At 68.6% G+C, this 47,742-nt stretch carries 47 protein-coding genes; 15 read left to right on the top strand and 32 right to left on the bottom strand.

Features of this window, described 5'->3' with window-relative positions; all coding sequences use genetic code 11:
- Positions 1 to 114: 114 nt before the first annotated feature.
- From selD to ACWJI7_RS13030, 12 genes are all read right to left on the bottom strand, one after another.
- On the bottom strand, positions 115 to 2,298 hold the full coding sequence (selD, locus tag ACWJI7_RS13085; RefSeq protein WP_479938513.1) for a selenide, water dikinase SelD: 2,184 nt from the start codon (positions 2,296 to 2,298) through the stop codon (positions 115 to 117).
- Entirely contained in the window at positions 2,279 to 3,319 is a 1,041-nt protein-coding gene (galE, locus tag ACWJI7_RS13080) for a UDP-glucose 4-epimerase GalE (protein WP_479938511.1), read from the bottom strand. Before galE ends, selD begins: the two co-directional genes overlap by 20 nt.
- A gap of 49 nt (positions 3,320 to 3,368) precedes the next feature.
- Positions 3,369 to 5,462 carry a transglutaminase family protein gene (locus ACWJI7_RS13075; RefSeq protein WP_479938509.1) on the bottom strand — a complete coding sequence of 698 codons (2,094 nt, stop codon included), beginning with the start codon at positions 5,460 to 5,462 and terminating at the stop codon, positions 3,369 to 3,371.
- Positions 5,463 to 5,466: 4 nt separating this feature from the next.
- A complete protein-coding gene (locus ACWJI7_RS13070; protein ID WP_479938507.1) occupies positions 5,467 to 7,920 on the bottom strand; it encodes a glycogen/starch/alpha-glucan phosphorylase in 2,454 nt (817 codons plus the stop codon).
- Between the two features lie 79 nt (positions 7,921 to 7,999).
- Positions 8,000 to 8,917: a transglutaminase family protein gene (locus tag ACWJI7_RS13065; RefSeq protein WP_479938505.1), complete on the bottom strand. Its 918-nt coding sequence runs from the start codon at positions 8,915 to 8,917 to the stop codon at positions 8,000 to 8,002.
- Entirely contained in the window at positions 8,902 to 9,969 is a 1,068-nt protein-coding gene (locus ACWJI7_RS13060; protein WP_479938503.1) for an alpha-E domain-containing protein, read from the bottom strand. The genes ACWJI7_RS13065 and ACWJI7_RS13060 overlap by 16 nt, the downstream gene beginning before the upstream one ends.
- The gene (locus tag ACWJI7_RS13055) at positions 9,963 to 11,402 is read right to left on the bottom strand and encodes a circularly permuted type 2 ATP-grasp protein (protein WP_479938502.1); all 1,440 of its coding nucleotides are present in this window, start codon (positions 11,400 to 11,402) and stop codon (positions 9,963 to 9,965) included. The genes ACWJI7_RS13060 and ACWJI7_RS13055 overlap by 7 nt, the downstream gene beginning before the upstream one ends.
- 150 nt (positions 11,403 to 11,552) lie before the next feature.
- Positions 11,553 to 13,277: an urease subunit alpha gene (ureC, locus tag ACWJI7_RS13050; RefSeq protein WP_479938500.1), complete on the bottom strand. Its 1,725-nt coding sequence runs from the start codon at positions 13,275 to 13,277 to the stop codon at positions 11,553 to 11,555.
- A 49-nt stretch (positions 13,278 to 13,326) separates the two neighbouring features.
- The gene (locus ACWJI7_RS13045) at positions 13,327 to 13,644 is read right to left on the bottom strand and encodes an urease subunit beta (RefSeq protein WP_479938498.1); all 318 of its coding nucleotides are present in this window, start codon (positions 13,642 to 13,644) and stop codon (positions 13,327 to 13,329) included.
- Entirely contained in the window at positions 13,641 to 13,943 is a 303-nt protein-coding gene (locus ACWJI7_RS13040) for an urease subunit gamma (RefSeq protein ID WP_479938497.1), read from the bottom strand. Before ACWJI7_RS13040 ends, ACWJI7_RS13045 begins: the two co-directional genes overlap by 4 nt.
- Before the next feature lie 210 nt (positions 13,944 to 14,153).
- The gene (locus ACWJI7_RS13035) at positions 14,154 to 14,333 is read right to left on the bottom strand and encodes a hypothetical protein (RefSeq protein WP_479938495.1); all 180 of its coding nucleotides are present in this window, start codon (positions 14,331 to 14,333) and stop codon (positions 14,154 to 14,156) included.
- Complete coding sequence (locus ACWJI7_RS13030) at positions 14,333 to 15,271, bottom strand: urease accessory protein UreD (protein ID WP_479938493.1); 939 nt, start codon at positions 15,269 to 15,271, stop codon at positions 14,333 to 14,335. The genes ACWJI7_RS13035 and ACWJI7_RS13030 overlap by 1 nt, the downstream gene beginning before the upstream one ends.
- 82 nt (positions 15,272 to 15,353) lie before the next feature.
- Between ACWJI7_RS13030 and ureE the strand changes: the two genes are divergently transcribed.
- The 8 genes from ureE (at position 15,354) to urtE (ending at position 22,836) form a co-directional block, all read left to right on the top strand.
- Positions 15,354 to 15,797, top strand: a complete 444-nt coding sequence (ureE, locus tag ACWJI7_RS13025) for an urease accessory protein UreE (RefSeq protein ID WP_479938491.1) — start codon at positions 15,354 to 15,356, stop codon at positions 15,795 to 15,797.
- 17 nt (positions 15,798 to 15,814) lie between these two features.
- On the top strand, positions 15,815 to 16,507 hold the full coding sequence (locus tag ACWJI7_RS13020; protein WP_479938489.1) for an urease accessory protein UreF: 693 nt from the start codon (positions 15,815 to 15,817) through the stop codon (positions 16,505 to 16,507).
- Positions 16,508 to 16,598: 91 nt separating this feature from the next.
- The gene (ureG, locus tag ACWJI7_RS13015) at positions 16,599 to 17,255 is read left to right on the top strand and encodes an urease accessory protein UreG (RefSeq protein ID WP_479938487.1); all 657 of its coding nucleotides are present in this window, start codon (positions 16,599 to 16,601) and stop codon (positions 17,253 to 17,255) included.
- A gap of 244 nt (positions 17,256 to 17,499) precedes the next feature.
- Positions 17,500 to 18,798, top strand: a complete 1,299-nt coding sequence (gene urtA, locus ACWJI7_RS13010) for an urea ABC transporter substrate-binding protein (protein ID WP_479938485.1) — start codon at positions 17,500 to 17,502, stop codon at positions 18,796 to 18,798.
- 110 nt (positions 18,799 to 18,908) lie between these two features.
- Positions 18,909 to 20,066, top strand: a complete 1,158-nt coding sequence (locus ACWJI7_RS13005; RefSeq protein ID WP_479938483.1) for an ABC transporter permease subunit — start codon at positions 18,909 to 18,911, stop codon at positions 20,064 to 20,066.
- 60 nt (positions 20,067 to 20,126) lie between these two features.
- Entirely contained in the window at positions 20,127 to 21,242 is a 1,116-nt protein-coding gene (gene urtC, locus ACWJI7_RS13000; protein WP_479938481.1) for an urea ABC transporter permease subunit UrtC, read from the top strand.
- Positions 21,243 to 21,305: 63 nt separating this feature from the next.
- Complete coding sequence (urtD, locus tag ACWJI7_RS12995) at positions 21,306 to 22,052, top strand: urea ABC transporter ATP-binding protein UrtD (protein WP_479938480.1); 747 nt, start codon at positions 21,306 to 21,308, stop codon at positions 22,050 to 22,052.
- Positions 22,053 to 22,119: 67 nt separating this feature from the next.
- Positions 22,120 to 22,836 (top strand): urea ABC transporter ATP-binding subunit UrtE, encoded by a 717-nt coding sequence (urtE, locus tag ACWJI7_RS12990; protein ID WP_479938478.1) that lies wholly within the window; start codon positions 22,120 to 22,122, stop codon positions 22,834 to 22,836.
- A 26-nt stretch (positions 22,837 to 22,862) separates the two neighbouring features.
- Here urtE and ACWJI7_RS12985 read toward each other — a convergent pair whose 3' ends face one another.
- The 8 genes from ACWJI7_RS12985 to ACWJI7_RS12950 all read right to left on the bottom strand — a co-directional run bounded on the left by ACWJI7_RS12985 (position 22,863) and on the right by ACWJI7_RS12950 (position 31,269).
- Entirely contained in the window at positions 22,863 to 23,141 is a 279-nt protein-coding gene (locus tag ACWJI7_RS12985) for an FmdB family zinc ribbon protein (RefSeq protein ID WP_479938476.1), read from the bottom strand.
- Positions 23,142 to 23,219: 78 nt separating this feature from the next.
- Positions 23,220 to 24,425, bottom strand: coding sequence for a formamidase (gene fmdA / locus ACWJI7_RS12980; protein ID WP_479938474.1), 1,206 nt, complete (start codon positions 24,423 to 24,425; stop codon positions 23,220 to 23,222).
- A gap of 124 nt (positions 24,426 to 24,549) precedes the next feature.
- Complete coding sequence (locus tag ACWJI7_RS12975) at positions 24,550 to 25,077, bottom strand: hypothetical protein (RefSeq protein WP_479938473.1); 528 nt, start codon at positions 25,075 to 25,077, stop codon at positions 24,550 to 24,552.
- Between the two features lie 59 nt (positions 25,078 to 25,136).
- Positions 25,137 to 26,027, bottom strand: a complete 891-nt coding sequence (locus ACWJI7_RS12970; RefSeq protein WP_479938471.1) for an aminotransferase class IV — start codon at positions 26,025 to 26,027, stop codon at positions 25,137 to 25,139.
- Positions 26,028 to 27,383, bottom strand: coding sequence for an anthranilate synthase component I family protein (locus tag ACWJI7_RS12965; protein ID WP_479938469.1), 1,356 nt, complete (start codon positions 27,381 to 27,383; stop codon positions 26,028 to 26,030).
- Positions 27,380 to 28,090 carry a 7-cyano-7-deazaguanine synthase QueC gene (gene queC, locus ACWJI7_RS12960; protein WP_479938467.1) on the bottom strand — a complete coding sequence of 237 codons (711 nt, stop codon included), beginning with the start codon at positions 28,088 to 28,090 and terminating at the stop codon, positions 27,380 to 27,382. Before queC ends, ACWJI7_RS12965 begins: the two co-directional genes overlap by 4 nt.
- 42 nt (positions 28,091 to 28,132) lie before the next feature.
- Entirely contained in the window at positions 28,133 to 30,223 is a 2,091-nt protein-coding gene (locus tag ACWJI7_RS12955) for a serine/threonine protein kinase (protein ID WP_479938465.1), read from the bottom strand.
- Complete coding sequence (locus ACWJI7_RS12950; RefSeq protein WP_479938463.1) at positions 30,223 to 31,269, bottom strand: cysteine synthase A; 1,047 nt, start codon at positions 31,267 to 31,269, stop codon at positions 30,223 to 30,225. Before ACWJI7_RS12950 ends, ACWJI7_RS12955 begins: the two co-directional genes overlap by 1 nt.
- A gap of 101 nt (positions 31,270 to 31,370) precedes the next feature.
- Here ACWJI7_RS12950 and egtB point away from each other — a divergent pair, with 101 nt between their 5' ends.
- The 5 genes from egtB to ACWJI7_RS12925 are packed head-to-tail and all read left to right on the top strand — an operon-like array spanning position 31,371 to position 35,275.
- Positions 31,371 to 32,645, top strand: coding sequence for an ergothioneine biosynthesis protein EgtB (gene egtB / locus ACWJI7_RS12945; RefSeq protein ID WP_479938461.1), 1,275 nt, complete (start codon positions 31,371 to 31,373; stop codon positions 32,643 to 32,645).
- A complete protein-coding gene (gene egtD / locus ACWJI7_RS12940) occupies positions 32,642 to 33,688 on the top strand; it encodes an L-histidine N(alpha)-methyltransferase (RefSeq protein ID WP_479938459.1) in 1,047 nt (348 codons plus the stop codon). Before egtB ends, egtD begins: the two co-directional genes overlap by 4 nt.
- Positions 33,685 to 33,909 carry a hercynine metabolism small protein gene (locus ACWJI7_RS12935; protein WP_479938457.1) on the top strand — a complete coding sequence of 75 codons (225 nt, stop codon included), beginning with the start codon at positions 33,685 to 33,687 and terminating at the stop codon, positions 33,907 to 33,909. Before egtD ends, ACWJI7_RS12935 begins: the two co-directional genes overlap by 4 nt.
- A gap of 19 nt (positions 33,910 to 33,928) precedes the next feature.
- On the top strand, positions 33,929 to 34,462 hold the full coding sequence (locus tag ACWJI7_RS12930; protein ID WP_479938455.1) for a hercynine metabolism protein: 534 nt from the start codon (positions 33,929 to 33,931) through the stop codon (positions 34,460 to 34,462).
- A gap of 15 nt (positions 34,463 to 34,477) precedes the next feature.
- Positions 34,478 to 35,275 carry a YdcF family protein gene (locus ACWJI7_RS12925; protein WP_479938453.1) on the top strand — a complete coding sequence of 266 codons (798 nt, stop codon included), beginning with the start codon at positions 34,478 to 34,480 and terminating at the stop codon, positions 35,273 to 35,275.
- 23 nt (positions 35,276 to 35,298) lie between these two features.
- On the opposite strand, the gene ACWJI7_RS12920 is transcribed toward ACWJI7_RS12925, so the two are convergent.
- From ACWJI7_RS12920 to ACWJI7_RS12890, 7 genes are all read right to left on the bottom strand, one after another.
- Entirely contained in the window at positions 35,299 to 35,562 is a 264-nt protein-coding gene (locus tag ACWJI7_RS12920; protein ID WP_254939156.1) for a hypothetical protein, read from the bottom strand.
- Between the two features lie 30 nt (positions 35,563 to 35,592).
- The gene (lysS, locus tag ACWJI7_RS12915; RefSeq protein ID WP_479938451.1) at positions 35,593 to 37,158 is read right to left on the bottom strand and encodes a lysine--tRNA ligase; all 1,566 of its coding nucleotides are present in this window, start codon (positions 37,156 to 37,158) and stop codon (positions 35,593 to 35,595) included.
- 44 nt (positions 37,159 to 37,202) lie between these two features.
- Entirely contained in the window at positions 37,203 to 38,009 is an 807-nt protein-coding gene (gene rpaB / locus ACWJI7_RS12910) for a response regulator transcription factor RpaB (protein ID WP_479938449.1), read from the bottom strand.
- Positions 38,010 to 38,150: 141 nt separating this feature from the next.
- Entirely contained in the window at positions 38,151 to 39,503 is a 1,353-nt protein-coding gene (locus tag ACWJI7_RS12905; protein WP_479938447.1) for an extracellular solute-binding protein, read from the bottom strand.
- Positions 39,504 to 39,507: 4 nt separating this feature from the next.
- Positions 39,508 to 40,020 carry a rod shape-determining protein MreD gene (locus ACWJI7_RS12900; protein ID WP_479938445.1) on the bottom strand — a complete coding sequence of 171 codons (513 nt, stop codon included), beginning with the start codon at positions 40,018 to 40,020 and terminating at the stop codon, positions 39,508 to 39,510.
- A 3-nt stretch (positions 40,021 to 40,023) separates the two neighbouring features.
- Complete coding sequence (gene mreC, locus ACWJI7_RS12895) at positions 40,024 to 40,779, bottom strand: rod shape-determining protein MreC (RefSeq protein ID WP_479938444.1); 756 nt, start codon at positions 40,777 to 40,779, stop codon at positions 40,024 to 40,026.
- 4 nt (positions 40,780 to 40,783) lie between these two features.
- Complete coding sequence (locus ACWJI7_RS12890) at positions 40,784 to 41,830, bottom strand: rod shape-determining protein (RefSeq protein ID WP_479938442.1); 1,047 nt, start codon at positions 41,828 to 41,830, stop codon at positions 40,784 to 40,786.
- Positions 41,831 to 42,008: 178 nt separating this feature from the next.
- Between ACWJI7_RS12890 and ACWJI7_RS12885 the strand changes: the two genes are divergently transcribed.
- Positions 42,009 to 42,425 carry a single-stranded DNA-binding protein gene (locus tag ACWJI7_RS12885; RefSeq protein WP_479938440.1) on the top strand — a complete coding sequence of 139 codons (417 nt, stop codon included), beginning with the start codon at positions 42,009 to 42,011 and terminating at the stop codon, positions 42,423 to 42,425.
- A gap of 65 nt (positions 42,426 to 42,490) precedes the next feature.
- On the opposite strand, the gene ACWJI7_RS12880 is transcribed toward ACWJI7_RS12885, so the two are convergent.
- The gene (locus ACWJI7_RS12880) at positions 42,491 to 43,147 is read right to left on the bottom strand and encodes a DedA family protein (RefSeq protein WP_479938438.1); all 657 of its coding nucleotides are present in this window, start codon (positions 43,145 to 43,147) and stop codon (positions 42,491 to 42,493) included.
- Between the two features lie 129 nt (positions 43,148 to 43,276).
- Complete coding sequence (gene ahcY / locus ACWJI7_RS12875) at positions 43,277 to 44,725, bottom strand: adenosylhomocysteinase (RefSeq protein WP_479938437.1); 1,449 nt, start codon at positions 44,723 to 44,725, stop codon at positions 43,277 to 43,279.
- Between the two features lie 107 nt (positions 44,726 to 44,832).
- Between ahcY and tsaE the strand changes: the two genes are divergently transcribed.
- Positions 44,833 to 45,312 (top strand): tRNA (adenosine(37)-N6)-threonylcarbamoyltransferase complex ATPase subunit type 1 TsaE, encoded by a 480-nt coding sequence (gene tsaE / locus ACWJI7_RS12870; RefSeq protein ID WP_479938436.1) that lies wholly within the window; start codon positions 44,833 to 44,835, stop codon positions 45,310 to 45,312.
- On the opposite strand, the gene ACWJI7_RS12865 is transcribed toward tsaE, so the two are convergent.
- From ACWJI7_RS12865 to ACWJI7_RS12855, 3 genes are all read right to left on the bottom strand, one after another.
- Positions 45,294 to 46,310, bottom strand: coding sequence for a carbohydrate kinase family protein (locus ACWJI7_RS12865; protein WP_479938435.1), 1,017 nt, complete (start codon positions 46,308 to 46,310; stop codon positions 45,294 to 45,296). The genes tsaE and ACWJI7_RS12865 overlap by 19 nt on opposite strands.
- On the bottom strand, positions 46,311 to 47,477 hold the full coding sequence (mutT, locus tag ACWJI7_RS12860; RefSeq protein ID WP_479938434.1) for an 8-oxo-dGTP diphosphatase MutT: 1,167 nt from the start codon (positions 47,475 to 47,477) through the stop codon (positions 46,311 to 46,313). It abuts the gene before it with no gap.
- A 73-nt stretch (positions 47,478 to 47,550) separates the two neighbouring features.
- Positions 47,551 to 47,742, bottom strand: a 192-nt coding sequence (locus ACWJI7_RS12855) for a sigma factor-like helix-turn-helix DNA-binding protein (protein WP_479938433.1), incomplete at its 5' end; no start/stop codon positions are given.

The following is a 47,742-nucleotide window of genomic DNA, read 5'->3' as shown; positions in this document are numbered from 1 at the left end:
AGAGCGGCCCCTATCTGGGCGAGGACGACATCGTCCGCTTTGAGGATCGGTATGGCCGCAGCGACGCACCGGGGAATGAGCCGGCCCGCATGGCCCCGGCGGGACGGGGCACGGTCAGCCGCCCGGCGCACTGAGCGCGGCATCCGCCGGCAGCACCCGGCCGATCAGGGCGGCCTCCGGGAAACCCGCCCGTCGCACCGCCTCAAGGGACGCCGCGGCCTGGGCGGGCGGCACGGCCGCCAGCAGCGGCCCGCAGGTCTGGGGATCCACCAGCAACTCCCGCCAGCCCCCCAGGCCCGCAGCCCCGGGGTCACCGGCCAGCGTCATCCGGCCCGAGTCCAGCTCCCGCCAGGCCCCACGGTTGGCCGGCGCCAGGCTGCTGGCGAAGCCGCGCTCCAGCAGGGACCAGCTCCCCGGCAGGGTCGGGATGGCTCCGAGGTCGAGCTCCAGCCGCAACGGCAGGGGGGCGGCCCGCAGCATCTCCCCGAGGTGGCCCAGCAGGCCGAAGCCGGTCACGTCGGTGCAGGCCCGGCAGCCCTGGGCGGCCAGCACCTCCACCAGGGGCGCCTGACTCTGCTGCAGCACCGCCAGGGCGCCATCGATCCACTCCGGCCTGGCCGCTCCGGCCATGGCGGCGGCGAAGAGCACTCCACTGCCCAGTGGCCGGCTCAGCAGCAGGGCCTGGCCGGGCCGCAGGCCGCCCTTCGGCCAGAACCGCTCCGGAGGGCAGCAGCCGTTGACGGTCAGGGCCAGGATCAGCCCCTCCCCGGCGCTGCGCTGCTGGAGCGTGTGCCCCCCCACCAGCGGGGCGCCGAGCGGATCCAGCACCGAGCGCACCCCCGCCAGGGTCTGCAGCAGGCCGTCCTGCTGCAGGGTCGGGGCGGCCCGCGGCAGGGTCACCAGGGCCTGGGCACTGACCACCCGGGCGCCGGAGGCCCAGAGGTCGGAGCAGGCGTGCAGGGCGGTCAGCCGGCCGTTCAGCCAGTCATCGCTCACCAGGGCCGGAAACCCGTCGATGCTCTGGAGCAGCAGTTCACCCGCGGCGGTTTCGGCCACGACCGCGGCGTCATCACGCCGGGGGGGGCCACCATGGCCGTCAGCCGCGTCCTCATCCGCGCCAGGCTCCAGCCGCTCAAGGGCCGCCGTCAGCGCATCGGCTCCCAGCTTGGCGGCGCAGCCGCGGCAGGGCATCGCCGCCCCGCCGGCCCCCATCGGCTCCAGGGCCGTGAAACGGGCGAGGAAGCGCCGGTCGATGCGCTCCTTCCACCGCCAGATCCAGCGGGAGGGCCCCAGGGCCAGCGGTCCCCAGAGGGCCAGGGCCCGGGGGACGCCATCCACGGCGCCACCGTCCCCCAGCAACTGAAGGGCCCGGGCCTGGGGGCGCCAGCGACGCAGGGGCCGCGCCGTTCTCCCGGTGGAGGCGGCCAGGGAGCGGCGTAGGTTGCTCTCCAGGGTCGGGGCGGCCCGCACCGCCCAGACGCCGCTGGGCGGCCGCCGCTGCGATCGCAGCACTCCGCAGTCGCCGCTGGCGAACAGACCCGTGTGGCCCTCCACCTCCAGGCTGGCGGCGGTGAACACCCGCCCGCTGCGCGGATCGCAGGGAAGCCCGCTCGCCGCCAGCCAGGCCGGCGCACGGCTGCCGGTGCAGCGCACCAGGGCGCCGGCCGCCGGCCCGGCCCGGCGCACGGGGATGCCCGCCGCCGCCAGCAACCTTGCCCCGGCCCGATCGGCGGCGGCGGAGCCGAGCCGCAGTCCCTCATGGCGCACCCGCAGCTCCACCGCCGCACCATGGCGGGCCCGCAGGGCCAGGGCCACCTCCACTCCGGCCGCCCCGCTCCCCACCACGCTCACCCGCTTGCGGCCGGTTCGGCACCAGACCAGAAAGGGCTCCAGCGGCTTCACCGCCATCCCGCCGTCGGAGGGGTCGTCCGCCTCCGGCGTGACGGCCCCCACGTCCAGGCTGATCCGGTCCCAGCGCAGGGGGGGCCGGCCGGCCAGCCGCAGCTCCCTGAGGGCCGGATCGAGGCCGGTGATCTCAGCGCGGATGAATCCGACACCGGAGAGCTCACAGAGCCGGCGCAGATCGATGGCGCATTCCTCCTCCCCATACAACCCCGCCACCAGCCCCGGCACCATGCCGCTGTAGAGCGCCGTGCTGCAGCGGTTGACCAGGAGGATCCTGGCGCCGGGGGGGGGACCCCGCATCGCCCAGACCCGCAGCATGAGCACATGGGTGTGGCCGCCGCCGGCCAGCACGAGCTGCAGGCCCGGTTCCGGTTCAGTCCGCACGCGGCCCATAGCCGTGGGGATTGGCGCTCTGCCAGGCCCAGCCATCGCGGCAGATCTCCTCCAACCCGCGGCGGGTGCGCCAGCCCAGCTTCTCCGCGGCCAGGGAGGCATCGGCCACCGTGACCGCCACATCGCCCGGGCGCCGCGGCACCAGCACATGGGGGACCGGGCGGCCATGGGCCTGCTCGAAGGCGGCCAGCACCTCCAGCACCGAGGAGCCCCGGCCACTGCCCAGGTTCACGGTGAGCAGCTGCGGCGGCTCGGCCAGCAGCACCTCCAGGGCGGCGCGGTGTCCTTCGGCCAGATCCATCACGTGGATGTAGTCCCGCACGCCAGTGCCGTCGGGGGTGGGCCAGTCGGAGCCGAACACCTCCAGCCGGGAGCGGCGTCCCACCGCCACCTGAGTGAGGAAGGGGAAGAGGTTGTTGGGAATGCCGCCGGGATCCTCGCCGATGCGGCCGCTGGGATGGGCCCCGACCGGGTTGAAATAGCGCAGCCGCCCGATCCGCCAGAGCGGCTCGGAGGCGGCCAGATCGGCCAGCAACTGCTCCACCGCCGCCTTGCTGTGGCCGTAGGGGTTCACAGGGGCCACAGGGGCCCCCTCCGGGATCGGCACGCTCTCCGGCAGGCCGTAGACCGTGGCGCTGCTGCTGAACACGATCGTGCGGCAGCCGGCACGGCCCATGGCCTGAAGCAGCCGCAGGCTGCCGCTCAGATTCACCTCCCAGTAGCGCAGTGGATCCGCCACCGATTCGCCCACCGCCTTGAGCCCGGCGAAGTGGATCACCGCCTCGATCGGCGCGCCGGCGAAGGCCCGCTCCAGTTCCTCGCTCCGCCGGATGTCACCCTCGACCAGCTCGAGCCGGCCGGCCGCCTGGGGGCCCGCCAGCTCCTGCACCCGCCGCAGGGCCTCGGGGGAACTGTTGGAGAAGTCGTCGAGCACGACGAGCCGGTGGCCCGCTTCGAGCAGCACCAGACAGGTGTGGCTGCCGATGAAGCCGGCGCCACCGGTGACCAGCAGTCGGCTCATCCCGTCACACCCGGACACTCGACCGACCCTACCGAGGTGACCTGACCCTTCAAGGGAGCCGCAGGTCCAGGGTGCGGCGGCCCGGTGGCGGGGCCGGCCAGGGTGCACCGTCGCCGCACCAGAGCGTCAGGGGCTCCGCTTCACCAGCCTCGACGGCGCTGGGGGCGACGGCCTCGAAGCGGCCCCTCTCTGCCCCGAGGCAGAAGCGGGCCAGCGGTGCTCCAGGGGCCTCGATCGCCAGCCGCAGCGGCAGATGGGGATCGAGGCAGGGATGGAGGGAGGGATAGAGCCGGCTGTGGCGGTAGCGCAGGCCCAGCCAGCCATCACCGAGGGGCAGGGGACGGCCGTTGAGCCAGAGCCGGCACGTCTGCAGCAAGCGGGTGTTGGCCTTCAACTCCAGGCGTTGCAGTGAGCTGTCGACAAAACGGCTGGTGTTGCCGCCTTCCACCGGCACATCGCAGAGCAGGGGCCAGGGCTCGAGCGCCCGCCGGATCTCCAGTTGCGCCCCCTCGTGCTCCCAGCGCAGCAGCAGGGGAAATCGCCAGTCCCAGATCGCCCGGAAGCATTCGGGCTGCAGAGCCAGGCCATCGCTGGCGAGCAGATCCAGCACCTCGCAGAGGTCGTCCCAGAGGAAGGCCGGAAGCTGGCAGGTGTCATGGAGCCGTTCTCCGAACACCTCGAGCCGGGCCGGGCGATGGGCGGGATTGAGCAGATGGGCCGCCAGGGCGCTCCAGAGCAGGGCGATGGCGGCGGTCCAGCCCGGATCCGGCAGGCTCTCGATGGCCCGGAACTCGATGAGCCCCTGGCAGCCGCTCGACCAGGCGGGATTCCAGAACTTGTCGAAGCTGATCTCACTGCGATGGGTGTTGCCGCTGCGATCGGCGTGCAGATGGCGCAGGGTTTCGCTGATCAGCTGCCGCTGGTCCCCCTCCGGCAACTGCTCGATGGCGCGATGGGCGAGCTGCAGATCGAGCGCCGAGGCACTGCCCTCATCCAGGCGGGGAGCCTGGGAGGCCGAACCGACCGAGCGGTTGGAGAACAGATAGGAGAGGCTGGGGTGACGCTGCCAGAACCGCAGGATCCCCACCAGCCAGGCGGGCCTGGAGAAAAAGGGGTTCTGCTCCAGGCTGGGGCCGCCCCAGAGCAGGTGGTTGCCGCCGCCGGTGGGCTCCTGCTGATCTCCCTGTTGCTTCCAGGAGCGCAGCCCCACCGCGTCGGAAGCCTCGGCCAGCAGGTGGATCCAGCCGGCGTAGTCGGCCCAGCCGTGGCAGACGGGGAGATTGATCTCCAGCACGCCGGGATCGGCGGTGAGACCCAGCACCTGCCAGCGGCCCTCAAGGTCGACCGGCAGAACCCCGCTGAGATCGGGGCGGCTCCAGCCGGCGCTGGCGGCGGCGATCAGCGTCAGCAGCTCCTCCAGGGGTTCACGGGCCAGGGGCGGCAGGAACAGATTCCAGCCGGTGCTGGAGATCTCCAGGGTCAGCACCTGGCGCAGAACCCCCTCGGGGAAGTGCTGCAGAGGAAGCCGCAGGCCGGCGGGACCGAGGGCGGGCAGCAGCTCGCGCAGGCTCTTGGCCAGGGGCCAGGAGGCCGCCTGCCAGCCCACCGGGGCCTCGGGCTCGTCCTCGGACGGGGCCCGATGGCAGAGGGGCACCGCCCAGACCCGGTTGCCCGGATCACGGGGATCTCGCAACCGCAGGGGCCTGAACCGGCAGCCGAGGGCGGCGCCGATCCGCTTGAGGAATGCCTTGGCCTGCTTCGCCGGAAGGGCCTCGGCCGCTCCGGAGACCCGGTCCTGGGGCCAGCCCACCAGGGGCCGCCCGCCGGGCCCGGTCAGCAGGCGGAGGGCCCAGCGGGGGTTCACTTCGCCGTCGTAGCGCTTGCCGGGGCAGAACAGCAAGGTGCTGCCGGGCCAGGCCCGCCGCTGCAGTTCCTCGGCCAGCCGGCGGGCGTAGGCGAGCTTGGTGGGGCCATCAGCCGCCACCGACCATTCGGCCCCGTCGGGCTCCAGCGGCACCACCGTGGGCTCGCCCCCCAGGGTCAGCCGGATCCCCTCGCCGCTGAGCCGGCGCTCCGCCTCCACCGCTACGGCCCCCATCCAGTCGCGGGCGACGGGGCGAACAGACAACGACGACACCACCATGGATTCAGCGGGTGCCCGGCTGGGCGGAGGGAAGCACGGTACAGGCATTGATCGGCACGGGCTCCACGTTCCAGATCCGCTCGGCGTACTCACGAATCGAGCGGTCGGAGGAGAAGAAACCGCAGCGGGCCGTGTTGAGCAGGGACATGCGGCTCCAGGCGGCCGGTTGCCGCCAGGCCTCGTCAACAGCGTTCTGGGCACGGCGATAGTCGGCCAGATCGGCCATCACCCGGAACGGATCGCTGCTGCAGAGGTTGGCCAGCAGCGGATGGAACAGGTCGCGGTCGCCCTCGCTGAAATGGCCCGAACCGATCAGATCGATCGCCTCCCGGGCGATCGGGTCATTCTCCAGCCAGGGCATCGGGTGGTACCCAGCGCGATTGATGGCATCGAGCTGCTCGGCGGTGTGGCCGAACAGGAAGAAGTTCTCGTGTCCGACCAGGTCGCGGATCTCGATGTTGGCCCCGTCCAGCGTGCCGATCGTGACGGCACCATTGAGGGCCATCTTCATGTTGCCCGTGCCGGAGGCCTCCTTGCCGGCCGTGGAGATCTGCTCGGAGAGATCCACGGCCGGATAGACCTTCTGGCCGAGGCTGACGCTGAAATTGGGCAGGAACACCACCCGCATGCGCCCGTCCATGGATGGATCCATGTTGACGATCTCGGCGATGCCGCCGATCAGGCGGATGATCAGCTTGGCCATGGCATAACCCGGAGCCGCCTTGCCACCGAAGATGAAGGTGCGGGGTGGCAGGTCCTCCCCATTGCGGATGCGCAGGTAGCGCTCCACGATCTGCAGCGCCGCCAGGTGCTGGCGCTTGTACTCGTGGATCCGTTTCACCTGCACATCGAAGAGGGAGACGGGATCCACCAGCACCCCCAGCTCGCGGTGAATCGTGCCCGCCAGCCGCTGCTTGCTCTGGTCGCGCACCAAGCGCCAGCGCTCCAGGAAGGCGCTGTCATCCTGGAAGGCCTCCAGCCGCTGCAGCTCAGCCAGATCCCGGCGCCAGGTGGAGCCGATCGCCTCATCGAGCAGGCCGGAGAGGGGGGGATTGGCGACTGCGATCCAACGCCGCGGTGTCACCCCGTTGGTGACATTGGTGAAGCGATCGGGCCAGAGATCGGCGAACTGGTGGAACAGGTCCTTGCGCACCAGGGCGCTGTGCAGTTCCGCCACTCCGTTGACCCGGTGGCTCCCCACCACCGCCAGGTTGGCCATGCGCACCTTGCGGCTGGAGCCCTCCTGGATCAACGAGAGGGACTCGAGCAGGGCCGGCTGACCGGGATAGCGGATTCGCACCATCCGCAGGAAGCGGGCGTTGATCTCGAAGATGATCTCCAACTGGCGGGGCAGCAGCTGGGCGAACAGATCCACCCCCCAGGTCTCGAGGGCCTCGGGCAGAAGGGTGTGGTTGGTGTAGCTGATGCTGGCGGTGGTGATCGACCAGGCGGTGTCCCAGTCGACGTCATGGTCGTCGATCAGGATCCGCATCAGCTCGGCCACCGCGATCGCCGGATGGGTGTCGTTGAGCTGGACGGCGAACTTGTGATGGAACTCGGTGACGGCCAGCCCCTGGCCCTGGAGAATGCGGAACATGTCCTGCAGGGAGCAGCTCACGAAGAAGATCTGCTGGCTCAGGCGCAGCTGCTTGCCCTGATTGGTCTCGTCGTTGGGATAGAGAACCTTGGAGAGGGTTTCGGAGTTGATCTTCTGCAGCACGGCCTGGGTGTAGGCACCGGCGTTGAAGGAGGCGAAATCGAAGGATTCCGGCGCCTGGGCCGACCAGAGGCGCAGGGTATTGGCCGTGTGGACGCCGTAGCCCAGGATCGGCGTGTCGTAGGCCACCCCCATCACGGTGTGGTCCCCGATCCGCACCGCGTAGGTCCACTCCGGACGGATCACCTCCCAGGGGTTGCCCTGGGCCAGCCAGGGATCGGTGCTCTCCACCTGGGCACCCCGCTCGATCTGCTGGCGGAAGATGCCGAACTCATAGCGGATGCCGTAGCCGATCGCCGGCAACTCCAGGCTGGCCATCGACTCCTGGAAGCAGGCTGCCAGCCGCCCCAGTCCCCCGTTGCCGAGACCGGGTTCCGGCTCCTCGCCGATCAGCTCCTGCAGATCGAGATCAAGCTCGGCGCAGGCGGCCTCGGCCGCCTCCCGCAGGCCCAGATTCACCAGGTTGTTCTCCAGGTGGGGACCGAGCAGGTATTCGGCCGAGAGATAGGTGACGGTGCGCACCCCCTCACGGGTGTAGGTCTCGGCGGTGTCCACCCAGTTCTGCAGCAGCTGATCACGGACCGCCATCGCCAGACAGCGGTAGTAGTCGTGCCGCGTGGCCAGCGAGGGTGACTTGGCCTGGGTGAAAAACAGATGGCGCCGGATTGACTCAGCCAGGGCGCGTCCATCGGCCGGGGTGGTCGCGCCGCTGGTGACGGGGGGAACGGTGCTGGCGGACATGAACGGTGGCGACGCGGATTGGGACCTTCATGGTGCGGGAGAGACCCCGGCCGCTGATCGAATGGTTACCGATTCAAGGTCATGCTCGGCCTCCGGACAGCGACGGTCCGAAATGGAGCAGGTCCGGCACGGCATGGGCGGCATCCAGCAGATCCGCGCCGATCGACCAGCTGAAGTCACTGATCACCCCCGGCGGACCGCTGAAGCTGCCGCTAACCGCGGCAGTGAGTGTTGCTTTCGAGGAGGTGGCCAGGGGGATGTAGCGATCGTCGATCGCCCCCATGCCGCTGGGGTCGAAGCCCCGCCAGCCGGCCCCGGGGAGGTAGACCTCCGCCCAGGCGTGCAGGTCGTAGCGCTCGGGTCTGGGCTCCACCAGGTGATACCCGCTCACGAACCGGGCCGGCAGGCCGACGCAGCGGCAGGCCTCGATCATCAGCACCGCCAGATCCCGGCAGGACCCCACCCGCTCCTTGAGGGTGCGACCGGCCGGCCAGGCCGGTCCCACGTGCCGCTGGGTGTACTTGACCCGGTCCTGGATCATCTCCACCAGCTGCTGCAGGAACATCAGGGCCCGCTGATCGCTGCCCATCAGGGCTTCCTGGGCCAGTTCCACGGCGGCCGGCTCGTGCTGTCCGTTCGGCAGCCAGCCCTCCAGGCTGCCCATCAGGTCCCCGTTGAGGTGACCCACCGGATAGGGCAGCGCCGGCTCGTTCTCCTCCAGACAGACCTGGAGCAAGGGCGGCAGCTGGGTCTCGACCTCGCTCACCGCCCGGATGTCGAAGCTCTCGGTGCTGCCGTCGAAGCGGGCCCGCAGGATGTCATCGCCGCTGGCGGCCACCAGGGGGTGCAGACGGTGGGGATCGGGCGTGATCGAGAGATCGAAGCTCAGCAACCGCTGGAATCCCTGGGCCCTGGGCTTGAGGCAGAGGCGGTGGGGCCCGAGCAGAACCGGAGCGCTGTAGCGGTAGGAAAGGGTATGGGTTATGCGGGCGCGCATGCCGGTGGGGAGGGAAGGGTGCCCGCGGGCAGCACGGTGGTGGCCGAGGCCCCCGCAGCGTCCGGTGAGGCGGGTGGGGTGGAAGCGGAGGTCGACGTGATGGACGGGGGTGCGGCCACGACGAAGTAGTGGGTGTCGATCAGTTCGTGCAGCTGGTTCAGATCACTCTGGAACCGATCGATCGCCTCATGGAGCCCCTGGGCGATCAATTCATCGATCCGCACGTAGCTCCAGGTGGCGAGCATCCGGCCGCAGAGGCATTCGAGGTCGTCCGGGGGGCCGGGCACCGGATTGGCCCGGATGATCCGCAGGGCCTTGCTGAGACCCTCCAGGCAATAGCGCACGGAGCGGGGAAAGATCGGATCGAGCAGCAGGAAGGAAGCGACCGCCTTCGGCGCGATCGCCTGCTGCTGGGACTGACGGAACATCTGGTAGGCCCCAGCCGAGCGCAGCAGGGAAATCCACTGCAGCTCGTCGAGCACGCCGCCCACTTCCTCGGGGCTCGGCAGCAGCAGGTAGTACTTGACGTCGAGGATGCGGCTGGTCTTGTCGGCCCGCTCCACCAGGCGGCCCAGCTTGCTGAACTGCCAGGACAGGTCGCGGCTCAAGGTGGCGTCGGTGATGCCGTAGAAGAGCTGGCAGGCCTTGCGGACCTCGTGGAGCTGTTCCTGGCCGGGTTGCTGCCAGAACTGGTCGCTCTCGAGCAGGGTGAGGTGGAGGTCGTTGATCTGCTCCCACATCTCGGTGGTGATCACCTCGCGGATCTGGCGCGCGTTCTCCCGGGCCGTGGCGATGCAATTGACGATGCTGCTGGGGTTGTCCGGCTCCTTGACCAGGAAGCGCACCACCTCGGCGGGGCCGCCTCCGGGATAGAGCTTGTCGAAGAGTTCCCGATCTCCGCTGGCGTCGATCAACGGCAGCCAGGGCTCGGCGCTGCCGGGCGGACAGTCGAGCGCCATCGCCTCGCTGACCTCCAGAAATCGGGAGATGTTCTCGGCCCGCTCCACATAGCGGTTGATCCAGTAGAGCGAATCGGCGACGCGGCTCAGCATGTGGTCTCGTCCACGATCCAGGTGTCCTTGCAGCCTCCCCCCTGGGAGGAGTTCACCACCAGCGAACCGCGCCGGAGCGCCACACGGGTGAGACCCCCGGGGCTGACCCAGGCCTGGCGCCCCCGCAGCACGTAGGGACGGAGGTCCACATGGCACGGATACAGCTCACCCTCGCTGAGGGAGGGCACGGTGGAGAGTTCCAGGGTGGGCTGGGCGATGAAGTTGCGCGGATCGGCCTGGATCTTGCCGGCGAAGGAGAGGATCTCCTCCTGGCTGGCGTGGGGGCCGATCAGCATGCCGTACCCACCCGCCTCGGCCACCGACTTGACCACCAGATCCTTGAGATGGGCCAGCACATAGGCCTGATCCTCCGGCCTGGAGCAGATGTAGGTGGGCACGTTCTCGATGATCGGCTCCTCGCCCAGGTAGTACCGGATCATGTCCGGCACGTAGGCGTAGATCAGTTTGTCGTCGGCAACCCCGGTGCCGGGGGCGTTGGCGATCGCCACCCTCCCGGCCCGGTAGGCCTCCATCAGCCCATGGACCCCGAGCATCGAATCGGGGCGGAAGACGGCGGGATCCAGGAAATCGTCGTCGATGCGGCGATAGATCACATCGACGGACTCCAGGCCACCGGTGCTGCGCATCCACACCCGGTTGCCCTCACAGACCAGGTCGCGGCCCTCCACCAGCTGAATGCCCATCTGCTGGGCCAGGTAGCTGTGCTCGAAGTAGGCGCTGTTGAACACCCCGGGGCTGAGCAACACCACGGTGGGGGTGTCGGTCCAGGGGGCCAGCTCCATCAGGGTCTGGAGCAGGTGGGAGGGGTAGTCGTCGATCGGCTGCACCGTGCGGCCGGCGAACAGGGTGGGGAACATCCGCTTCATGACGCGGCGGTTCTCCAGGAAGTAGGCCACCCCCGAGGGGCAGCGCAGGTTGTCCTCCAGCACACGCCAGGTGCCCTGGCCATCGCGAACCAGATCGAGGCCGGAGATATGGCACCAACGACCCAGGGGGGGCTGGAACCCCTGCATCTGGGGGCGCCAACCCTGGGAGCTCTCCACATCGGCCCGCGGCACCACCCCGTCGGCGAGGATCTTCTGATCGCCGTAGACGTCGCCCAGGAAGCTGTCGATCGCCTCGAGACGCTGGATGAGGCCCAGCTGGAGCCGTTGCCACTCCCCGGAGCGGATCAGCCTGGGCAGGGGATCAAAGGGAAGGATGCGCTCCACCCCCTCCTCACCGGATCCATTGAGCCGGAAGGTGGCGCCGAGCCGCTTGAGCAGCATGCCGGCCGCGGCATGGTTGCGGTTGATCTCCTCAATGCCGAGCTGGCCCAGGGAGGACAGCAGGGGGCTCAGGGCCGAACGGGGTTCGGAAGCGGCCGTGAAGTACTCGTCGTAGGCCTTGCTGGGTCTGTAATCGGTGAACATCGACACACGATCGGCCTGCTTTGATCATGCTGATCGAGGTTGACAACTTTGGTGGTCGTCGCTACCAAAGTCTTCCCAAGCGCCCCGTTCTCTGGCCAGTGTGCACCGGAGCGGGTACACCCCAGCCGCTCCCCTGAGGCGCCCGCGGCGTCAGAGCAGGAAGTAGCGCTGGGCCATCGGCAGCACCTCGGCGGGCTCGCAGGTGAGCAGCTCACCATCGGCGAACACCTCATAGGTCTGGGGATCCACCTCCACCGCCGGCAGAGCGCTGTTGTTGCGCATCTCGGCCTTGCCGATGCCCCGGGTGGCAACCACCGGCACGCAGGGCCGCTTCAGCCCCAGCTGGCGGGGCAGGTCGGCATCGAGGGCGGCCTGGGACACGAAGGTGAGGCAGGACGGGGCCAGGGCCGCCCCGTAGGCGGCGAACATCGGCCGGCCGTGCACGGGCCCGGGGGTGGGGATCGAGGCGTTGGCATCGCCCATCTGGGCCCACACGATCGAGCCCCCCTTGATCACCAGCTCCGGTTTGACGCCGAAGAAGCCCGGTTTCCACAGCACCAGATCCGCCAGCTTGCCCACCTCCACCGAGCCGATCTGGGAATCGAGGCCATGGGCGATGGCCGGGTTGATCGTCACCTTGGCGATGTAGCGCTTGAGGCGGGCGTTGTCGTGGCGGCCTCCCCCGGCCCCGGCCGCGTCCTCCGGCAGGGCGCCGCGCTGCACCTTCATCTTGTGGGCGGTCTGGAAGGTGCGGGTGATCACCTCCCCCACCCGGCCCATGGCCTGGGAATCGCTGGCGATGATCGAGAAGGCGCCCAGGTCGTGCAGGATGTCCTCGGCGGCGATCGTCTCGCGGCGGATGCGCGATTCGGCGAAGGCCACATCTTCGGGGATGGCCGGATCGAGGTGGTGGCACACCATCAGCATGTCGAGGTGCTCCTCGAGCGTGTTGCGGGTGTAGGGGCGGGTGGGGTTGGTGCTGCTGGGCAGCACGTTGGCTTCACCGCAGATCTTGATGATGTCGGGGGCGTGACCGCCGCCGGCCCCCTCGGTGTGGAAGGTGTGGATGGTGCGGCCGCCGATGGCGCGGATCGTGTCCTCCACGAAACCCGCCTCGTTGAGGGTGTCGGAGTGGATGCAGACCTGCACGTCGTACTTGTCGGCCACGGTGAGGCAGCAGTCGATCGCCGCCGGGGTGGTGCCCCAGTCTTCGTGGAGCTTGAGGCCGCAGGCGCCGGCGCGGATCTGCTCCTCGAGCGCCTCGGGGGTGCTGGCGTTGCCCTTGCCGTAGAAGCCCAGGTTCACCGGCAGGCCCTCGGCGGCCTGGAGCATGCGGGCCAGGTGGAAGGCGCCGGGGGTGCAGGTGGTGGCGTTGGTGCCGGTGGCCGGGCCGGTGCCGCCGCCCAGCAGGGTGGTGACGCCGCTGGCGATGGCGGTCTCGATCTGCTGGGGGCAGATGAAGTGGATGTGGGTGTCGATGGCGCCGGCGGTGAGGATGTGGCCCTCGCCGGCGATCGCCTCGGTGCCGGGGCCCACCACGATCGTCACCCCATCGGTGATGTCGGGGTTACCGGCCTTGCCGATGGCGCAGATGCGGCCGTCCCGCAGCCCCACGTCGGCCTTGACGATCCCCCACCAGTCGAGGATCAGGGCGTTGGTGATCACCGTATCCACCGCCCCCTCCCCCCGGGGCGCCTGGGCCTGGCCCATGCCGTCGCGGATCACCTTGCCGCCGCCGAACTTCACCTCCTCGCCGTAGCTGGTGAAGTCCTTCTCCACCTCCAGGATCAGCTCGGTGTCGGCCAGCCGCAGCCGGTCACCGGTGGTGGGGCCATAGGTTTCGGCGTAGGCCCGCCGATCCATCCGATAGGGCATGGGAGTGGAGTTGAGGAGAGGACGGAGCGGGAGAGTGGGCTGGGACCCCTCAGTCGAGAGGGCCGTTCACCAGGCCGTTGAACCCGAAGATCCGGCGGGCGCCAGCCACCGGCACCAGGTGGACCTCCCGGGCATCACCAGGCTCGAAACGGATGGCGGTGCCGGAGGGAATGTCGAGGCGCTGGCCCCGGGCCGCCTCCCGGTCGAACTCCAGGGCGCTGTTGGCCTCATGGAAATGGAAGTGGGATCCCACCTGCACCGGCCGGTCACCGCGGTTGGCCACGTTGATGCGGGTGACGGGGCGACCAGCGTTGAGCGTGTGACTGCCGGGCTCGACGATCAGTTCGCCGGGGATCAGGGGGGTCATCGGATCGGATCGTGGAGGGTGACGAGCTTGGTGCCATCGGGGAAGGTGGCTTCCATCTGCACCTCGGGGATGAGCTCGGGCACCCCTTCCATCACCTGGTCGCGGCGCAGCCAGGTGGTGCCCTCGCCCATCAGCTCAGCCACGGATTTCCCGTCACGCGCTCCCTCCAGCACCTGAAAACTGAGCCAGGCGACCGCTTCGGGATGGTTGAGCCGCAGGCCCCGGTTGAGGCGCCGCTCCGCCAGCAGGGCGGCGGTGACGATCAGGAGCTTGTCCTTCTCCTGGGGCGTGAGATGCATGGGAAGGGGCAGGCCGCTGCCACTGTGGCAGTGGCCTGGCGTGGCCCCAGGTTCAGGAGGAACTTTCGGCTCCGGTTCGGCCGGCTGCCCCAGGACCGGCAGGCCCGGAGTTCCCACGGCGGCGACGGCGCCGATGGGTCCGTGGGTTGATGCGCTGGCAGGAGCCCGGGATCTGGCCCCACCAGCGGCCGGGATGTGGGCAGGCCGGCCTCAAATCCCCATCCGGCCGATCTGCCGACCCTGGCGGATCGGCGGAAGGCCGGCAGGAGTGCGCCGATCGTCGACCGCCGTCCGGGGCTCAGCGAGGTTGGCGAGGCGATCACGGCGCTCCAGCAGCGCCAGGTCCAGGGGAAGGGACCCACCCCAGGGCGGACGGCCTCGGCACGCCATCAGGCGGGTCCGGCGGTCCCGTCCGAGCTGTCGGAGATGCCGAGCCAGGGATCTTCCTGGAACGGCCACAGCCGGGGCAGAACAGGACTCGCCAGGCCCCGCTCGGCCCGGATCCGGGCCCAGATCCGGGTGAACCAGAAGCGGGCTGCCTGGCTGGAAGGGCCCCGGTAGCGGGCCACCAGGCCCTGCTCGAGGCGGCCGCAGGCCATCTCGCCCACCAGATCGGTCCGGGCGGCGCGGCAGTCATCCAGCAACGGCCCGCTCACCGGCTCCGGGGAGGCCCAGACCAGGCTGCCGAACACCGGGTGCCCGGCGAGTCCATGGCTGCTCTCCAGGCTGTCCCCACCGAGTTCAAGCCGGTCCGCCAGGATCCAGCGCCCCTCGCGGCGAATCTCCAGGCGCGAGCGCCAGCGACCGGCCCCCAGCGTTTCCCCGGCGGCGCTCCGGCCCAGCCGCACCACATCGGCCCCCAGCCAGCTGGCCCCCCGGGCCAGCTCCACCCGGCAGGACTGCTCGAGCAGCCCCCCGGCGAACACCACCACCTCCTGGGGAAGCCATTCCAGATCGGCCCCCTCCTGCAGGGAGGCCTGCAGGTCCTGGCGGACCCAGCGGCCCTCGGGGGTCAGGCGGGAGCGGCCGATCGTGCCGTAGACCTTCTGGGCCGCCACGCTGGTCACCAGCCCGCTGCTGCCGGCGGCGAGGCTGAGCCGCACCTGCAGTTCGTCGCCCCCGACCAGGCCCCCGGCGGTATGGAGCAGCGGCAGGGCACAGCGGCCATCCCCCTGGGCGAAGGTGCGCTGCAGCTTCAGGGGTGCGGTGCAGGCACCCTGATGGATCGTGGTCCCCCCCGGGCCATCGGGGCAGAGGAACGCAATCCGGGCATGACCCCGCCAGGGCGGCAGGGCGTGGGGTGTGGCGGGGGCAACCAGACTGGTCATCGTGGGATGCTCGGCCTGGCCCGCCTCCGATCCGGTAACGACGGCGACATGTGCCTGGACCAGGGGTCTGGAGGCTGGCGCCATGATCGTGCTCGTCCGTCGACTGGGACAATGCGCCAGCGCCGGCGGGGCACTGGCGCTGGCGCTGAGCGCTGACGAGCGCACCGGTCTGCGGGGCCATCGCCGGACAGCCCAGGGACTGGACCTGCTGCTTCAGCTCCCCCGCGGAGCCGCCCTGGAGCCGGGGGAGCTGCTGGCCAGCACCGACGGCTCCACCCTCGTGGTGGTCGAGGCGGCCGAGGAGGCCCTGCTGGTGGTGCGTGGGGGCGATCCCCGCTCCTTGCTCCAGGCGGCTTATCACCTCGGCAATCGCCATGTGGCGATGGAACTGCGGGCCGAGGAACTGCGGCTGCTGCAGGATCCGGTGCTGGAGGATCTGCTGCGTCAGCGCGGCCTGGCCGTGGAGAGGGTCCGGGCACCCTTTCGGCCGGAGCCCGGCGCCTACAGCGCTGGCCATGGGCACTGAGCATGGTTCCTGAGTCGGTGGCCCGCCTGCATCTGCTCCAGCTGGTGAGTCCGGCCCTGCCGGTGGGAGCCTTCAGCTACTCGGAGGGGCTCGAGGTGCTGGTGCAGCAGGGCAGGATCCCCTCTCCGGAAGCGCTGGGACACTGGCTCGACGCCGAACTGAACCGGGGAGCCATCCGCCTCGAGGCCGCCGCCCTCGCCCCCCTGGGCGGCGCCCTGGGCCAGTGGGATGCCGGCGAGGGGACCGAGGCCGGGGCCAGGGCCGAGGCTGAGGTGCGCGAACTGAACGGCTGGCTGCTGGCTCTGCGGGAAGCGCCGGAGCTGCGCGCCCAGCAGCGACAGATGGGGCGATCCCTGCTGCAGGTGCTGGCGGACCTGGGCTGGCCCCTGCCGGGAGGCGCCGGAACCGCCGACCTGGCCTGGCCGGCGGCCTGGGCCTGGGCGGGGCAGTGCCTGGGGCTGCCACTGACGGAGCTCCTGGAGGCCTACCTCTACGCCTGGGTGGCCGGACAGATCAGCGCCGCGGTGCGACTGATGCCACTGGGGCCCACCCAGGGCCAGCGCCTCCAGCTCGCCCTGGCGCCGTTGCTGGCCGAACGGGCCGCCCACCTGTCGACCAGCGATCCCCGCAGGCTCTGGAGCGGAGGCGTCGGGGCCGGCCTGGCCCAGCTGGAGCACGTCGCCCTCTACTCGCGCCTGTTCCGGAGTTGACGACCGGGTCAACAGGCCCCCCAACCGGGGGGATTCGTCGTCCGCAGGGGAGACAAAGCCGACAGAGTGGGGCCTTGCCGCCGCTGGGTTCGTGAGCAGACTGCGTGTGGGTGTGGCCGGACCCGTCGGATCCGGCAAGACAGCCCTGGTGGAAGCCCTCTGCCGGACACTGCGGGACCGCCTGCAGCTGGCCGTGGTTACCAATGACATCTACACCCAGGAAGATGCCCAGTTCCTGACCCGAGCCGGGGCCCTGGAGCCGGAGCGCATCCGCGGCGTCGAGACCGGAGGCTGCCCCCACACCGCCATCCGCGAAGACTGCTCGATCAACCGGGCGGCGGTGGAGGAATTGGAAGAGCAGTTCCCCGCCCTGGATCTGGTGCTGGTGGAGAGCGGAGGCGACAACCTGGCCGCCAGCTTCAGCCCGGAGCTGGTGGATCTCTGCATCTATGTGATCGATGTGGCCGCCGGCGACAAGATTCCTCGCAAGGGGGGGCCTGGCATCACCCGCTCGGATCTGCTGGTGATCAACAAAATCGACCTGGCCCCGATGGTGGGTGCCGACCTGGGCGTGATGGAACGCGACACGCTGCGGATGCGGGCCGGCCGGCCCTGGTGCTTCACCAACCTCCGCGATGGTCAGGGACTGGACGCCGTCCTGGCCTTCCTGTTCGCACAGCTTCCGCAGGCTGAAGGGGCCAGCACAGCGGCCACCGATGCCGGGGCGACGTGCGAAACGATGTCCTGAGTCCATTGCCGGCGACGGCACTCGTGGGTAGATCTACTCAGTGGTGGGCACGGGACCGGCGAAGTCGACCGATGGCTCGGTGGCGAAAAAGACAGAAGAAATCTTGCACACGACAGCGAATCAACACCGGTCAGCAACCTCATCAGGTTCGGTGCGATCCGATACACAGTGAAGATGTGACAGTCCGTAAGTTCAGCGGTGCCGTGAGCATTGCGGCAACATCACTTACCTTGAAAAAGGCCCAATGGTTCTGCAACTCTCGAAACGGCTGCTCGCCGGTTTTGCCGTTACTGCTGTCAGCCTCACCGTGGCGTCCTGCGGAGGCGGAGGGGGGGACGCCGCGGGCGACTTTGACGGTGAAGTCAAAGTTGGCATTCTTCACTCCCTGAGTGGAACTATGGCCATTTCCGAAACGACCTTAAAGGAAGTCGAGGAGATGGCGATCAAGGAGATCAACGAAGCAGGTGGCATTGAGGTGGATGGAAAGTCATATAAAATCGTGGCGATCACGGAAGATGGCGCTTCGGACTGGCCCACATTCGCCGAAAAGTCCCAAAAGCTGATTGATTCTGACAATGTTGCCGTCGTGTTCGGCGGCTGGACGTCAGCCAGCCGCAAAGCCATGCTGCCGGTGTATGAAGCAAAGAACCACATGCTCTTCTACCCGATTCAGTACGAAGGGCAGGAGTGCTCCCGCAATATCTTCTACACCGGAGCGGTTCCCAACCAGCAGGCCGAGCCGGCTGTCGACTGGCTGATGAAGACCTACGGAGACAAGTTCGGCAAGAAAGTCTATCTCGTTGGCTCTGATTACGTCTACCCACGTACTGCCAACACCATCATCAAGGAGCAGATGAAGGCCCTAGGCGGTGAAACCGTCGGCGAGGACTATATCCCCCTTGGTAACACGGAAGTCGCTCCGATCATTGCCAAAATCAAGGAGGTGTATCCCGAAGGCGGCATCATCATCAACACCTTGAATGGCGATTCCAACGTTGCCCTGTTCAAACAGTTCAAGGCCGCTGGCATTGATCCGGAGAAGTATCCGATCATGTCCTTCTCGATCGCCGAAGAGGAAATTCGCCAGATCGGCCCTGAGTACACAACCGGCACCTATGCCACTTGGAACTTCTTCATGAGCCTGGACACCCCAGCCTCGAAGAAGTTCACCAAGGACTTCCAGGACATGTACGGAGCTGATCGGGTCACCGGTGACCCGGCCGAATCCGCCTACAACATGGTTTACCTCTGGAAGAACGCGGTCGAGAAGGCTGGCACCTTCGAGGATCTCGATGCCGTTCGTAAGGCCATGATCGGGATCACCTTCGCCGCGCCCCAGGGCGAAATCCAGATGTACCCGAACCATCACACCTCCGAGCGGGTGCTGATCGGTGAGGCCGAACCGACCGGGCAATTCAAGATCCTCGAAGATAGTGGTAAGGCCATTCCGCCCCTTCCCTGGAACCAGTTCGTGCCCGAAACCAAGGGTTACACCTGTGATTGGACCCAGGATCGCCCGGACGCCGGCAAGTTCAGGATGTGATGCCGGTGGGATGGCTCCCCCCAGAGCCATCCTTCCCATCTCTGGCCAGTCTCCACCCACTCAGGCCCGGACACTCTCGGGCCTGAGTTTCTCGTTCAGTCACTCTTCCGTTGGAACTCTTTTTTTCTCAGATCCTTGACGGTCTCAGCATCGGCTCGGTGCTGTTGCTGGCTGCAACCGGTCTGGCCATCGTCTTCGGCTTAATGGGTGTCATCAATCTCGCCCATGGCGAATTGATGATGCTCGGGGCCTATGTCACCTTCGTCGTCCAGGGATTATTTCGTCCCCTGGGCGGTGTTCTCTTTGAGTTGTATTATCCAGTCGCCCTGGTTTTCGCCTTCATCGTGACCGCCCTGGTCGGGGTGTTGCTGGAAAGAACCCTGATCCGACAACTATACGGCCGCCCCCTGGAAACGTTGCTGGCCACATGGGGGGTCAGCCTGATTCTCATCCAGTTGATCAGAAGTATCTCCACGGCGATGTTGTTGGGCATTCTGCTCACCGTTGCCCTGGGTATCTTCGGCAATCGGCTGTTGGTTGCCAAGCTGAGTGGCAAGCCTTTTCTCCCCTATATCTGTGGACTGCTCTGGTCTGTGGCCGGTGTGATCGGCCTGGTGAGCGTGAATGCCTTATCCGCGATCCGCCCGCTGGCCAGTGCCTGGTTCGGACCACGCAACATTGACGTGACCGCACCAAAATGGTTGCAGGGGAGCTGGGGGAGCATCGCAGGGATAGGGTTACCCGGCATTCGCATCTTCATTATCCTGTTATCCGCCGTCTTGCTGATGGCGGTGGTGTGGTTCTTAACCAAAAGTTCCTGGGGTCTGCGCATCCGTGCGGTCACCCAGAACCGCCAGATGAGCAATTGCCTCGGGATCCCCACCGACACCGTCGACAGCATCACCTTCGGCCTTGGTTCCGGCCTGGCCGGGGTTGCCGGCTGCGCGATCACCCTATTGGGTTCGGTAGGTCCGAACCTTGGCGCCGCCTACATCGTCTCCTGCTTCATGGTCATCGTGCTGGGTGGCGTCGGCAACCTGCTCGGCACCGTGCTGGCCTCCTTGATTCTCGGCATCATCCAGTCGGTGGTGGGTTCCGGGTCCTTGCTGATCGTGTTCCCCAACCTGCCTCCCGTGGCGAAAGGAGCGGTGGAATTTTTCGCCACAACAAGCATGTCCCTCGTGCTGGTCTTCATCTTCATCATCGTCTTCCTGCAATTCCGACCCAATGGGATGTTCCCCCAGAAAGGCAGGTCCGTCGATGCCTGATCAGCCCGCCCAGCCTCGCTCCAACCCGCCATCCCCCTTCAAGATCGAGACCCCTCAGCCGTGAAACTCTTTCAGCGACTTGTTCCCTGGATCATGTTGGCCATCGCCCTGTTCATTCTGCCGGCGGTGCTCAGCGACTTCCGACTGAACCTGTTCGGCCGCTACTTTTCCCTGGCCATCACGGCGCTCGCGATTGACCTGATCTGGGGGTACACCGGCTTGCTCAGCCTGGGCCAAGGGATCTTCTTCGCGTTGGGTGGCTATGCCGTAGCCATGTACCTGATGCTAAACACGGAAAGTGAAGCCAGCAGCAACGGGATTCCGAAGTTCTTCGAAAATTATGGGGTGGATCAACTCCCATTTTTCTGGCAGCCCTTCTGGTCTCCGGCCTTCACCCTGATCGCCCTTTGGTTGATTCCGGCGATTGTGGCCGGCCTGGTGGGTTATCTCATCTTCAGGAATCGCATCAAGGGAGTGTATTTCTCCATCATCACCCAAGCGGCCCTGATGGTGTTTTTTCACTTTTTCAATGGCCAGCAGAAGCTGATCAACGGCACGAACGGTCTGAAAACCAGCACGACCGAACTGCTGGGCATGCTGGTTGGTTCCAGTGAATCACAACTCTGGCTCTACCGGCTCACCGTCATCCTGCTTCCCGTTACCTTTCTGATCTGTCGCTATTTCACCTCTGGTCGATTCGGTGATGCCTTGATCGCCATTCGGGACGACGAACAGCGGCTCCGTTTCACGGGTTTCAACCCCGTTCCTTTCAAGACCATCGTCTTTCTGGTGGCGGGAGCTCTCTGTGGAGTATCCGGGGCCCTCTATACGGTGCAGACAGGCATCGTCTCTCCCCAGTTCATGACCATTTCCTTCTCGATCGAGATGGTGATCTGGGTGGCCGTTGGAGGACGGGGCACCTTGGTGGGTCCGATTATCGGTGCGATTCTGGTGAACTACCTGAGGAGCCTTGTGAGCGAAGCACTCCCTGAACTTTGGCTGTTTGTTCAGGGAGCCCTGTTCATCTTCGTGGTGGTGCTGATGCCCGATGGCATCTATGGCTGGTTCACAGGGGGTGGGCTTCGCACCATGCTTGCCGCCTTTGGCCTGGCACCCAAATCGCGAACCTACCCTCAACTGGATGAGGAGGTGGCCGCCCTTGAAGAAGTGTCCTGATCTCGCCCCCATCCATCATCCACCATTCCTTCCGCAACCGACTTCATCAGAAGCCCAGAGCCGATGACCGCACCACTGCTTGAACTCAAGGATGTCAGCGTGAGCTTTGATGGCTTCTACGCCCTGACCGATCTGACCTTGACCCTGAAAAAAGGTGAATTGAAATCGATCATTGGGCCCAATGGAGCCGGTAAGACAACTTTCCTGGATGTCATCACCGGCAAGGTCAAGCCCACCAAGGGAACCGTGACGTTCAAAGGACGCTCCCTGGTGGGACTGTCCGAGCAGCGGATCTCCAGAGATGGAATCGGCCGAAAATTTCAGACGCCTCGCGTCTTTGACAACCTCAGCGTCATGCGCAATCTCGAGCTGGCTGTCTCGCCCCAGAAGAATGCCTTCAACCTGATGCTGGAGAAGCTTCCCGCCTCCTCCAAGGATGAAGTCCAACGGCTGATGGATTATGTGGGACTCTCCCCTTTTGCCAAGACCTCGGCGGGCTCCCTCTCCCACGGCCAGAAACAGTGGCTTGCCATTGCCATGGTGGTGGCCCAGGCCCCGGAAGTGCTGCTGCTGGATGAGCCCGTGGCCGGCCTCACGGACGAGGAAACGGTTCGGACAGCCGAATTAATTAAATCGTTGGCAGGAGATCACACCGTCGTAGTGATCGAGCATGATATGGAATTCATCCGCGATTTGAATGCACCGGTCACGGTGCTTCATCAAGGTCAACTGCTGACCGAAGGAAGTCTTGAGACCGTGAAGAAAGATCCACGCGTTATTGAAGTCTACCTCGGCCAATCAGAAGATTAAGCTCAATTTTTCCACAGCCCAGGCCACAGCCCAGGCTATTCAGCTCGAACGATCCTCCAACCTGACCATGAGCGCTCAACCGATTCTTCATGTTTCCGACCTTAATGTTTATTACGGCGAAAGCCATATCCTTCGAGACGTTGATCTCTCCGTACCCGAAGGGGAGATGGTCTGCCTGATCGGTCGGAATGGAGTTGGTAAGACGACCTTTCTCAAAACCATCATTGGCCTGCTTCAACAGCGGTCAGGGTCAGTGCAGTACGGCGACAAACAACTCACCGTCGAGCCGCCCTACCGCCGTGCTCGGAGCGGAATCGGCTATGTCTCCCAAGGTCGAGACATCATTCCGCAGGTCACCGTGCGGGAAAACCTGATGCTCGGCATGGAAGCCCTGCCAGGAGGAATCGGCAAGAATCGCCACATCGACCCGCTCGTCTTTGATTTGTTTCCGATTCTTGAGCAGTTTCTCAATCGCAAAGGCGGAGATCTCAGTGGTGGCCAGCAGCAACAGTTGGCTATTGCGCGTGCCCTGTTGGGGAAACCAAAGTTATTGCTGCTTGATGAACCAACAGAGGGGATCCAACCGTCCATCATTCTGGACATTGAACATGCCGTCCAACGAATTATGAAAGAGACGGGTATTAGTGTGCTCCTGGTGGAGCAGCATCTTCACTTCGTACGCCAGTCCAATTACTACTACGCAATGCAGCGGGGCGGTATCGTCTCCAGCGGACCTACCGAGAACCTCTCGGATGCGATCGTTGAGGAATTTCTCACTGTCTGACCCTCCGCAACCAGCGGGTACGGCAATCAACAGCCCCTGTTCAACATCCAGGGGCGGCTGCTGCCGCCATCACGCAAGCGCGGACCGGTGGACGGTGAACCTGGCTGCTCCTTCCGGATCAGGCGAGGCTCCGAGACCTCCCGCTTCAGCCGCAACGGTCCGGTGACCGTCATAGGTGGGTTGAAGACCCGAGAGCCGTGGCCACCGCAAAGTGGACAATCCGTTTCGCTCTGACGCTGATCCATGGGGCGCCAGATATCGTAATTCTCACAGCCATTCGTGCAGCTGTACTCGTAAACGGGCATGGGACTGGTTCAACAATGAAAATGGGACTGAGTGTTCAGCCCCAACAACTGGCGATGCCAGTGTGACGGGGGCCAGCTTCAACAAGGAAGGATGTCCTGGTCAAAGATCGCAGTGGGAATGGCCAGGGTGCAGCAGGCATTCGGGATATCCACAATCCCACTGATCCTCCCTTCCACAGGCGCACAGCTGAGCAGGAGGTAGGCCTGCTCACCACTGTAACCGAACTTCTTGAGGTACTCAATCGCGTTGAGGCAGGCCCTGCGGTAGGCAATATGCACATCCATGTAGTACTGTTTTCCTTCAAACTCGTCGACGGAGATGCCTTCAAAGACGAGATAATCGGTGAAATGAGGCTCAACCGGACTTGTTTTGAACATGGGATTGACCATCCCATATTTCTCCACACCTCCCTTGATGATCTCAACATGTAGATCGAGATAGCCGGACATTTCGATCGCCCCGCAGAAGGAGATCTCACCATCACCCTGTGAAAAGTGAATGTCCCCCATGGACAACTTGGCACCTTCCACGTATACGGGGAAATAGATCTTGGTGCCCTTGGTGAGATTCTTGATGTCGCAGTTGCCGCCATGCTCCCGGGGGGGGACGGTGCGGGCCGCTTCATTGGCGATGCGCTCGAAATCAGCTGCCCCCACGGTGCCGAGGATGGCGCTGTTCGGATTCGGCAGGGCGGCCAGCACCGGTTCGCTGCCGGAGAGTCCGGCCCCGTAGGTGCGCCGATCCGGAGCCGTGTTCACGAGTTCGGTTTCGCGCCGATTCCATTCCCGCAGCAATTCGTGGGAGGGGGCACAACCAATCAGCCCTGGATGGGTGATGCCAGCGAAACGGACACCGGGGATGTGGCGGGAACTGGTGTAGATGCCCTCAAGGTCCCAGATGGCCTTGGCGGCCTTGGGGAAATGATCGGTGAGAAACCCACCGCCGTTCTCTTTGGCAAAGATTCCAGTGAAGCCCCACTCATCACCCTGGAGCGCTCCCACGTCCAGAATATCGACCACGAGGATGTCACCAGGCTGGGCTCCGTTCACCCAGATGGGACCACTCAGGACATGGACCACCTCAAGATTGACGTCAGCGATGTCCTGCGGGTCATCGTTATCCTTGATCTGGCCGTCCGTCCAGTCTTTGCATTCGATCCGGAACACCTCCCCAGGGTTGACCGAGACGACGGCGGGAATATCAGGATGCCAGCGGTTGTGGCCGGGCATGTCCTGTTGATCCATCGACTTGGTGAGATCAACCTTGAAGAGAGTTTTGGGCATGGACGCAAGACCCGTGAGCGGATTTCATGGTCATCCAAGGCGAGAGACCCCAGCCTGTAAGTCTCATCGGATACCGGATTCGTCGAGTCCCCGCTGGGGGGAGTTCCGCCAGCGGCCGGCCTGATCAGACCCTCGGGGCGGGGCGGGCGGTGCTGTCGTTGAAGTCGCCCCGGCGGCAGAGATTGTCTTTGAGACGGGCCATCCAGGGCTGGGGCTTCAGCTCACCTTTGGACTCGATCCGGCCATCAAAATGATAAAGAATCTGCCATCGTTGCTGGGCTGACAACGGCTCCGCCTCCGAGACGGCAGCGATCGGATAGCCAAACAGATTGTCGTAGGGGGGCCAGCCAGGGCTGTCCTCCAGGCTGCAGACGGCATTGAGGGCATAGAGGGTTCCCTCGCCCATCTGCCCCCGACCGCTGACCCGGACGGCACCCTTGTAGAGCCCATTGGAGACGCCGGGCTGGAAAGTCTTGGCCAGCGCCACCCTCACCCCGTCCACCTCCACCAGGGGGTCCCCCAGGGCGGCGTCCTGAACCGCCACTTCGCGGCGGCCCCCGCAGGCCGACAGGGCCAGGAGGGAACCCAGCAGCACACCCGACAGCCGCCACCAGCCCCAGCGCCGTTCCGGCCCATCCCACCTGCCGTCCACGTGTCCACCTCCTCCCATGTGGAGTGACGTTATGCCAGGCATCGCCCAGGCGAGATCGATCAGGCGGGGTCCTGGAACAGTCCCCGCCAGAATCGCTCCGGATCCGGCCAGAGCGGCAGGGGGCGCCCCGCCAGGCTGCGGATCGGGCGGCAACCCAGGCTGTTCAACAGCAGGCCTTCCCCTTGCAGCGACTCCACCTCCAGCGGCCAGGGTGCCTCCAGCGCCACACCCAGGTCCAGGGCCCGCCCGCGCATCACCCCCGGCAGACAGCCGCTGGTCAGGGGCGGCGTCCACCAGTGGCCGTCGCGGCGCACCAGCAGGTTGGCCGTGGTGGCACAGCTGAGCCCCCCCGCCGTGCTGGGGAGCAGGGCGTCGTCGGAGGAGGCGGCGGCGGCCTGGCGGCGGGCCTGCACCGCCGATCCATAGGCGAAGGTCTTGCAGCGGCTGAGCAGGCTGGCGGCATCGCGCCGTTCGGTGGGACTGACGATCAGCCGAACGGGATCGAACTGGGGCCGGCAGGGGCTGTACTGCAGCCAGAGGCGAGCGCCCCCGGCCGGATCGGCTTTGCCCTCGCCCGGGGGGGGCGGATCGAGACCTCGGCCCCCTCCCCCCCGACTCCAGTTCAGCCGCAGGGCGCCGCCATCAAGACCACTGCGGGCGACGGCCTCCCCGGCCAGGGCTCTGATCCGATCCAGGGGGGGAGGTTTGGGCATCCCCAGGAGGGCGGCAGCGGCGGACCAGCGCTCGAGGTGCCGCTCCAGCAGCACCGGCCGCCCCCCCTCCACCAGCACGGTCTCGAACAGTCCGTCGGCCAGGGACAGGCCCCGGTCATCGAGGGGAAGGCAGAGCGTCGCTGGCGACCCCCAGCGCCCGCCGGCGGTGCCATCGATCCAGGCGATCGCGGCGGCAGCCGGGGGGATGGCGGGGGTGGGGGCCGGGGGGCGATCCATTCAGCTCAGGGCATCGAGCAAGGGCTGGAGCTTCCAGCCCAGTTCCTCGGCTTCACCGGCGGGATCGGAATCAGCAACGATGCCGCAGCCGGCGTGGACCCTGAGCCGGTGGCCCTCCAGCACCAGCGTGCGGATGAGGATGCTGCTGTCGAAGCCGCCGTCCTCGGTGAGCTGGAACAGGGAGCCGCAGTAGGGACCCCGCGCCACCGGCTCCAGCTCGCCGAGGCGCTGGCAGGCCCGCAGTTTGGGGGCCCCGCTGATCGAGCCCCCCGGCCAGCAGGCCCGCAGCAGATCGACCACGGTGCGACCGGGCCTCAGCTGGCCCTCCACCACCGAGGTGAGGTGATGGACCTGGGCATAGCTCTCCAGCCCGACCAGCTGGGGCACCTGGATCGAGCCCGGCAGGCAGACCCGACCGAGGTCGTTGCGCAACAGATCAACGATCATCACATTTTCCGCCCGGTCCTTGGCGCTGGTGATCAGCTCGGCCGCGGAGTCGGCGTCCGCGGCGGGATTGCCGTGGCGAGGACGGGTGCCCTTGATCGGCCGGGTCTGGAGGCGACCGGTCGGATCGAGCCGCAGGAAGCGCTCCGGTGAAGCCGAGAGCACCGCCTGCCCCCGCTCGCCGCCGCCGGCGACGGCCAGGCCGGCAAAGGGGGCCGGGCAGCGGGCCCGCAGGCGGCCGTACAGGGCCAGGGGATCGGGGCACTCGGCCAGGAGCGTCTCGCAGCAGGCGGTGAGATTGGCCTGGAAGAGGTCGCCGGAGGCGATCCGTGAGCGGATCCGCTCCACCTGGTCGGCGAAACAGTCCGGATCGGTGTGCCAGCGCCAGGCCGTGGCGGGAATCGACGCGCAACGGGGGGGGAGGCCGGCCCGGCTGACGGGCTGGGGGGCGCCCTGGGCGTGGGCGGCCGGACACGCCTCGATCGCGTCGGCCATCGCAGAGAGTCGGGGCTGGTCGCGGCCCTCCAGCCAGAGCCGGCGCTCACCAAGATCAAAGCGCAGCAGCGGGTCATAGCGGGCCGCCCAGAGGGTGGCCAGGCCGGGGCTGCGCCAGTGGGCCGCCGGCTCCACCCAGGCGCCCGCCTCGTACCCCAGCCAGCCCAGCCAGTCCCCCCCCCGGCGGCGGATCCGCTCGAGGGCCTCGAAGGGATCCGCCGCGCCGGCCTCGCCGGGCAGGCCATGGCAGGCCACCTGGTCGAGTGGCGCCACGGCCAGGGTGGCCAGGCGGCCCAGCCGACTGCCGTCCCCATCCAGCCAGATCAGCCCATCCTGTCCGGCCCAGTCCGCCAGATGCCCCACCAGGGTCCAGGGATCACGCCAGGCCAGCGGCCGTCGCTGCCGCTCCGGAGTCATCCCGCCGCCGGGCCCAGGGGCTGGGCGCGGGCCCAGGGGCTGGCCAGGTCGGGCCGGCCCGCCTCCTGCAGGGCGGCGTCGCGGATGCGACAGCTGTCGCAGCGACCGCAGGGTTCGGCCTCACCGGCGTAACAGCTCCAGGTGCGGGCCACCGGCAGCCCCAGCCGCAGGGCCTCCCGCACGATCGCAGTCTTGCTGGAGGCCAGCAGCGGCGCCCAGAGGAGGGGAGCGCGGCCCTCACGACCGGCTTTGCTGGCCAGGGCCGCCAGGCATTGCCAGGCCTCCAGATAATCGGGGCGGCAATCGGGATAGCCCGAGTAGTCCACCGCGTTGACCCCGAGCACCAGTCGCTCCGCCCCCTTCGCCTCGGCCAGGCTGAGGGCCAGGGCGATGAAGACCGTGTTGCGCCCCGGCACGTAGGTGCTGGGGATCACCCCCTCCACCACCCCATCGCCGGGCAGGCGGGCGGTGCGGTCGGTCAGGGCGGAGCCCCCCCAGGCGGCCAGGTCGACCGTCAGGGTGTGGTGCTCGATCAGGCCCAGGTGGTGGGCCAGGGCGGCGGCCGCCTCCAGTTCCCTGCGGTGACGCTGGCCGTAGTCGAGCGACAGGCCGATCACCGCGAAACCGGCCTCGAGGGCCAGGGCGGCGGCCGTGGCCGAATCCAGCCCGCCGGAGAGGAGGGCGATGGCGATGGGAGCGCCGGTCAACGACGGGACCAGGACGGAGGGGATTGCATTGTGGAGCCCCGTTCAGGTGGGCGGGGCCTGATCCGGAACCGGCGGCGGGGTGGGGGGAGCCGCCGGGGGCTGGGGAGAGGGCGGCGGCGTGACTTCGGAGGGTGCGGGGACCACTCGGGGCACCACGGGTCTGGAAGGAGGCGGATCGTCGGGGGTGTCCAGCGGCATCTCCGGCCGGGGAGGGGGCGGATCGGCCCGCAGCGAAAGGGTGATCAGGGCCGGGGCGACTCCGTCGTTGCTGATCAGAAGCTGCACCTGGGAGCCGGGCACTGCCCCGAGGCTGAGCACCCGCAAGGGCCCCTTCGGCTCCAGCAGCTTGCCGCTCGCGTCATAGACGCTCATCTGCATCAGGGGAGAGCCGTTCACGCCCAGCACCAGCTGGTGACCACTGGGTACCCGGATCGGAAAGAGGCGCGCCCCGTTGGCCTCCAGCTGGGCAGTGAGCACCCGCGCCTGCCCCGGTGCCGCCTGGATCGATTCGATGCGCAGGTTCTGGAGACTCTGTTCGGCGGCGGCGTACCAGAGCTGACGGAAGGGCTCGGCGGGAATGCTCTGGCTGGAGCGGCCCGGCAGCAGGTCCTGGGCATTGCCGGAGACCAGCTGACGCAGAACCGGGGGGCTCAGCCCCTGGTCGGCCAGCCGCCGTTCCTGGGCCTCCCAGTCGGAGGCGGTGTAGTTGCCGAGCTTGCGGCGGATCGCCATCGGCAGTTGCTCGACCCGGGCAAGCCATTCCTCGGCCAGCTCGTTCCAGATCTTGCGGAACGGGGCATCCTCGAGTGCGTCGGTGGGCAGCCGCTGGCCCCGCTCCGGGTACTGGGCCAGCAGATTGGCATCCACGAGCTGGAGGAACCAGCCACGATCGATCTGCAGGGCCCGCAGGCGATTGAGCAGCTGCTGGCGCTGATCCACCTCCGCCGGCGGCAGGCTGGGCGGCAGCTGGGTGGGGGTCTCGCTGGCGGTGTCCCGTCCGGGCGCCTGGCCCCGGCCGAGCAGCCACCAGCCCAGGCTGATGCCCACCACGGCCGAGAGCACCAGGGCCAGCATCACCGGCCAGAGGCGACCCTCCACCGCCTCCTCCTTTTGCTGCTGACGGGTGCGCTGGGGCGGGGAAGGCACCGGCGCCAGGGGGGGCGACGGCGCAGACACCGGCGCCGGAGGGGGGGGCGGCTGGGGAGGGGCGGCAGGCTCGGGAGCGGAGGCCCTGGGGGTCTCGGCCATCTCACCGGCCTGCGGCGGGGGCGCCGCCGCGGGGGGAACCAGCACCACGGTGCGATCGGACCGGGCGACGGGGCCGGTGCTCTCGGGCATCGGCAACTGCTGGAAGGCTGACAGGGCCTGGGCGGCGGAGGTGAAACGCCGATCAGGATCGGGGGTGAGCAGGCGGTCGAGGGCGGCCCGGAAGGGTGGATCCAGGCTGAGCCCCGCGGGCCAGCGCCAGGCCAGGGTCACCGGATCCAGCAGGGCGGCCGGTTCCTCACCGCTCAGCAGCACCAGCGCCACCACCCCCAGGGAATAGAGGTCCATCCAGGGCTGGGGCGGATCGCCGCGCCCCAGGCCTGGGGCGGCATAGCCCGGGGTGGCCCCCAGGGCGGACCCGTCCCCCGTGACCTCCCGGGTGAGGCCGAAATCGAGCAGCACCGGCAGGCCGTCGCGATCCCGGCGCAGCAGATTGGCCGGGGTCAGATCCCCGTGCACCAGATCCTGACCATGCAGCACGGCCAGCACCGGCAGGAGCTGGCGCAGCAGCAACAGCACCTCGCCAGCCCCGAACACCAGCTGACGCCCCCGCCGGGCCGTCAGCAGATCCTGGAAGCTGGGTCCCCCCTGCCATTCCCGCACCAGCCAGAGGGTCTCGCCCCCGGTGATGGCCTCACCGAATCGCGGGACCTGGGGATGGAGGACCCCCCGCAGCCGACTCCACAGGCTCCTCCAGCGGTCGGGGTCCTGGTCGGCCCCGATCCGCCGGAGCGCCATCGGGGCCTCCCCGGCCAGCTGGTCGCTGGCACGCCAGAGGCTGCCCTGGGTGCCACGGCTCACCTCCAGCTCGAGCCGGTAGCGCTCAGCGATCAGCTGACCCGGCGCCGCAAGAGGGTGCGCGTCCATCAGGAGGGCAGGGGGTCGCCACCGCCGCCGGGCTGGTGAAGGCCCCGGGAGACCAGCCAGTCGGCGTCATAGAGGCGGGAGCGATAGCGGTCGCCGCTGTCGCACAGCACGGTCACGATCGTGTGGCCGGGGCCGAGTCGGCGGGCCGTTTCCACCGCCGCCGCCACGTTGATCCCCACCGAGCCGCCCATGAACAGCCCCTCGTCCCACAGCAGCCGGTAGATCGTGTCGAGGGCGCTCTGGTCATCGATGCGCACCGCGTCGTCGATGGGCGCCCCCTCCAGGTTGGCGGTGACCCGGCTGTTGCCGATCCCTTCGGTGATCGAACGGCCCTCGGCCCTCAGCTCACCCCCGGTGGCCCAGCCGTAGAGGGCGCTGCCGTGGGGGTCGGCCAGAACGCATCGGACGGCTTCGGAGCGCTCCTTCAGGAACAGGGCCACACCGGCGTAGGTGCCGCCGGTGCCAGTGGCCGACACCCAGGCATCGATGCGGCCGCCGGTCTGCTCCCAGATCTCGGGGCCGGTGCTGGCGTAGTGGGCGCGGCGGTTGGCCAGGTTGTCGAACTGATTGGCCCAGATGGCGCCAGGGGTTTCCGCAGCGATGCGACCGGAGAGCTTCACGTAGTTGGCCGGGTCCCGGTAGGGCACCGCCGGCACCGTGCGCACCTCGGCCCCGAGGCTGCGCAGCAGACCGATCTTCTCGGCTGACTGGGTGTCGGGGATGACGATCAGGGCGGTGTAGCCGCGGGCATTGCAGAGATGGGTGAGGCCGATGCCGGTGTTGCCCGCCGTTCCCTCCACCACGGTGCCGCCGGGCTCGAGAGCCCCGGACTGCTCGGCCTCCAGCAGGATCCCGAGGGCGGCGCGGTCCTTGACGGAGCCCCCGGGATTCATGAATTCCGCCTTGCCCAGGATCTCGCAGCCGGTGAGGTCGCTGAGGGCTTTGAGGCGGATCAGCGGAGTGCCCCCGACGGCTCCGACGAATCCCTCGGTGATCCCGGCCCGGCCGATCCTGCCCTGGGTGATCCATGCCTGGCTGCTGCCCATGAAGCCGGCCTTGCGCGGTGGAAGGAGGTGCCGCCGATCGTAGGTGCGTCAGCCGCAGCCATCGCTCCCCCCTAGGCTCGCCCCAGCGATCCGCTCCGACCATGCCATCCGCAGCTCCGAGCGCGGCACTGCTGGAGCGGCTGGGGGCCACCCGTCTACGCAGCGAAGACCTGGTCGCCGGCCTCGAAGCGGAGGATCTCTGCCTGCAGGGCATGGCCGACGCCAGTCCGCCCAAATGGCACCTGGGCCACACCACCTGGTTCTTCGAAACCTTTGTGCTCCGGCCCCACCTCCCGGGCTACGAACCGGCCGACAGCCGCTGGGGCTACCTGTTCAACTCCTATTACGACGCCGTCGGCCAGCGCCATCCCCGACCCGAGCGGGGGCTGCTGAGCCGCCCTCCGATCCGCGAGGTGCTGGCCTGGCGGCACCGGGTGGACACCGCACTCGAGGCGCTGTTCGAACGGCTGAACCGGCCATCGGCTTCCCCGGCGGCACCGCTGCTGGACCTGATCGAACTGGGGCTGCAGCACGAGCAGCAGCATCAGGAGCTGCTGCTGATGGATCTGCTCGATGGCTTCAGCCGCAATCCGCTGGAGCCGTCCTGTCCCGTCGCCGCCGGCCATGCCGCCGGTGCGGCCGGAGCTCCGCCGCCGCTGCGCTGGCTGGAGGGGCCCGACGGCCTGGTGGAGATCGGTCACCCCGGTGCTCGGCCCGGCCCCCCCGGCGATCGTGACGGAGCCGCCGCCGGGGGCTTTCATTTCGACAACGAGGCCCCCCGCCATCGCCACTGGCTGGAGCCCTACGCGATCGCCAGCCGCCTGGTGCGCAACCACGAGTACGGCGCCTTTGTGGCCGATGGGGGCTACCGACGGCCCGAACTCTGGATGAGCGAGGGCTGGGCCCACTGCCAGCAGCAGGGCTGGCAGGCCCCGCGCTACTGGCGGGGGAGCGGAGCGGCCAGCGGCTGGGCCTGGGAGTTCAGCCTGGCGGGCCGCCGGCCGCTGCAGCCGGAGGCGCCGGTGCGTCACGTCAGCTGGTTCGAGGCTGACGCCTACGCCCGCTGGGCCGGGGCGCGGCTGCCGCTGGAGGCCGAATGGGAAGCGGCCGTGGTGGCCCCTGGATCCCAGCTCGACGAAGTGGACGGTGTCCTGTGGCAGTGGACCTCCAGTCCCTATCGCCCCTACCCCGGCTACCGGCCAGCCGCGGGCGCGGTGGGCGAGTACAACGGAAAATTCATGAGTTCCCAGATGGTGCTGCGGGGCGGCAGCCGACTGACCCCTCCGGGCCACAGCCGGGCCACCTATCGGAACTTCTTTCCGCCAGGGGCCCGCTGGATGGCCAGCGGGATCCGGCTCGCCGGCGATCGCCGATGACCCGCCGGACCACCGCCACCGCGCCCGTCACCGTGATGGATCTGCACCCCGCTCCGGCCGACATGGAGCGGCTGGTGATCGAGGGTCTCAGCCGCCGGCCCCGCCAGTTGCCGGCCTGGTTCCTCTACGACGCCGAGGGGTCACGTCTGTTCGATGCCATCTGCGAGCAGCCCGAGTACAGCCTGACGCGCACCGAGACCGCCCTGCTGCGGCAGGAGGCCCAGGCGATGGCGGCCGCCCTGGGACCCGGGGTTCTGATCGAATTCGGGGCCGGCAGCGCCCGCAAGGTCTCACCGTTGCTGGAGGCCCTTGCTCCCCCCGCCTACGTGGCGCTGGACATCAGCGCCGACCATCTGGAGCGGGCCTGCCGCGCCCTGCAGCACCGCCATCCGGCCGTGCCCGTGCTGGGCATCTGCTGTGACTACAGCCAGCTGGAGGAGCTCCCCCCCCATCCGCTGCTGCGGGACCAGCGGCGGCTGGGCTTCTATCCGGGGAGTTCCCTGGGCAATTTCGAGCCCGCCGAAGCGATCGCCCTGCTCCGTCAGTTCGTCCGGCTGCTGGGCGCGGACGGCCGGCTGCTGATCGGCATCGACCAGCCGCGGACAGCGGCACGGCTGGAGGCGGCCTACGACGATCGGGCTGGCCTCTCCTCAGCCTTCGCCCACAACCTGCTGGTGCGCCTCAACCGCGATCTGGCCGGCAGCTTCGCGCCCGGGTGCTTCCGCTACGAGGCCCGCTGGGAACCGGAGCGGAGCCGGATCGCCATGGCGCTGCGGAGCCGCATCGACCAGGAGGTGACCCTCGCCGGCCGCCGCTGGCGGTTCGCGGCCGGCGAAGCGCTGATCACCGAATACAGCTACAAGTACGGCCCCGCAGCCTTGGAGGCCCTGGCCGCGGCGGCGGGCTGGCGGGCCCGCTGTCGCTGGAGTGATCCCGCCGGGGAGTTCAGCCTGCATCTGCTCGAGCCGGCGGCCGCCACCGGGCCTGGCCCGGCACCCACTCCCGCAGGCAGACTTGCGGAGTGCACCGAGGCGGGTTCATGAGCAGGGAGGAACAGCGCCAGGCGATGCGCCAGGTCCGCGAGGGCCTGATCGCCCGGCTCGAGGGGCTCTACCGCGAGGCGTTCGACCAGATCAGCCGTGAGGATCTGGGCGAGGGGGCCGTCGCCCGGCTCACCCAGCTGCTGCTGCGCTCGCGGGAGGCGGCGATCACGCCCCTGGAGGAGGAGATCGAAGCTCCCCTGATCACCCGGGCTCCGGAGTGAACGCCAGCGTGGGACGGCGATGAGCGACCACTGGTTCGAGACCCTCGAGGCCCAGCTGGAGCAGCAGCTCGAGGCGTTTCTGGGCAGCCATCCCGAGCAGCAGGAGCTGCTGGAGCGGGAGGAGATGCTGGAGCGGGACCGGCGCCTGCGACGGCTCCTGTCCCAGCTTCAACAGCAGGCGGAGCAGCTGCGCCAGTCCCTGCTGGAGCTGGCCGGGGAGATCACCCAATGGCAGGAGCGGGTGCGACGGGCCAGGGCGGCCGGTGCCGCAGAGCTGGCCCGCCGGGCCGAGGGCCATCTGGGTCAGCTGATGGGCCATGGCCGCGATCGCTGGCAGGCCCTGAGCGAGCTGGGCGTGGAAGTGCACCGGGTCGAGCAGGAACTGGCCGCGCTGCAGCAGCGGCACAAGCGCTCCAGCGTCAGCGCCACCCCGCCGGCGGCGGAGCGCACCCCGGCCGGGACCGACGACCTGGAGGCAGCCTGGGACGCCTTCGAAACCCGGCAGGAGCTCGAGCAACTGCGCCGTCGCGGCCCCTCCGGCCCCGGGACCTGAGGGGAGACGGCGGGGATGGGGTTTCTGCTCTCCAAACTGTTGCCCCAGCTGCTCTATCCCCTCGGCCTGGGTCTGCTGCTGGTGCTGGGGGCCGGCCTGGGACGAGGGCGGCGCGGGTCCGCCTGGCTGGGGGGCGGCGGTCTGGCCCTGCTCTGGCTGTGCTCCCTGCCCCTGACCGCCCAGGAACTCGTCTGGGGCCTGGAGGAGCGCAGCGCCGCCCTCACCCCGGCGGTGCTTCCCGAGGGGGACGCGATCGTCGTGCTGGGGGGAGGCCTGCGGGCCGCTCTCCCCCCCCGAACCGGGGTCGAGGTGAATGAAGCCGGAGACCGGCTGCTCACCGGCCTGCGGCTGCTGCGGGCGGAGCGGGCCCCGCTGCTGCTGCTCAGCGGTGGCACCGTCAGTTTCACCGGCCAGGACCCAGCCCCGCCCGAGGCCCGGAGCGCCCGCCGGCTGGCCCTGGAACTGGGCGTGCCGGCGGAGCGCATCCTGCTCAGCGAGCGGGCCCGCACCACCGCCGAAGAGGCCCGGGACCTGGCCAGGCTCGGCGGGGAACGGGGTTGGCGCTCCGTGTTGCTGGTGACCAGCGCCCTGCACATGCCCCGGGCACTGGCCACCATGCGCCGGGGCACCAGCCTGACGGTGGTGCCGGTGGCCACCGACTATCTCCTGCCGGCACGGGGCAGCCTGGGAACGCCGACGCCGGGTTCGGTGCTGCTCGCGCTGCTGCCCGACGCGGGCTCCCTGCTGCTGAGCACCCTGGCGATCAAGGAGCACCTGGGGCTGCTGGTCTACCGGTTGAAGGGATGGAGCTGAACGGTCGGGCAGCTCCGGCTCCCCTACTTCTTCGGCACGGGGGGAACCAGGCTCACTCCCTCCGGCGGCGGAGTGGGATCGGGATCGGCGATCAGCATGTGCTGCAGCACGATCTCGGGCCGTTCACTATCGCGCCAGCGGATTCGATAGGCGGGCATCTTGGTACCGCGACTGGTGGTCTGCTCCACCGGCTCCATCACCCAGCCGCGACGGGATCGACCCTGGGGATTGCGCTTGACCACCGCATCCGCGTGTTTGAAGCGGAAACCGACGCGCTCACCGCTCATGGGCTCGGGGACAGGGTCAACGGAACACCATTATCCCACTGCGCCGGCACCACCCCCCGCCAGCCCTGATTCAGGCCGGAGCAAGGGGAACGCGATCACATCGCGGATGCTGGGGCTGTCCGTGAGCAGCATGGCCAGCCGGTCGATGCCGATGCCCAGGCCACCGGTGGGGGGCATGCCCACCTCGAGGGCGTGGATGAAGTCCTCATCCACGCCCTGGGCCTCCAGGTCGCCGGCGGCCCGGCGCTCCTGCTGGGCCTCCAGACGGCGTCGCTGGTCGAGGGGATCGATCAGTTCGCTGAAGGCGTTCGCCGTTTCGCGGCCGGCGATGAACAGCTCGAAGCGCTCCACCAGCCCCGGTTTGCTCCGGTGGGCGCGGGCGAGCGGCGAGATCTCCACCGGGTAATCCAGCACGAAGGTGGGTTGGATCAGGGTCGCCTCCACCGCCTGCTCGAAGGCTTCGTTCAGCAGGCGCCCGACGCTGTCGGCCGTCGCCGGCACCTCCAGGCCCGCCCCAGCCATCGCCGTCACCGCGGCCCCCCGGTCGGCGAAGCTGTGGAAGTCGAGACCGGTGGCCGCTTCCACCAGCTCATGCATCGTGGCCCTCCGCCAGGGGGGGGTCAGGTCCACGGCCTGCCCCTGGTAGCTGAGGGTGGTGCTCCCGCACACCTCCCGGCTGACCGCGGCGATCAGTTGCTCGGTGAGCGCCATCATGTCGGTGTAATCGGCAAAGGCCTGGTAGATCTCCACCATCGTGAATTCTGGGTTGTGGCGGGTGCTCACCCCCTCGTTGCGAAAGATCCGGCCCAGCTCGTAGACCCGCTCGAAGCCCCCCACCACCAGCCGTTTGAGGTGGAGCTCGGTGGCAATCCTCAGATAGAGGGGCAGATCGAGGGCGTTGTGGTGGGTGGTGAAGGGCCGGGCATCGGCACCGCCCGCCTCGGCCGTGAGCACCGGGGTCTCGATCTCGAGGAAACCCCGCTCATCCAGCCAGCGGCGGATGCCGCTCACCAGCCGGGCCCGGCGGCGGAAGGTTTCCCGGGTGCCGGGGGAAACCACCAGATCCAGGTACCGCTGGCGGTAGCGCTTCTCCACGTCGGCCAGGCCGTGCCACTTGTCGGGCAGGGGCTGGAGCGCCTTAGTCAGCATGCACCAGTCGGTCACCTTGACCGAGAGCTCGCCCCGATCGGTGCGCCGCAGGCTGCCGTGGACGCCGATCCAGTCGCCCGCATCGACGAGGGTGGTCAGCTGAGCGAAGGCCTCGGGCCGGTCGGGGTTGGCGGCTGCCAAGGTGGCCTTGTCGAGGTAGAGCTGGATCGAGCCGGTGGTGTCCACCAGGGTGAAGAAGGCCAGCTTGCCCATCACCCGCCTGGTCATCACCCGGCCGGCCACCGCCACGAACTCATCGCGCTCGGCGCCGCTGGGCAGGTCGGCGTGGTCGCGCTGGAGGGCGTCGGTGCGGTGGGTGGGATCGAAGCGCAGCGCGTAGGGACCCTGACCCAGCTCCCTGAGGGCCTCGGCCTTGTCCAGGCGGGCCTGCTCCAGGCGGTTGGCACGGGTCTCCGACACGGTGGGCCTGGGGGCGGAACGCCCCATCCTGCAGGAGCGGGGGTCAGCAAGCCGGTTCGCCCGTCCGGGCCTCAGGCCGAGGCGACACCCACCGCTTCGGCGAGCCGCTGGGAGGCATAGCCGGTGCCGCGGACCGTGAGGATCAGCTCGGGATTGCGCGGATCGGGCTCGAGCTTCCCCCGCAGCCGGGCCACATAGACATCCACAACGCGCAGATCGGCGGCGCGGCGCGGCGGGTAACCCCAGAGCTGCTCGAGGATCTCGGCGCGGGGCACCACCCGGCCCGGATCGCGGAAGAGCAGCTCGAGCAGGCTGAACTCGGTGTAGGTGAGGCCGATGCGTTCACCCTCCCGGGTGACCTGGCGTCGGTTGGTGTCCACCACCAGATCCCCGACCCGCATCACCCCCTGGCCGACGGGCACATCCCGCGGTTCCGCGCTGGCGGAGCCCCGACCCACCCGCCGGAGGATCGTGGCGATCCGGGCCTCCAGTTCCTTGGGACTGAAGGGTTTGGGCAGGTAATCATCGGCGCCGAGATCCAGCCCCGCCACACGCTCGGCGATGGCATCGAGGGCTGAAAGAAAGATGATCGGAACGCAGGACTCGGCCCGCAGGCGCCGGCAGACCGCGAAACCGTCGAGCTTGGGCATCATCACGTCGAGCACGACCAGGTCGGGCTGCTCCCGGTGGAACAGGGTCAGAGCCTCTTCACCGTCCTCGGCGCAGATGACCCGGTAGCCCGCCAGCTGGAGGCGCATCACCAGAACACGCCGGACGGCCGCTTCATCGTCAACGACGAGGAGCGTGGGCAGAGGGTCAACGGACCGATCCTGGGAAGCATCGCCCTGACTTGGCCGGGGCTGCTCGTCCATGGGCATCGGATCCGCTCTCATGAAGAAACGCAACCCTACCCCTCAGGCCGAACCCATCGCGGCCAACACCCAGGTCCCGTCTGGGGATTCGGCCAAGACTTAATCATTTGTTCCGCCCCTCGGCTTCCATCACGCCCCCCCGGTGACTCAGGGCCAGCGGGCCTCGGCATAACGGTTCCAGTCCTGCTCGGCGGCCGCCAGGGCCTGATCGCTCTCGATCTGGCCGAGCATGGCCCGCTGCAGCTGGCGATAGAGGATCGCCTGCAGGCGTTTCACCCCTGGGCTGGCCGGAACGAGCACGCGTGCCCGGGAGAGGGTTTCCAGCGACAGGAGCCGGGCCTGCTGCACCAGGGCGTCCTGGGGGTCGTCCGACTCCGGCCGCCGCAGCCGGGTCTCGAGCTCTCCCAGGGACAGCCGGGCCGAGGGCAGCACCCGGGCCTGCTCGGCAAAGCGTGTCTGGTTGGCGGCATCGGTGAGGAAGAGCGCAAAGCTCACCGCTTCCTTGGGCATGGCGCTCTGGCGCGGGACGGCCAGGTTCATCACCGCCACGTTGGCGGCCCCGTCAGCGCCGGTGAGCGGGGGATGGGGACGGGTGGCGGCGGCGATGCCGGGGGCGTTAGTGCGGATGCTGCGCAGGAACTCGGCTCCGCTGGCGAGCAAGGCCAGTTCACCGCTCTGGTAAAGCTCCACGGCGCGTCGGTAGCCCTGGCTCACCACCTCCCGTGGCAGCAGGCCCCGGCGGTAGAGATCGGTCCAGAAGGCGAAGGCCCGGCGGCCGGCCGGGCTGTTGAAGGCGGCCCGCTGGCGCCCGTCCTGGAGGGTTACCCCCATCTGGACCATGGACTCCAGCAGCTCGGCGGAATCATCCGGAACCACGGTCACAAACAGGGCATAGCGACCGGTGCGGCGCTTCACCGTTTCCGCGAACGCCGGCACCTCCTCCCAGCGGCGGGGGGGCGCCAGGAGGCCGGCCTGGCGGATCAGTTCGCCATTGGCCAGGGTGATCCGGGCCGTGAGGTACCAGGGGATCGCGATCTGGCCCTTGGGCCCGCTCAGGCGGCTGGCCTCCCAGATCAGCGGGAGATAGGTGTCCGCCGCCCCGGCGGGCAGCAGCGGATCGAGGTCGAGCAGTCCCCCCTTGCTGGCCAGATTGGCCGCGAACAGCGGGTTGAGGTTGACCACATCCGGCGCCGTGCGCGCGAAGACCGCCGCCAGCAGCTTGCGCTCCACCGAGCCCCAGGGGATGTCGGTCCAGCGCACGGAGACGCCCGGGTTGCGCCGTTCCCAGGCGGCGATCACCCCGCCCATGTACTCGTTGAACTTGGGCGCCAGCTCCAGGGTCCAGACCTGCAGCTCCCGCTTCGAGCGGGGCGGCACGCACCCCGCCAGCAACGCCGCCGCCGCCGCGGCGCCCCCCAACAGGGTCCGGCGGCTCAGGCGCGGCCCCGCCCCGCCCGCCGGACGGCGGCGCGGCGATGGGGCATCGGAGTGCCGGGTCATCGGATCAGCCCCTCGCTGTGGAGCCGCGCTGGCGCCAGAGCAGCAGCAGCAGCGAACAGATCATCGGTGCCAGCAGGCCGGTCAGCAGGGTCTGGGCCAGCAGGGTGTGCAGGCTGATGGCGGAGGGCAGCGCGGAGAACAGGGTGGTTCCCAGACGCTGCAGCAACAGACTTGCCCCCAGCACGGCCGTGCCGATCAGGGCCAGCAGTCCGAGGCTGAAGCTGCGCTCGATTGGCGGACCCCGCCGGGCCAGCCGGCCCCACCACCAGCCCAGCAGGACGAGGGCCGGCACCTGGCTGGCGCCGCCGAGGGTCAGGCCATCGAGGAGCAGGCCTAGGGCCAGCCCGGCCACGGCTCCGGAGAGGGGGCCGTCCACCAGGGCCCAGGGCAGCAACCAGAGCACCGCCCAGCTGGGGGACACCCCGGCGATCCGCAGGAACGGCGGGGCCGCCAGCCCCAGCAGCGGGACCAGCAGGGCACTGGCCACGAACCAGGGGTGGCGATGCAGACTCCCCATCGCTCAGGATCCGGCCGGCCGCGTGGTCAGCACCTGAACCCAGTCGACCGAGCCCACCGGCGCGCTGAGCTGCACGACCGCAACCGTGGCGGGAACGGCTTTGCCGTCAACCGACTGGATCACCCCCACGCTGAGACCCGGGGGGACCAGGGTGCTGGCCGGAGAGGTAACCACCACATCGCCCGGGCGCACCTGGGGGTCCTGCTCCAGGAAGCGCAGTTCAGGGCGGCTGCTGCCCGTGCCGGTGAGCAGTCCGTGGCGCTGGGTGCGTCCCACCCAGACCCCCACCCGGCTGGAGGTGTCGGTGAGCAGGGCCACCCGGGCCGTGGTGGGCGTGACGCTGGAGACCCGGCCGATCAACCCGCCTGGAGCCACCACCGCATCCCCGCTCCGGATCCCCTGCAGCCGTCCCGCTCCCAGCTCGAGCTGCTGCCACCAGCCCCCCGGCTCCCGCGAGATCACCGGGGCCGTCACCTGGTCCGGGCTGGTCCGCTGCAGATCCAGCAGGGTGCGCAGACGCCGGTTGTCCAGCTCCAGCTGGGTCAGCCGTGACTGCCGGTCCAGCCGGTCTGCCGACTCCAGCCATTCCCGCTGGGCGGTGCCCGGCCAGAAGGGTCGGCTCAGCAGGGCGTAGGCATCGGTGAGCACCGCCCCCTTGCTGAGCCGGACACCCACCAGGACCAGCAGCAGCAGCGCCCAGGGCCACGACTGGCTGACCAGCCGCAGCCCCGGGACGCGGGAGAGGCGTCCGAACGGCATCGGCTCAGGAGGTCATGCGGGAGAAGTCCGGCGTGTCGAGCACCCGCTCCAGACGTTTGTAATCCTCCAGGACCTGACCGCAGCCGTTCACCACGCAGAGCAGTGGATCCTGGGCCACGTGGGTGAGGATGCCGGTTTCATGGCTGATCAGTTCGCTGATCCCCCGCACCAGCGCCCCGCCTCCGGCAAGCATGATGCCGCGGTCGACGATGTCGGCCGCCAGCTCGGGGGGAGTGCGCTCCAGGGTGCGCTTGACGGCTTCCACGATCACGTTGAGCGGTTCAGCCATGGCCTCGCGGATGTCGCCGGCGCGCACGTTGATGGTGCGGGGCAGGCCGGAGAGCAGGTGCAGCCCCCGCACGTCCATGGACGATTCGTCGTGGAGGTCGTCGGGGAAGGCCGAACCGATCCGGATCTTGATGTCCTCGGCGGTGCGCTCCCCCACCACCAGGTTGTGCACCTTCTTCAGATAGACACCGATCGCCTCGCTGATCTCGTCGCCGGCCACCCGCACCGACTCGCTCAGCACAGTGCCACCGAGGCTGAGCACCGCCACCTCGGTGGTGCCGCCGCCGATGTCGACGATCATGGTGCCCACCGGATCGGTGACCGGCAGGCCGGCCCCGATGGCCGCCGCCACCGGCTCATCAATCAGATGCACTTCCCTCGCGCCCGCCAGGCCGGCCTCACGCACGGCCCGGCGCTCCACGCCGGTGACCCCGCTGGGGATGCCGATCACCAGGCGGGGAGCCACGATGCCCCGACCTTCATTGCCCTTCTGGATGAAGGACTTGATCATCATCTCGGCGGCATCGAAATCCGCGATCACGCCATCACGCAAGGGACGCACGGCCCGGATGTTGCCGGGGGTTCGGCCGAGCATCAGCTTGGCCTCGTCCCCCACCGCCAGGGGCACACCTTTCTCGAGATCCAGGGCCACCACGGAGGGTTCCTGCAGCACGATCCCCTTACCGGACACATACATCAGGGTGTTGGCCGTTCCCAGATCGATGCCGATGTCACGGGAGAGCTGGAAACGTCGGAAAAACACAGGACAGCCACGGAGCGGCGCGAATCATAGGTGGGGCCACCTGGCCGGCCCCGAGGCGTCACCGGACCGGGAGCTGATACAGCCGGGTCAGAGGGTGGAACCTCCAGGGAGAAGCGCCGCGAACCGGTGGCGCAACATGGCTCCAACCAACCCCGAACCCAACCAGAGGAGAACCCAGATGGGTGTGAATTCCGTGACCCTCGTCGGCCGTGCCGGCCGTGACCCCGAAGTGCGCTACTTCGAATCCGGCACCATGGTCGCCAACCTGACCCTGGCGGTGAACCGCCGCAGCCGGGACGACGAACCCGACTGGTTCAATCTCGAGATCTGGGGCAAGCAGGCCCAGGTCGCGGCCGATTACGTCCGCAAGGGTTCCTTGCTGGGCATCATCGGCTCCTTCAAACTGGATCGCTGGACCGATCGCAACTCCGGCGAGGAACGCACCAAGCCGGTGGTCCGGGTCGACCGCCTGGAACTGCTGGGCTCCAAGCGGGATGCCGAGCAGAGCGGCTACGGCGACGGCGGTGGAGAGGGCGGCTTCGGCGGCGGCGCCTATGGCGGCGGTGAGCCCAGCAGCGAGGAGGTGCCGTTCTGAACCGCAGCGGGACCCGCTTGAGCGGGCTCCCGGCCTGAGCGGGCTCCGTTCAGGGGTTGCCCCTGTCAGTGGCTGCTCTGCCGTTGCTTCCAGACGCGCAGGGCCAGCCAGAGTCCGAAGCCCAGCACGACCACCACCAGCAGCACCTTGATCACCCGGGCCACCGGATCGATCCAGAGCTCCACGCTGTTGTAGCCCTCCCCCAGGAGCAGACCGGCCACGGTGAGCAGCAGGGTCCAGATCAGGCTGCCGGCGGTCGTCCAGATCAGGAAGGGAACCATCGGCATCATCTCGATGCCGGCAGGCACCGAGATCAGGGTGCGGATGCCAGGCACCAGCCGACCCCAGAACACCAGGGCAGTGCCATGGCGGCTGAACCACTCACGGCTGCGGTGCAACTCCTGGGGGCGGATGCCGATCCACCGGCCATGGCGCTCCAGCCAGTGCTCGATGCGTTCCTCGTTCACCAGGCGCCCGACCCCGTACCAGGGCAGGGCACCGAGCACGGTGCCAAGCAGACCGGCCAGCACTACCGGCACCAGGGACAGCTTGCCCTGATGCACGAAGAAGCCGCCCAGCGGCATGATCAGTTCGGATGGGATCGGCGGGAACAGGTTCTCGAGGAACATCGCCGCGAAGATCGCCCCGTAGCCGGCCACCGGATTGGACTCCACAGCGGCTCCGATCATCTCGGGCAGCTGTTGCACCAGTTCAATGGCCATCCCGATCGATCCCTGACGGGGCAAGTCTTCCACGCCGGACGGCGGTCTGGGGCTGTCGTCCCGGAGCCGCCACTGGACCGAGTGCCTCAGCCATCGGCCTGGGGGTCGGCTCGAGCCCTGAACCCGGGCTCAGTAACGGTAGTGATCGGGCTTGTAGGGACCCTCCACCGGCACGGCGATGTAGGCGGCCTGCTCGGCGGTCAGTTCGGTGAGCCGGGCGCCGATCCTGCCGAGGTGGAGGCGCGCGACCATCTCGTCGAGGTGCTTGGGCAGCACATGCACCTGTTTGCCGTACTGGTGGCCCTTGGTGAACAGCTCGATCTGGGCCAGCACCTGGTTGGTGAAGGAGTTGCTCATCACGAAGCTGGGGTGGCCGGTGCCACAGCCCAGGTTCACCAGCCGCCCTTCCGCCAGAAGGATGATGCGGTGGCCGCTGGGAAGCGTGATGTGATCCACCTGGGGCTTGATCGGTTCCCAGGGGTACGCCTTCAGCGACGCCACATCGATCTCGTTGTCAAAGTGGCCGATGTTGCAGACGATCGCCTGATCCTTCATGGCGAGCAGGTGCTCATGGCGGATCACCCGGAAGTTGCCGGTGGCGGTCACGAAGATGTCCACATCGGCCACCACGTCGTCGAGGCGCACCACCCGGTAGCCCTCCATGGCGGCCTGCAGAGCGCAGATCGGATCGATCTCGGCGATCATCACCGTGGCACCGAGGCCTCTCAGCGACTGGGCCGAGCCCTTGCCGACATCCCCATAGCCCATCACCAGGGCCACCTTGCCGGCCACCATCACATCGGTGGCACGCTTGATGCCGTCCACCAGGGATTCGCGGCAGCCGTAGAGATTGTCGAACTTCGCCTTGGTGACCGAATCGTTGACGTTAATGGCCGGGAAGGGCAGCTCTCCAGCCTTCTGCATCTGATAGAGCCGTGCCACACCCGTGGTGGTTTCCTCGGTGACCCCCTGGATGGAGCCATGAATGCGGGAGTAGAAGCCGGGATCGCTGGCGAGCTTGGCTCGGATCGAGCGGAACAGGGCCGTCTCTTCCTCGTTGGAGGGATGATCAAGCACCGAAGGATCCCGTTCAGCCCGGGTGCCCAGCACCACGAGCCCGGTGGCGTCGCCACCATCGTCGAGAATCATGTTGGGAGTGCCACCGTCGCCCCACTCCAGGATGCGGTGGGTGAAGGCCCAGTACTCATCGAGGCTCTCGCCCTTGAAGGCGAACACCGGCACGCCGGCGGCGGCGATGGCGGCGGCGGCGTGATCCTGGGTGGAGAAGATATTGCAGGACGCCCAGCGGACCTCGGCGCCCAGAGCCACCAGCGTTTCGATCAGAACGGCGGTCTGGATGGTCATGTGGAGGCTGCCGGCGATGCGGGCTCCCCTGAGCGGCTGCTCGGCGCCATGGCGGCGCCGCAGCTCCATCAGGCCGGGCATCTCGGTTTCAGCGATGGCCATCTCCTTGCGCCCCCAGTCGGCCAGGGAGCGATCGGCAATCACATAGGAAGGGTTCGTCAGCTCGGGCGCGTCGGAGCGAGCGGAAACAACGGAGGGGGGCGCAGCCACCATGGGAAGGAAACTCCCTTCAGGGAGTGACGATGGGTTGAATGGGGTCGGAAATATCTGCGGAGACGCCGAGGCTTCGGGCTCGCTTAAAGGCAATCTACAGGGGCAGGATGAACGGGGGTGGACGCGAAGCGCCGGACCAGCTCAGTCGCCATGTGCTGGCCGACGCTGAGGCGACCCGGCGGCTGGGTGAGGAGCTGGCGGGGCTGATGCAGGTCCGGGGGGGCCAGCTCTTGCTGCTGTCGGGGGATCTGGGGGCCGGCAAGACCTGCCTGGTCCAGGGTCTGGCCCGGGGCCTCGGGATCGGGGAGCCGATCACCAGCCCCACCTTCGCCCTGGCCCAGCACTACAGCGGGCGGCGAGGCGGACGCCCCACCCATCTGGTCCACCTGGATCTCTACCGACTGGACCAGGCGCCGTCCGCCGATGAGCTGTTCGCCCAGGAGGAGGAAGAGGCCGCAGCGCTCGGCGCGGTGCTGGCGGTGGAATGGCCCTGCCGCCTCCGTGTCCCGCCGGCTCCCGCCTGGAGGCTGGAGCTGCTCCCCGCCGGCACCGGCCGGCTCGCCCTGCTTCAGCGGCCCGAGCCCTGAGCGGGCTCGCCGGCCCTGCTCAGGAAGGTCAGAACCCGGGCATCCTCAGGCTGGGGATCGATCGCGCCAGCGCCCTGGCACACCAGCGCGCCACAGGCGCTGGCATAGGCCAGGGCCGCCTCCACCCGCTGCGGGGAGGCGTTCTGGAGCAGCTCGGGCTCCCGGCAGAGCCGGTGCAGCAATCCGGCCAGGAAGGCGTCACCGGCCCCGGTGCTGTCCACCACCGTCACAGGGAAGGCCGCCCGGCTGCCGCCCTGGCCCCCCAGCCACCAGGAGCACAGCCCGCCCCCGTCGGTGACCACCACGGCGGGTCCCTGGGGCAGGGACCGGCTGATCGCCGCGGGATCCCTGCAGCCGGCGATCCAGTCGGCCTCCTCGGCGGCGAGCTTGAGCAGGGCCGCCCGGCCCAGCAACGGCCGGATCCGCTCCAGCGCCGCCTCCGGTGTCAGGTTCCAGAAGGTGGGCCGCCAGTTCACATCCAGCGCCAGCGGAACGCCCCGGGCGCTGGCGGCGTCCACCGTCCGCCACAGGGCGGCGGCGGACGCGGGGCTGGCCAGGGGCAGGGTGCCCGCCAGCAGCCAGCGGGCCTCCTCCAGCAGCGGCGTCAGGGCCGGCGCCAGGACGTCGGCCTCGATCGCCTGATCGGCGAAGCCTTCCCCGGCCTCGCCGGCGAAGCCGCCGAAGCTGCGATCGCCTCCGGCATCCCGGCGGACCAGCACGGTGCGGCTGGGCCGCCGCGGATCGCGCTGCAGGGCGCTGGTGTCCACCCCCCGCCGGCGAAGGAGGGCGGTGAAGGCGGCGCCGATGGCATCCTCCCCGAGCCGGCCGAGCAGGGCCGAAGGGGTGCCGAGCCGGGCCAGGGCACAGGCCACGTTGGTCGGAGCTCCCCCGAGGTGGTCCTCGATCGGCTGGTCGATGGCGGGGTCACCGCCGGGGGGACCGAGCCGGTCGATGAGGGCTTCACCGAAACACAGCACCCACGGAGACGTGGCAGGCATTCAGGGCGCGGACCGACTCCTCCCACCATGGCCTGGGCCGAGCGGACGGCCAAGCCGCTCCCGCAGCGCCGCGATGATGCGGGCGTTGGCGGCGGGGAAGGGGTAGGCATCGAGGGCCTCGGGATCCACCCAGCGCACCCGCTGGCTGGCCAGCGGCCGGGGCTGGCCCGATCGCCAGCGACAGAGATGGACGATGAAGCGCAGACGCTTGTGGCTGTACGCGTGCTCGAGGCGGAGCAACTCCTCGCCCACCTCCACCTCGATGGCCAGTTCCTCTCGCAGTTCCCGGGCGATGGTGGCCGTAATCGGCTCCCCGGGCTCCTGCTTGCCCCCCGGGAACTCCCACAGCCCCCCCAGCAGCCCCCCCTCCAGGCGCTGATCGATCAGCACCCGGGAGGAGCCATCGAGCACCACCCCCACACCGATCACCTGCAACGGCGGGGGCTTGGTGGCCTCTTTCACGGGGTAGGCGCCAGGATCGCCGGAAGCGTAGGCAGCGCAGTGCGGTGACCAGGGGCAGACCCCGCAGCGGGGCTGGCGCGGAGTGCAGACGGTGGCCCCCAGATCCATCAGGGCCTGGTTGAACGCCCGGGGGCGGCATGGATCGAGCAGCGCTTCACTGAGCTGCCAGAACTGTTGGAGGGCGCGGCCCGGAGGCTGGGGGCAGGCGATCAGACGGGCCAGCACCCGCTTCACGTTGCCGTCGAGGATCGGATGGGGCAGATCGAACGCCGTGGCGAGAATGCTGGCCGCCGTGCTGCGGCCGATGCCCGGCAAGGCCATCCACCCCTCCAGGCTGCGGGGCCAGGGATCGGCTGCAGCCTCGACCCGCAGCAACCGGGCGCCCTCCAGCAGCCGTCGGGCCCGGGAGTAATAGCCCAGCCCCTGCCAGAGCAGCAGCACTTCCTGCTCCCGCGCATCCGCCAGGGCTTCGAGGCGGGGAAACGCCTGCATCCAGCGGTTCCAGTAGGGCAGCACCACCCGGAGCTGGGTCTGCTGGAGCATCACCTCGGCGACCCAGACGGGGAAAGGATCCAATGCCTCCGCCGGAGCCGGACCGGATCCGTCAGGGCGAGAGGCCCAGGGGATGCCCCGACGCCCATGGAGGGACGACCAGGCCAGCAGATCGCGGCGGAGAGCGGGGATCGCCTGGGTCCTGACCTCCACCGGGTTGGGGCCGGGACCCCTCACCGCCGGACCGGGACACGGGACCGCTGGACACACTGCATCGGTGCCGGTCTCAGCTGGCCACGTAATCCTCGACGGACTCACTGAGGCGCCGCAGGCTGGCCAGGCCGTCGCGCTCCAGGTTGCGGATGCGGTCCCGGCTCATCCCCAGGATCCGCCCGATCCCGGTCAGGCTCATCGGCTCCTCGACGTCGATGCCGTAGCGCATCTTCAGCACGCTGCGCTGCACCTCCGGCAGCTGCTC

Source organism: Cryptocyanus atlanticus LEGE 06306, assembly GCF_056633155.1.
The sequence above is the reverse complement of the archived record's forward strand: the minus strand, read 5'-3'. Positions and strand labels throughout refer to the sequence as shown.

Excerpts from the sequence above, each read along its gene's own strand:
- selD (WP_479938513.1), bottom strand. The coding sequence starts at position 2,298 with ATGGGCCGCGTGCGGACTGAACCGGAACCGGGCCTGCAGCTCGTGCTG.
- galE (WP_479938511.1), bottom strand. The coding sequence starts at position 3,319 with ATGAGCCGACTGCTGGTCACCGGTGGCGCCGGCTTCATCGGCAGCCAC.
- ACWJI7_RS13075 (WP_479938509.1), bottom strand. The coding sequence starts at position 5,462 with ATGGTGGTGTCGTCGTTGTCTGTTCGCCCCGTCGCCCGCGACTGGATG.
- ACWJI7_RS13070 (WP_479938507.1), bottom strand. The coding sequence starts at position 7,920 with ATGTCCGCCAGCACCGTTCCCCCCGTCACCAGCGGCGCGACCACCCCG.
- ACWJI7_RS13065 (WP_479938505.1), bottom strand. The coding sequence starts at position 8,917 with ATGCGCGCCCGCATAACCCATACCCTTTCCTACCGCTACAGCGCTCCG.
- ACWJI7_RS13060 (WP_479938503.1), bottom strand. The coding sequence starts at position 9,969 with ATGCTGAGCCGCGTCGCCGATTCGCTCTACTGGATCAACCGCTATGTG.
- ACWJI7_RS13055 (WP_479938502.1), bottom strand. The coding sequence starts at position 11,402 with ATGTTCACCGATTACAGACCCAGCAAGGCCTACGACGAGTACTTCACG.
- ureC (WP_479938500.1), bottom strand. The coding sequence starts at position 13,277 with ATGCCCTATCGGATGGATCGGCGGGCCTACGCCGAAACCTATGGCCCC.
- ACWJI7_RS13045 (WP_479938498.1), bottom strand. The coding sequence starts at position 13,644 with ATGACCCCCCTGATCCCCGGCGAACTGATCGTCGAGCCCGGCAGTCAC.
- ACWJI7_RS13040 (WP_479938497.1), bottom strand. The coding sequence starts at position 13,943 with ATGCATCTCACGCCCCAGGAGAAGGACAAGCTCCTGATCGTCACCGCC.
- ACWJI7_RS13035 (WP_479938495.1), bottom strand. The coding sequence starts at position 14,333 with ATGGCGTGCCGAGGCCGTCCGCCCTGGGGTGGGTCCCTTCCCCTGGAC.
- ACWJI7_RS13030 (WP_479938493.1), bottom strand. The coding sequence starts at position 15,271 with ATGACCAGTCTGGTTGCCCCCGCCACACCCCACGCCCTGCCGCCCTGG.
- ureE (WP_479938491.1), top strand. The coding sequence starts at position 15,354 with ATGATCGTGCTCGTCCGTCGACTGGGACAATGCGCCAGCGCCGGCGGG.
- urtA (WP_479938485.1), top strand. The coding sequence starts at position 17,500 with ATGGTTCTGCAACTCTCGAAACGGCTGCTCGCCGGTTTTGCCGTTACT.
- urtD (WP_479938480.1), top strand. The coding sequence starts at position 21,306 with ATGACCGCACCACTGCTTGAACTCAAGGATGTCAGCGTGAGCTTTGAT.
- urtE (WP_479938478.1), top strand. The coding sequence starts at position 22,120 with ATGAGCGCTCAACCGATTCTTCATGTTTCCGACCTTAATGTTTATTAC.
- ACWJI7_RS12985 (WP_479938476.1), bottom strand. The coding sequence starts at position 23,141 with ATGCCCGTTTACGAGTACAGCTGCACGAATGGCTGTGAGAATTACGAT.
- fmdA (WP_479938474.1), bottom strand. The coding sequence starts at position 24,425 with ATGCCCAAAACTCTCTTCAAGGTTGATCTCACCAAGTCGATGGATCAA.
- ACWJI7_RS12970 (WP_479938471.1), bottom strand. The coding sequence starts at position 26,027 with ATGGATCGCCCCCCGGCCCCCACCCCCGCCATCCCCCCGGCTGCCGCC.
- ACWJI7_RS12965 (WP_479938469.1), bottom strand. The coding sequence starts at position 27,383 with ATGACTCCGGAGCGGCAGCGACGGCCGCTGGCCTGGCGTGATCCCTGG.
- ACWJI7_RS12955 (WP_479938465.1), bottom strand. The coding sequence starts at position 30,223 with ATGGACGCGCACCCTCTTGCGGCGCCGGGTCAGCTGATCGCTGAGCGC.
- ACWJI7_RS12950 (WP_479938463.1), bottom strand. The coding sequence starts at position 31,269 with ATGGGCAGCAGCCAGGCATGGATCACCCAGGGCAGGATCGGCCGGGCC.
- egtB (WP_479938461.1), top strand. The coding sequence starts at position 31,371 with ATGCCATCCGCAGCTCCGAGCGCGGCACTGCTGGAGCGGCTGGGGGCC.
- egtD (WP_479938459.1), top strand. The coding sequence starts at position 32,642 with ATGACCCGCCGGACCACCGCCACCGCGCCCGTCACCGTGATGGATCTG.
- ACWJI7_RS12935 (WP_479938457.1), top strand. The coding sequence starts at position 33,685 with ATGAGCAGGGAGGAACAGCGCCAGGCGATGCGCCAGGTCCGCGAGGGC.
- ACWJI7_RS12930 (WP_479938455.1), top strand. The coding sequence starts at position 33,929 with ATGAGCGACCACTGGTTCGAGACCCTCGAGGCCCAGCTGGAGCAGCAG.
- ACWJI7_RS12925 (WP_479938453.1), top strand. The coding sequence starts at position 34,478 with ATGGGGTTTCTGCTCTCCAAACTGTTGCCCCAGCTGCTCTATCCCCTC.
- ACWJI7_RS12920 (WP_254939156.1), bottom strand. The coding sequence starts at position 35,562 with ATGAGCGGTGAGCGCGTCGGTTTCCGCTTCAAACACGCGGATGCGGTG.
- lysS (WP_479938451.1), bottom strand. The coding sequence starts at position 37,158 with ATGGGGCGTTCCGCCCCCAGGCCCACCGTGTCGGAGACCCGTGCCAAC.
- rpaB (WP_479938449.1), bottom strand. The coding sequence starts at position 38,009 with ATGCCCATGGACGAGCAGCCCCGGCCAAGTCAGGGCGATGCTTCCCAG.
- ACWJI7_RS12905 (WP_479938447.1), bottom strand. The coding sequence starts at position 39,503 with ATGACCCGGCACTCCGATGCCCCATCGCCGCGCCGCCGTCCGGCGGGC.
- ACWJI7_RS12900 (WP_479938445.1), bottom strand. The coding sequence starts at position 40,020 with ATGGGGAGTCTGCATCGCCACCCCTGGTTCGTGGCCAGTGCCCTGCTG.
- mreC (WP_479938444.1), bottom strand. The coding sequence starts at position 40,779 with ATGCCGTTCGGACGCCTCTCCCGCGTCCCGGGGCTGCGGCTGGTCAGC.
- ACWJI7_RS12885 (WP_479938440.1), top strand. The coding sequence starts at position 42,009 with ATGGGTGTGAATTCCGTGACCCTCGTCGGCCGTGCCGGCCGTGACCCC.
- ACWJI7_RS12880 (WP_479938438.1), bottom strand. The coding sequence starts at position 43,147 with ATGGCCATTGAACTGGTGCAACAGCTGCCCGAGATGATCGGAGCCGCT.
- ahcY (WP_479938437.1), bottom strand. The coding sequence starts at position 44,725 with ATGGTGGCTGCGCCCCCCTCCGTTGTTTCCGCTCGCTCCGACGCGCCC.
- tsaE (WP_479938436.1), top strand. The coding sequence starts at position 44,833 with ATGAACGGGGGTGGACGCGAAGCGCCGGACCAGCTCAGTCGCCATGTG.
- ACWJI7_RS12865 (WP_479938435.1), bottom strand. The coding sequence starts at position 46,310 with ATGCCTGCCACGTCTCCGTGGGTGCTGTGTTTCGGTGAAGCCCTCATC.